Annotated in this window: 41 protein-coding genes and 1 pseudogene (1 of these 42 running past the window's edge); 7 read left to right on the top strand and 35 right to left on the bottom strand. The window is 57.7% G+C overall.

What is annotated here, in order from left to right; translation table 11 throughout:
* From mgtA to ACRXB1_RS00580, 13 genes are all read right to left on the bottom strand, one after another.
* Nucleotides 1–901, bottom strand: the beginning of a protein-coding gene (gene mgtA, locus ACRXB1_RS00640; RefSeq protein ID WP_449490723.1) for a magnesium-translocating P-type ATPase. 1,703 nt of this gene lie to the left of the window's left edge; only the first 901 of its 2,604 coding nucleotides appear in the window; its start codon is at nucleotides 899–901; its stop codon lies beyond the left edge, outside the window.
* A complete protein-coding gene (locus ACRXB1_RS00635; protein WP_449490722.1) occupies nucleotides 898–1,935 on the bottom strand; it encodes a mechanosensitive ion channel family protein in 1,038 nt (345 codons plus the stop codon). Before ACRXB1_RS00635 ends, mgtA begins: the two co-directional genes overlap by 4 nt.
* A gap of 6 nt (nucleotides 1,936–1,941) precedes the next feature.
* A complete protein-coding gene (locus ACRXB1_RS00630) occupies nucleotides 1,942–2,178 on the bottom strand; it encodes a hypothetical protein (protein ID WP_449490721.1) in 237 nt (78 codons plus the stop codon).
* Nucleotides 2,179–3,111: 933 nt separating this feature from the next.
* The gene (locus tag ACRXB1_RS00625) at nucleotides 3,112–3,534 is read right to left on the bottom strand and encodes a phasin family protein (protein ID WP_449490720.1); all 423 of its coding nucleotides are present in this window, start codon (nucleotides 3,532–3,534) and stop codon (nucleotides 3,112–3,114) included.
* 112 nt (nucleotides 3,535–3,646) lie between these two features.
* Entirely contained in the window at nucleotides 3,647–4,087 is a 441-nt protein-coding gene (locus ACRXB1_RS00620; protein WP_449490719.1) for a MaoC family dehydratase, read from the bottom strand.
* Between the two features lie 27 nt (nucleotides 4,088–4,114).
* Entirely contained in the window at nucleotides 4,115–5,902 is a 1,788-nt protein-coding gene (locus ACRXB1_RS00615) for an acyl-CoA dehydrogenase (RefSeq protein WP_449490718.1), read from the bottom strand.
* 22 nt (nucleotides 5,903–5,924) lie between these two features.
* The gene (locus ACRXB1_RS00610) at nucleotides 5,925–6,866 is read right to left on the bottom strand and encodes an electron transfer flavoprotein subunit alpha/FixB family protein (protein WP_449490717.1); all 942 of its coding nucleotides are present in this window, start codon (nucleotides 6,864–6,866) and stop codon (nucleotides 5,925–5,927) included.
* On the bottom strand, nucleotides 6,867–7,616 hold the full coding sequence (locus ACRXB1_RS00605) for an electron transfer flavoprotein subunit beta/FixA family protein (RefSeq protein ID WP_449490716.1): 750 nt from the start codon (nucleotides 7,614–7,616) through the stop codon (nucleotides 6,867–6,869).
* A gap of 35 nt (nucleotides 7,617–7,651) precedes the next feature.
* Nucleotides 7,652–9,280 (bottom strand): acyl-CoA synthetase, encoded by a 1,629-nt coding sequence (locus ACRXB1_RS00600; protein WP_449490715.1) that lies wholly within the window; start codon nucleotides 9,278–9,280, stop codon nucleotides 7,652–7,654.
* Nucleotides 9,281–9,606: 326 nt separating this feature from the next.
* Nucleotides 9,607–11,907 (bottom strand): glycoside hydrolase family 65 protein, encoded by a 2,301-nt coding sequence (locus tag ACRXB1_RS00595; RefSeq protein ID WP_449490714.1) that lies wholly within the window; start codon nucleotides 11,905–11,907, stop codon nucleotides 9,607–9,609.
* The gene (locus ACRXB1_RS00590; RefSeq protein WP_449490713.1) at nucleotides 11,904–12,647 is read right to left on the bottom strand and encodes an HAD family hydrolase; all 744 of its coding nucleotides are present in this window, start codon (nucleotides 12,645–12,647) and stop codon (nucleotides 11,904–11,906) included. Before ACRXB1_RS00590 ends, ACRXB1_RS00595 begins: the two co-directional genes overlap by 4 nt.
* Before the next feature lie 701 nt (nucleotides 12,648–13,348).
* Entirely contained in the window at nucleotides 13,349–15,694 is a 2,346-nt protein-coding gene (locus ACRXB1_RS00585) for an ATP-binding protein (protein WP_449490712.1), read from the bottom strand.
* Nucleotides 15,695–16,164: 470 nt separating this feature from the next.
* Nucleotides 16,165–18,543: an HAD-IC family P-type ATPase gene (locus ACRXB1_RS00580; protein ID WP_449490711.1), complete on the bottom strand. Its 2,379-nt coding sequence runs from the start codon at nucleotides 18,541–18,543 to the stop codon at nucleotides 16,165–16,167.
* A 1,444-nt stretch (nucleotides 18,544–19,987) separates the two neighbouring features.
* Here ACRXB1_RS00580 and ACRXB1_RS00575 point away from each other — a divergent pair.
* From ACRXB1_RS00575 to hpnN, 4 genes and pseudogenes are all read left to right on the top strand, one after another.
* Entirely contained in the window at nucleotides 19,988–20,647 is a 660-nt protein-coding gene (locus tag ACRXB1_RS00575) for a BON domain-containing protein (RefSeq protein WP_218642325.1), read from the top strand.
* Nucleotides 20,648–20,757: 110 nt separating this feature from the next.
* Nucleotides 20,758–21,528, top strand: a complete 771-nt coding sequence (locus ACRXB1_RS00570) for a helix-turn-helix domain-containing protein (protein ID WP_449490710.1) — start codon at nucleotides 20,758–20,760, stop codon at nucleotides 21,526–21,528.
* Between the two features lie 274 nt (nucleotides 21,529–21,802).
* Nucleotides 21,803–22,339, top strand: coding sequence for a hypothetical protein (locus tag ACRXB1_RS00565; RefSeq protein WP_143325519.1), 537 nt, complete (start codon nucleotides 21,803–21,805; stop codon nucleotides 22,337–22,339).
* A gap of 248 nt (nucleotides 22,340–22,587) precedes the next feature.
* Nucleotides 22,588–25,189, top strand: a pseudogene (gene hpnN, locus ACRXB1_RS00560) (hopanoid transporter HpnN).
* Between the two features lie 767 nt (nucleotides 25,190–25,956).
* Here hpnN and ACRXB1_RS00555 read toward each other — a convergent pair.
* The 5 genes from ACRXB1_RS00555 to ACRXB1_RS00535 all read right to left on the bottom strand — a co-directional run bounded on the left by ACRXB1_RS00555 (nucleotide 25,957) and on the right by ACRXB1_RS00535 (nucleotide 34,746).
* The gene (locus tag ACRXB1_RS00555; protein WP_449490709.1) at nucleotides 25,957–27,489 is read right to left on the bottom strand and encodes a CYTH and CHAD domain-containing protein; all 1,533 of its coding nucleotides are present in this window, start codon (nucleotides 27,487–27,489) and stop codon (nucleotides 25,957–25,959) included.
* A 697-nt stretch (nucleotides 27,490–28,186) separates the two neighbouring features.
* On the bottom strand, nucleotides 28,187–28,462 hold the full coding sequence (locus ACRXB1_RS00550) for a DUF1488 domain-containing protein (protein WP_449490708.1): 276 nt from the start codon (nucleotides 28,460–28,462) through the stop codon (nucleotides 28,187–28,189).
* A 722-nt stretch (nucleotides 28,463–29,184) separates the two neighbouring features.
* The gene (locus ACRXB1_RS00545) at nucleotides 29,185–30,408 is read right to left on the bottom strand and encodes a L,D-transpeptidase (RefSeq protein WP_449490707.1); all 1,224 of its coding nucleotides are present in this window, start codon (nucleotides 30,406–30,408) and stop codon (nucleotides 29,185–29,187) included.
* Between the two features lie 162 nt (nucleotides 30,409–30,570).
* Nucleotides 30,571–33,783: a glycosyl hydrolase family 65 protein gene (locus ACRXB1_RS00540; protein WP_449490706.1), complete on the bottom strand. Its 3,213-nt coding sequence runs from the start codon at nucleotides 33,781–33,783 to the stop codon at nucleotides 30,571–30,573.
* Nucleotides 33,784–33,948: 165 nt separating this feature from the next.
* The gene (locus ACRXB1_RS00535; RefSeq protein ID WP_449490705.1) at nucleotides 33,949–34,746 is read right to left on the bottom strand and encodes a PRC-barrel domain-containing protein; all 798 of its coding nucleotides are present in this window, start codon (nucleotides 34,744–34,746) and stop codon (nucleotides 33,949–33,951) included.
* 928 nt (nucleotides 34,747–35,674) lie between these two features.
* Between ACRXB1_RS00535 and ACRXB1_RS00530 the strand changes: the two genes are divergently transcribed.
* Complete coding sequence (locus ACRXB1_RS00530; protein WP_449490704.1) at nucleotides 35,675–36,322, top strand: BON domain-containing protein; 648 nt, start codon at nucleotides 35,675–35,677, stop codon at nucleotides 36,320–36,322.
* A gap of 322 nt (nucleotides 36,323–36,644) precedes the next feature.
* On the opposite strand, the gene ACRXB1_RS00525 is transcribed toward ACRXB1_RS00530, so the two are convergent.
* Complete coding sequence (locus ACRXB1_RS00525) at nucleotides 36,645–37,106, bottom strand: thioredoxin family protein (protein ID WP_449490703.1); 462 nt, start codon at nucleotides 37,104–37,106, stop codon at nucleotides 36,645–36,647.
* A 1,014-nt stretch (nucleotides 37,107–38,120) separates the two neighbouring features.
* On the opposite strand from ACRXB1_RS00525, the gene ACRXB1_RS00520 reads away from it, so the two are divergent.
* On the top strand, nucleotides 38,121–38,348 hold the full coding sequence (locus ACRXB1_RS00520; RefSeq protein ID WP_075357229.1) for a hypothetical protein: 228 nt from the start codon (nucleotides 38,121–38,123) through the stop codon (nucleotides 38,346–38,348).
* A 420-nt stretch (nucleotides 38,349–38,768) separates the two neighbouring features.
* Entirely contained in the window at nucleotides 38,769–40,151 is a 1,383-nt protein-coding gene (locus ACRXB1_RS00515; RefSeq protein ID WP_449490702.1) for an NAD-dependent succinate-semialdehyde dehydrogenase, read from the top strand.
* Nucleotides 40,152–40,276: 125 nt separating this feature from the next.
* Here the strand turns inward: ACRXB1_RS00515 and ACRXB1_RS00510 are convergent, their stop codons facing one another.
* The 16 genes from ACRXB1_RS00510 to ACRXB1_RS00435 form a co-directional block, all read right to left on the bottom strand.
* On the bottom strand, nucleotides 40,277–42,499 hold the full coding sequence (locus ACRXB1_RS00510; RefSeq protein WP_449490701.1) for a copper-transporting P-type ATPase: 2,223 nt from the start codon (nucleotides 42,497–42,499) through the stop codon (nucleotides 40,277–40,279).
* Between the two features lie 93 nt (nucleotides 42,500–42,592).
* Complete coding sequence (zwf, locus tag ACRXB1_RS00505) at nucleotides 42,593–43,993, bottom strand: glucose-6-phosphate dehydrogenase (RefSeq protein WP_449490700.1); 1,401 nt, start codon at nucleotides 43,991–43,993, stop codon at nucleotides 42,593–42,595.
* 1 nt (nucleotide 43,994) lies between these two features.
* Nucleotides 43,995–45,032, bottom strand: a complete 1,038-nt coding sequence (gene gnd, locus ACRXB1_RS00500) for a phosphogluconate dehydrogenase (NAD(+)-dependent, decarboxylating) (RefSeq protein ID WP_449490699.1) — start codon at nucleotides 45,030–45,032, stop codon at nucleotides 43,995–43,997.
* 462 nt (nucleotides 45,033–45,494) lie between these two features.
* The gene (hypE, locus tag ACRXB1_RS00495) at nucleotides 45,495–46,553 is read right to left on the bottom strand and encodes a hydrogenase expression/formation protein HypE (RefSeq protein WP_062001849.1); all 1,059 of its coding nucleotides are present in this window, start codon (nucleotides 46,551–46,553) and stop codon (nucleotides 45,495–45,497) included.
* A gap of 48 nt (nucleotides 46,554–46,601) precedes the next feature.
* The gene (gene hypD / locus ACRXB1_RS00490) at nucleotides 46,602–47,741 is read right to left on the bottom strand and encodes a hydrogenase formation protein HypD (protein ID WP_449490698.1); all 1,140 of its coding nucleotides are present in this window, start codon (nucleotides 47,739–47,741) and stop codon (nucleotides 46,602–46,604) included.
* Nucleotides 47,738–47,953, bottom strand: a complete 216-nt coding sequence (locus ACRXB1_RS00485) for a HypC/HybG/HupF family hydrogenase formation chaperone (RefSeq protein ID WP_449490697.1) — start codon at nucleotides 47,951–47,953, stop codon at nucleotides 47,738–47,740. Before ACRXB1_RS00485 ends, hypD begins: the two co-directional genes overlap by 4 nt.
* On the bottom strand, nucleotides 47,944–49,104 hold the full coding sequence (locus ACRXB1_RS00480) for a Kae1-like domain-containing protein (protein ID WP_449490696.1): 1,161 nt from the start codon (nucleotides 49,102–49,104) through the stop codon (nucleotides 47,944–47,946). The genes ACRXB1_RS00485 and ACRXB1_RS00480 overlap by 10 nt, the downstream gene beginning before the upstream one ends.
* Nucleotides 49,101–50,024: a hydrogenase nickel incorporation protein HypB gene (gene hypB, locus ACRXB1_RS00475; protein WP_449490695.1), complete on the bottom strand. Its 924-nt coding sequence runs from the start codon at nucleotides 50,022–50,024 to the stop codon at nucleotides 49,101–49,103. Before hypB ends, ACRXB1_RS00480 begins: the two co-directional genes overlap by 4 nt.
* 18 nt (nucleotides 50,025–50,042) lie before the next feature.
* Complete coding sequence (locus tag ACRXB1_RS00470; protein WP_062001845.1) at nucleotides 50,043–50,390, bottom strand: hydrogenase maturation nickel metallochaperone HypA/HybF; 348 nt, start codon at nucleotides 50,388–50,390, stop codon at nucleotides 50,043–50,045.
* Nucleotides 50,383–50,877, bottom strand: coding sequence for a hydrogenase maturation protease (locus ACRXB1_RS00465; RefSeq protein ID WP_449490694.1), 495 nt, complete (start codon nucleotides 50,875–50,877; stop codon nucleotides 50,383–50,385). The genes ACRXB1_RS00470 and ACRXB1_RS00465 overlap by 8 nt, the downstream gene beginning before the upstream one ends.
* Nucleotides 50,874–52,388, bottom strand: coding sequence for a Ni/Fe hydrogenase subunit alpha (locus tag ACRXB1_RS00460; protein ID WP_449490693.1), 1,515 nt, complete (start codon nucleotides 52,386–52,388; stop codon nucleotides 50,874–50,876). The genes ACRXB1_RS00465 and ACRXB1_RS00460 overlap by 4 nt, the downstream gene beginning before the upstream one ends.
* A 19-nt stretch (nucleotides 52,389–52,407) precedes the next feature.
* Nucleotides 52,408–52,995 carry an NADH-quinone oxidoreductase subunit B family protein gene (locus ACRXB1_RS00455; protein ID WP_449490692.1) on the bottom strand — a complete coding sequence of 196 codons (588 nt, stop codon included), beginning with the start codon at nucleotides 52,993–52,995 and terminating at the stop codon, nucleotides 52,408–52,410.
* Nucleotides 52,992–53,732 (bottom strand): 2Fe-2S iron-sulfur cluster-binding protein, encoded by a 741-nt coding sequence (locus ACRXB1_RS00450; RefSeq protein ID WP_449490691.1) that lies wholly within the window; start codon nucleotides 53,730–53,732, stop codon nucleotides 52,992–52,994. The genes ACRXB1_RS00455 and ACRXB1_RS00450 overlap by 4 nt, the downstream gene beginning before the upstream one ends.
* Nucleotides 53,729–55,552 (bottom strand): NAD(P)H-dependent oxidoreductase subunit E, encoded by a 1,824-nt coding sequence (locus ACRXB1_RS00445; protein WP_449490690.1) that lies wholly within the window; start codon nucleotides 55,550–55,552, stop codon nucleotides 53,729–53,731. Before ACRXB1_RS00445 ends, ACRXB1_RS00450 begins: the two co-directional genes overlap by 4 nt.
* A 350-nt stretch (nucleotides 55,553–55,902) precedes the next feature.
* Nucleotides 55,903–56,886 carry a zinc-dependent alcohol dehydrogenase family protein gene (locus tag ACRXB1_RS00440; RefSeq protein WP_449490689.1) on the bottom strand — a complete coding sequence of 328 codons (984 nt, stop codon included), beginning with the start codon at nucleotides 56,884–56,886 and terminating at the stop codon, nucleotides 55,903–55,905.
* 84 nt (nucleotides 56,887–56,970) lie between these two features.
* Nucleotides 56,971–57,671, bottom strand: a 701-nt coding sequence (locus ACRXB1_RS00435; RefSeq protein ID WP_449490688.1) for an NAD(P)H-hydrate dehydratase, incomplete at its 5' end; no start/stop codon positions are given.

The following is a 57,671-nucleotide window of genomic DNA, read 5'->3' as shown; positions in this document are numbered from 1 at the left end:
CCGCAAACATTAGCGATTCCAGAATTGGCCGATGAAACGAGATGTTTACAACAAGGACAAACAGCACCATCAACACGGTGAAACGCATGATCAACATGCCGAATCGACGAATACCGACCACGAATGCCGTGTCAGGTGGTTTTTCCGCCAGGGTCGTCGCGAGGTGTCCGAGTGCCGTCCTGCCGCCAGTTTGGCATACGACGATTGTCGCAGTCCCGCTGATGACTGAGGTGCCCGCAAATACCGAGTTGGATGCTCCTGCCGGCTTCTCGGCACCGGATGGCAAGTCGCCGGCTTGTTTCTCAGCCGGATAAGACTCGCCCGTGAGAAGGGCTTGATTTACAAATAAATCGCGGCTTGCAAGCAATCTCGAATCAGCGGGAACAAGGTCGCCAGCGATCAGTTCAACAATGTCGCCAGGGACCAGTCGGTCCATCGGCAACGACACGCATGTGCCGTTACGTCGGACGGTGGCCTCAACCGCCACTGAGCGGCGCAGCGCCTCGACCGCATTCTGGGCGCGCACCTCCTGGACGAAATCGATGATCATGCTAAGCATGACAATGCTCAGCACGATGATGAAGCTCATCATGTCACCAGCCGCCGCGGATAGTCCGCTTGCGAAAAGCAGGATGATGACGAGTGGATTGCGGAAGCGGGCAAGAAATCGGAGCCACAGCGGCGCCTGCTTGTCGATTGCGGCGTCGTTTGGTCCATAGGTCGCTAAGCGCGACTGCGCCTCAGACGTCTTTAGGCCGGTAGCGGTAGTTGCCAAGTGAACAAGAAGCCTATCTACGGGCCCGCTCCAGAAATCATCGGGAGTGGGTTCGCCATTTGCGACACCGATAGCATCGTGGAGATCCGGCTCCCTAACGCCCTCGCATTTACCGATCGTTTTCATCGCCTTCCGTTCGGTTGTAATGGGGCTGCGCTGTGCAGCACGCCAGTGGCGACAGCGAGATCACCCTGTGCAACGATGCGGACATCCATCGCCGGTTTGCCAATATGGATGTCAAGATCCCGGAGGGCGTCCGCTATGCGCTCGATCATCTCGGATTTCGCACCAGGCGTCAGCGCAAAGCTGTCGATCGCAAAGGCCAACTCGTAGTCCAGGAGGGAGTCCGTGAATGCACATGCGTAGGCCTGCGGAGTGGTGCCGTGGGCGATGTCTGGGCTACCGGTGGCAGCCGCTATTAACGCTTGGATCACGCGCGAAGGCGCTACTGCGAGATCGACCCTGAGACTAATAATGCAGCGGTGGGGACCCTTTGGACGGCTGTGATTTGTCACGATAGACTTTGAGATGAAGCTATTCGGTATGACGACAGTGTCATGTGACCACGTCTTAAGGCGGGTGGCCCGCCAATTGACCTGCATTACCTGACCAGAAACCAGGTCAGCCAGGGTAATCCAGTCTCCTGCTCCAAACGGACGCTCGATGTTTATCGCGAGACCGGAAAGCACGTCGCCCAAGGTGTTTTGCAGTGCGAGGCCGAGGACAATTGCCAGAACGCCAGAAGTGGCCAGGAAGGTTGAGACCGGTTCTTTGAAGACAGTGCCGACAATACCGACAAACGCAAGGGCATAGATAAGACCCGATGCAAGGTCCGCGAACAGGCGTCGCGCGTGAGGCTCGTCATTATCGGGGAAAAACGTTCGGAGTAGCACTAGATCAAGCAGACTTTTGAACAACCACGCACCTAGAATCCACCACACGATCCCGAACAATTCGCGTGGTAGGCGCAGGCCACCTCCCGCCGTCCCGAAGAGAAATTGTCCTAGAGGATTACCTGTCCGCGGAAATACTGCGGTAATCAGCAGTAGCACACCACCGCCGCCAAACAGTGGGTGGTAAGGTCGAAGGTATGGCAGTGCACGAAGCAACAGAAGCACGGCCGCAGTCGATAGGAGGCAAATCTCTGTCAAACCAATCATCTTGCTTTAGTCCCCTGCCCCGGAGTGCCGTTTCGTCCTCGGCTTCGGGCGCGTCAATTGATGTGATTCGAAGAGCCGTCCCAAGTACAGGGCGGCAGCGCCGTTGAAGCTGCCTGCACTGAGATCCGCTCGATCCCGGTTCACCTTGTAGACGGGATAGTTCGTTTGTTTGAAGATGCCCATTTCTACCACTTGGCGCAGAAAGTCAATACAGTCATGCCGTGCGAGATCGGCGACGAGCAAGAACTAACGCTCCTCTCAAAGAACCCATGGCAAGCTCTAGACGTCGCTCATGTGAATGCCTGCGCAAACGCAGCCTCCCAACCCGCGCGAATTGGCTTCAGCGTCAGGGGACGACCTCCCTGACGGTCGCGAGAAGATCGCTGCGTCGAAGTGCAAAAGCGGCGTCCCGCGGGAGCAGCCCAATCGGAAAACGCCCGCTGGTCGGTGCAGAACAAGAGCCTGCGATGTACTAACTGACCTCGCTGGGCAGGCTCTCAAGCAGAGACAACATAGATCCGCAGCCAATCATTTCTCTGCGCTCAGCCGATTATGGGCTTCGCCACGAATCCGCGGCAGGCTCGGAAACTACTCAGGTTCGCGGATTAGAATGCACGGGCGACTAACGGCCGATTGAGCTCTGTCAGTAAATCACTGAGAGGAGGTACGGTCGGAACCTGTGGACGCGAACGGGTTAAGCAGTAATTTAATTCGAACGAAATGGCTGTGCGAAAAGTCGGAATCTATTCGTGCTTTGGCTTAAGACTGCACCAGTCCAAGCGTCGTTATCAACTTGCCGTGAGGGAGACGGCATGGCGGTAAGTGTGCCGAATGGTCAGAAATCATTCGACGGTGGGCCAGCTCAGTGAATTCGCGCCATGCAACGAACCGGGCTGTGTGTTGTTCGCGATAGGGTGAAGCGCGTTTCACATGCCGCTTCATGTCAATAGTCGCTGGATCGACCCGAAGCATTGGAGGAGTTTTTGTGTGCGTTGCGGGTCGCTCACACTCCGGTGCGCCTGCTCGATCGGGTTATCGCGTTCCCTTCCAGGGCACGGGTGCGTCGCGACGGCTGCCCGACCGGTCTACCGAATACTTGGAATGCGATACCATCGTTTTTTAAAGGTGTCTGGCCCACGCGGCGACCTTCGGCCGCCGCGTCCATGGGGGCGCCTTTTAGTTTGGCTGCATCAGTCTTTTCATCTCTTCCAAGCTTTGCGTGGCCCGCTGCGTGATGATATCCATCGCATCGGTCTGCGACTTGCGTGCCATTTCCGCTAGGCTTTTCGTATCGGCCAGCGCTTTCTGGTAGCCGCCGCGCACTAACTCAGTCTGCTTCGCGAGGTTCGCCCCAACGGACCCGCCAGCGGCCAAGGCTTTAGCAGACTCCTGAATCTCTTGCATGGCCCGGGTCAGGATCTCTGTTTGCCGACGTGCGAGCGCTTGCATCGCCTCATAGGTGGCCTTGTTGGCCTCAACGAGGGCCTCCATATCCTTGCGACGCGACTCGATGATCTGCGCCATGTCGAGGCCCGGGACCTTGAACTGCTGGATCAGCTTGGTTACGTCGGCGAATGGGGTGGTGGTTTCAGTTGCCATGATCGTCTCTCGGTAAGTAAGTTCGTTGCGGGTTTACAGGCAGGAGGCATGCTATGGCCGCCCGGTTTGTTGCGGCGGACGCGAGTGCCGGTCAAAGCGTTCGCATCCGTCACTAGGTGTCGCGGGCCTGGTTCGAAGTAGGCATAACCAGCGCGTCTCCGTCGATCACCACCTTGTTGGCCACGCGGCAGACGGTGGTGAGCGTTACGCGCCGCTTCTCAGCTAACATTTCCTTGACGGTTACAGTGGCGTGGACGGTGTCACCGGGCTTCACCGCCGCTGTGAAACGCAGATTCTGGCTCAGGTAGATCGTCCCCGGGCCGGGCAGCCGACCGGCGATCGCAGCTGAGATCACGCTGGCGGTCAGCATACCGTGAGCAATTCGGCCTTTAAACCGGGTCGTTTGAGCGAACTCCTCATTGATATGCACGGCGTTGTTGTCGCCGGACACGGCGGCGAATAACACGATGTCTGCCTCAGTGATCGTCTTCGCAAATGTGGCGCTCATGCCCGGTTTCAAATCTTCGTAGTCGTAGCCGTTGAGTTCGTTCATCACCTTACACCTATTGGTTCGGCCTGCTTAGAACAGTGATTCTTCCAACGCGAGAACCGAGCTGGCGCCGTTGACGATGGCCTGGCGATAGGCTTGCGCCTCAGGCAACACATGCTCGGCATAAAAGCGCGCGGTGACCACCTTCGCCCGGTGGAAGTCGGCGTCGGCCGTCGAAAGTCTGGTTGTGGCGACCAAGGCAGCGCGCGCCATGAGCCATCCTCCCATCACGGTGCCGCATAACTTGAGGTAAGGCACTGCTCCGGCCGCCGCGGTGGCTGGATTGCGATCGTAGTTCGCGAGAAGCCATTCGGTTGCCTGCTCCAGCGCCAATGTTCCGCCTTGCAGCGATTCACCGATGACTCGGAGCTCTTTGTCCCCCGCGGCGTCGAGAGCAGCCAAGGTGGCGTTCATCTCATCCAGCAGAAGTTTCACCGCGGCTCCTTTATCGCGAGCCACCTTCCGTCCGATGAGATCATTTGCCTGGATTCCTGTCGTACCCTCGTAGATGGTGGTGATGCGTGCATCGCGCATGTGCTGGCAAGCGCCCGTCTCTTCGATGAAGCCAACACCGCCGTGCACCTGAATGCCAGTGGAAGTAATGTCGATGGCATTTTCGGTACACCACCCTTTGACAACGGGCGTCAGCAGATCCGTGATGGTTTGGCGCTTCCTGCGCTCGCCTGGGTCTGGATGCGAGTGCGCCTTGTCCATCTGAGCAGCGGTGAAATAAGCGAGCGCCCGCATGGCTTCGATACGCGCCTTCATGTTCATCAACATGCGCCGTACGTCGGGGTGGCGGATGATCGCGACGGGAGCGCCGCCTTGAGAGCCGATGGGACTGCTCTGCACGCGCTCACGCGCATACCCCAAGGCCTGCTGGTAAGCGCGCTCGGAGATGGCTACGCCTTCGAGTCCGACGTTGAGGCGAGCGTGGTTCATCATGGTGAACATGCACGCGAGGCCACGGTTTGCTTCGCCCACCAGGTAGCCGATCGCGCCTTCGTTTTCGCCGAAGGCCATGACCGCGGTCGGACTGCCATGGATACCCATCTTGTGCTCGATTGAAGCGCAAATGAGATCGTTGCGCTCGCCCAGACTGCCGTCGGCGTTCACCAGGAACTTAGGTACGACGAACAACGAGATCCCCTTCGTGCCTTCCGGTGCGCCTGGCAGGCGTGCGAGGACCATGTGGATGATGTTCTCCGCCATGTCATGCTCGCCCCACGTGATGAAGATCTTGGTGCCTGAGATGCGGTAGTGATCCCCTTCGGGCTGCGCCTTGGAGCGAACCGCGGACAGATCCGAGCCCGCCTGCGACTCAGTGAGGTTCATGGTTCCGGTCCATTCGCCCGACACCATCTTCGGCAAGTACAGTTGCTTGTCCTGTTCACTCCCGTGGTGCGCGATAGCTGCAACTGCACCGAGGGTCAGCATCTGGCACAAGGAAAAAGCCATGTTGGACGCCTTCCACATCTCGAGCACCGCAGTGGACACCAATGAAGGCAAGCCCTGGCCGCCGAAGTCGGGACTTGCCGGCATGGCGTTCCAGCCGCTTTCGATGAACTTGCTGTAGGCGGCCTTGAACCCGTCGGCGGTCGTGACTTCTCCATCCTTGCATTGGCAGCCTTGGCGGTCGCCCTGAGCATTGATAGGGGCAAGCACTTCGGACGCAAATTTCGCCGCCTCGTCGAGGATCGCTTCCACGAGGTCCGGCGTTACTTCGTCATTGCCTGGCAGCGCTGCGATCTCAGCAAGGCCTGCCAGGTCGCTCATCGCGAACAGCATGTCTCGTGTCGGTGCTACGTACGTCGTCATCGTTGTGTCCTTCGGTCCGGGCCTACCCGGTTTCAGTCAATAAGCCGGAAAGTTCCGGCAATGCCTCGAACAAATCGGCCACCAGGCCGTAATCCGCGACCTGGAAGATCGGTGCATCAGCATCTTTGTTGATAGCGACGATTACCTTGGAATCCTTCATGCCGGCCAAATGCTGGATCGCGCCCGATATACCGACGGCGACGTACAGATCAGGGGCCACGATTTTGCCGGTCTGGCCAACCTGATAGTCGTTCGGTACGAAGCCGGCATCCACGGCTGCCCGCGAAGCACCGAGCGCGGCGCCGAGTTTGTCGGCCAAGGGATCGAGCAGCCTGTGGTAGTTCTTCCCATTTCCCAGTCCTCGACCGCCGGAGACGATGGTCCTGGCGTCACCAAGTTCAGGGCGCTCCGACTTCGTGAGGTCGCGCCCTGTCAGTTTTGACAGAGCGAAATCGGCACCCGCTGGCAAAGTTTCGACCACCGCGGACCCGCCTGGGCGAGCCGCGTCGAACCCAGTGCTGCGAACCGTGATTACTTTCACTGCGTCACGGGATTTGACGGTGGCCAGCGCATTGCCCGCGTAAATCGGGCGTATAAAGGTGTCGCTCGACACCACGGCGACTATGTCGGAGATTTGCGCTACATCCAGCAGTGCTGCAACGCGCGGCAGCATGTTCTTTCCGAAGGTGGTCGCCGGCGCCACGATGTGGCTGTATCCGCCAGCATGGACGACAACCAGGGCGGCGACATTCTCGGCGGACTGGTCGGCATAGTGCGGCGCATCCGCAACGCGCACCCTCACGACCCCGTCGATCTCGGCAACCGCCCGCGCTGCCGCATCGCAACCGTGGCCCGCAACCAGCACGTCGATATCGCCGCCGATCTCCTTAGCAGCAGCGATGGTATTCAGCGTCGCACTCTTGATCGACATGTGGTCGTGCTCCGCAATTACGAGAATCGCCATTCAAATCACCTTCGCTTCGTTCTTGAGCTTATCGATAAGCTGCTTTACGTCCGCCACGCGGATGCCGGCAGTGCGCTTGGACGGCTCCGCCACTGCGAGGGTCTCCAGCCGCGGGGTGACGTCCACGCCAAGCGTTTCGGGCGCAATCGTCTCGAGTGGCTTTTTCTTCGCTTTCATGATGTTGGGCAGCGTCACGTAGCGCGGCTCGTTCAGCCGCAAATCGGTGGTGATGACGGCAGGAAGCCGAAGCTCTAACGTTTCCAGTCCGCCATCGACCTCGCGCGTGACGGTGGCCGTGTTGTCTTTGACGAACACCTTGGACGCGAAGGTGGCTTGAGGCCAGCCCATGAGCGCAGCGAGCATCTGGCCGGTCTGGTTGGCATCGTCATCAATGGCTTGCTTGCCGCAAAAGACAATCTGTGGCTGCTCTTTCTCTACCAGCGCCTTAAGGAGTTTGGCGACCGCCAGCGGTTGAAGTTCGACATCGCTTTCAACCAAAATCGCACGGTCAGCGCCAATCGCTAAGGCAGTGCGCAGCGTCTCCTGACACTTGGACGTGCCGCACGACACCGCTACCACGTCTGTCGCAATGCCGGCCTCCTTGAGTCGTACCGCCTCTTCCACCGCAATTTCGTCGAACGGGTTCATCGACATCTTGACGTTGGCCAAGTCGACACCGCGCCCATCCGGGCTGACGCGAACCTTGACGTTGTAGTCAAGCACGCGTTTCACGCTAACCAGTATCTTCATAGTCCGCTCACTGCTTGTGTGCCGAGTTTAGGCTGCTAGAGCGCCTGGGCCTGTTCGCGCAACAGGAACTTCTGAATCTTGCCGGATCCCGTTCTTGTCAGCGGTCCGAAGATGATCTTCTTCGGCACTTTGAAGCGTGCCATGCGTTCGCGACAGAAGTCGATAAGTTCCAGTTCAGTGACTTGTCCGTCATCCCTGAGTTCGACGAAGGCGCATGCGACCTCACCCCATTTCTCGTCGGGCCGCGCCACGACCGCGGCGCCGACTACCGCGGCATGCCGATAAAGTACGTCCTCCACTTCGAGCGACGAAATGTTCTCCCCGCCTGAAATAATGATGTCCTTCGAGCGGTCCTTGATCTTGACGTACCCGTCTGGTCCGACCACCGCCAGGTCACCGCTATGAAACCAGCCGCCAGCAAACTCCTTCTCCGTGGCATGCGGGTTTTTCAAATATCCCTTCATGATCAGATTGCCGCGGAACATGATCTCGCCCATCGTCTCACCGTCCCATGGAACGGGCTCCATGCTTGCCGGATCCATGACCACCATGTCTTCCTGCATTGGCGCTCGCACACCCTGACGTCCGTTTAGTTCGGCGCGTTGCTCCAAAGGAAGTTCGTCCCAACCGTTCTGCTTGGCGCATACGGCAGCGGGGCCATAGGTTTCGGTCAGCCCATAGACATGCGTAATGTCAAAACCGATCCGCTCCATCCCCTCGATGACAGAAGCCGGCGGTGCAGCGCCTGCGATACAGCCCGAAACCCTGTGCTCGATACCGCTGCGGGCCTCTTCCGGCGTGTTGATCAGCATGGTATGCACGATCGGTGCGGCACAGAAATGGGTTACTTTGTACTTCTTGATTGCATGGAATATGGCCTTTGCATCCACGCGACGCAAGCACACGTTGGTGCCGGCATTGGCCGCCATGGTCCAGGGGAAGCACCAGCCGTTGCAATGAAACATCGGCAGTGTCCACAAATACACTGCGTGTTGCGGCATGCCTAACGACAGGATGTTCGACACCGCGTTGAGGTACGCTCCACGATGGTGATAGACCACTCCCTTCGGGTTACCGGTGGTACCAGACGTGTAATTGAGCGCAATTGCATTCCATTCATCTGAGGGCAATGACCACTCGAAGTTCGCATCGCCTTCCAGCAGGAATGCTTCGTAGTCTTTTTCACCAAGAAGCTTTCCGCCTTCATATTCCGGGTCATTGATGTCGATCACCAGCGGTCGCTCTTCAAGCATTGGCAGAGCATGCGCCATAATCCCGGAGTACTCCCGGTCGGCGATGACAACCTTGGCTTCGCCATGCTGCAGCATGAAACCAATAGCCTCTGCATCAAGGCGCAAATTCAGGGTATTCAGCACCGCACCGATCATCGGCACCGCGAAGTGGGCCTCGTACATGGCCGGGACGTTCGGCGCCATCAGCGCCACCGTATCGCCCACCCCGACACCACGTTTTTTGAGCGCGGAGGCAAGGCGCAAGCAACGCTCATAGCATTGCTTCCACGTGAACTGCAAATCCCCGTGAATAACGGCAACATGGTTCGGGTAAACCAAGGCGGCGCGCTCGATGAAACTGATGGGCGACAGGGGAACATAGTTAGCACTGTTCTTTTCGAGCCCGAAGTCGTAAGGGTTAATGCTGGCCACAGCGGTCTCCGTTCGGTATGTAGTTTTTAAAAAACATTCAATAAGTACTTCAGAATAATTAAGCTTGTTTTTTATAAAGATATTTTCGATCTCGGTTCCAGCTTCGCCTTGTGACGCGAAACCGCGCTCGAATGGAATCCGCTCTCTCTTTTCATTCCAGCACCATCCGGAGCCACGGCGTTGATCTACGTCAAGCCTGTGTGAGATCTTCACGTTTGTGGGCGACCGCATAAGAGAGCGCTACGCAGAACGCAAATGAGTCTTATCGCTGGCACGACCTTCCAGCAGCGCTCAGATACAGCGGATAGTGTCGTACGCCATGCGGGTCATCGACTACTAAAGTTTGTCAACACCCAAAGCGGTTGCTCTCGACTTAGCGCGAAAGCCTTCCCATTGACAACAAGCGTCATTGGCTCTCCCACATCCAGCGTCACCTCAAGGCTTGCGGTAGCGTGTTCGATCTTGATTTTCAGGTACCGCCCCCGCCACTGCAATCCAAAACGAAGACTCTGCCAAGCCGCTGGGATGCGGGGATTCAAGGTTAAATGGTCCGCGTGCAACGCTAGCCCCGCAAAGCCGAATACGACCATCGACCAAATTCCACCCAAGGCCGCAATGTGCACGCCGCCGTCAATAGCCGCATGGTTGTCTTCGAGGTCAATGGCCGACGTGCGGCGAAAATAGTCCAGTGCGGCTTCTGTCTCTCCCAGTCTCGCTGCGACGACCCCGTGCATCGCAAGGCTGAGTGAGCTGCCATGAGCGCAGCGTGGCGCGTAGTAGCCGAAGTTTTTTGCGCCTGTGTCCCCGGGAAATTCGTCCGGCAGCAACGCGAGAAGCGCCACCACATCGGCCTGCTTGACGATCTGGGATTGACGCGTCTGTTCTGGGCCAAGTACCACGTCAATGGGCACCGATCGACCGGCATAACGTGAAAGATCCACGTCATCCAACGAGAAAAACCCCGCGAACTGCTCAAAGAGACCCGTTTTCGGATTGAAGCCGGTCATTATTGTTTCGGCGATGGTACGCCATTGCTCCAACTCAGCATCGCTCAAGGCGAGACGGACCGCCAAGCTTCCCCATTGTTCGGGCCAACGTGCGCGCAACCATTCCACCACGTCAAGCGCGCGCCGGATGTTGCATCGTGCCATGACATTGGTGAAGGAGTTATCATCGATTGACTCGTGATATTCATCTGGACCGATGACGCCGCGCACGTGGCAGTGACCATCCGGCTCCGGCCGCGCACGGCTCGACCAGAACCGGGCGGTCTCCATCAAGATTTCAGCGCCGGCATCGCGCATGAAACCATCGTCTCCTGTGGCCTGCCAGTATTGCCAGACGGCGTAAGCAATGTCCGCGCTGATGTGCTGTTCCTGCCGTCCACATTTGACCTCCACCAGCTTGCGGTCAGGCCCGATCACGTGCAAGGGGCACGTCTCTGCGCCGGTATCCGCAGACTCCCATGCGTAGAGCGCCCCACGCCACCCCAGTTCAGCCGCTTTCGCGCGGGCACCATCGAGCGTGTGAAATCGGTACATAAGCAGCGCACGCGCCGCGAGAGGCCATGTCAGGGTAAAGAACGGAAGAAGGTATATCTCAGTATCCCAGAACACGTGTCCGCGATAATCGTCGCCGGTCAACGCCCGTGCCGCAATAGACACATGCTCGTCGTCAGGGTTCGCTGCCCCGTTCAGATGGTAGAGGGCGAACCGCAACGCTCTTTGTGCGGCTGCGTCTCCTTCGATTTCGACATCACTGCAATGCCAGCGCTTGGTCCACGCTGTCTCATGCGCCGCCACGACGTCCGACCACCCAAGTTTGCGGGCAACATCAAGCGCCCCTACGGCATCTTGGCCCGGATGAACCTCTCCTGCAACGCCGCACGTCACGGCCACTGTCCGCGCAAGACAAACGACCTGGCCAGGATGCGACGTCCATCGCCATGACCATTGCAATGGACTGCTTGATGTCGGATCAATATCCACGCCGTCGATGAGCAGCGTTAAAGCTGTCGCCATTGCAAGGCGTTTTCCGGACGAGGTTGTATTCCATACCCCCAAGCCCTGCTCGACCCGCTCTGGCAAGAGACTCGTGTCCGACACCTCAAGGGACGCGTTGAGCGTGATCTCGGCTTCGCCCCGCTCGAGCTCCATCTGAATGAGCTGCAGGCCGATCGCGCGATGGCTGAGAGAGGCAAGGTGCAGGCTCCGTAGCCGGACCCAAACGACGTCCGCATTGGAGAGCCGTGCATCGGTCAGCAACAAGCCCCTGCGTAGATCCAGTATCCGATGCTGGGACGTCCCATCACCCTCCCGGTGCGTCAATGGAACACCGTCGCGCAGAATCCGGACGTGAAGCCAGTTAGGGGCTGCAATCAAACCTGGAATGGCATGTTCTTCGTCTGCTGTATCGAACAGTCCGGCTACCAAGGTACGCGACGCGCCAACCCATCTCCCACCCCGGTGTATGGCGCGTGCTCCGCGCACACCGAGGAAGCCATTACTAATTGCGAAGCGCGACCCGCGGCTACCTTCGCGCAATGGGTCGTATTCGGCTTCCTCTATGATCCATTCGCAATCGTCTGTTGGACTCAACGCGCCGCTGAGGGTAGTAGCGACGGTCATGGCGCGCGTCGGCAGAGCCGCCCTCGCGCAAGTTCATCGATGGAAACTTCGTCGAGGCTGGTCACAACGAGGCTTGCGCCTGCCGCCCAGAGCAGGTCTGCATCATGAAGCCGGGCGACGCCCAGCCCCGTCATCCCCCCGGCACACGCGGCTTCGATACCCGCTGGCGCATCCTCCACCACGAAGCAGTTCCTGGGCGCTGCTGCCAAATCCGCGGCAGCCAGGAGGAATATCTCCGGGTTTGGCTTACCTTGTCGTAAGTCCCGGCCGCAGACATTCGATCCAAAGACATCAAGCAGCGTATGGTGCGTGTCCAGTTGAACGCGCTTCATCATTTCGTTAGCGTTCTTTGACGACGACGCGACAGCCATGGGCCAACCTAACGCCATCACGTCCCGAACGAAACGCAGCGCGTCGGGAAACGCACTCACCGCCCCCGCATGAATCAGTTCCTCCAACCGTCTTTGCTTGCGCTCGGCGTAGACTTCGGCCAGTGGACCGGCGTGGGGCAGACCCAACGCCTGCAACGCAGCGAGAGCGCCGGCGAGCCGCGGTTTGCCTGCAACCTGAGACTGGTACATGGCCGTGGTGAAGCGAGCTTCATCGCCCGAGTTTCCTAGCGCTTCACGCCAGGCGCGCTCGTGAGGCGAGGCAAGGAGGACGCCGTCGACGTCAAAGATCCCCACCGATAATGTTCGAGGCCCTTGTGATACGGAAACCGGCTCTTTGCTATGCGTCATGCTCGGCCCATGCCGAAGACGCAAATACCGACGTTTGAGCTAACAGAATCTGAGGTGCTTTCAGCGCCGACTGCGTCACGACTTGCATATTCAGTTGAATACATATCCAAGCTCCAGAATGTCAGGCTGCGTACTGCGAAAACGGAGACATCCACGTCCACTCAAAGCGCCGGCACGAATTCGCCGCGACAAAAAAAATCTAGTATCCGGCGAAAAGACTGTCAGAAAAAGGTTCGGAAAATACTCAGACTGACTCAACCGGAATCAATAGCACTTGAAAAAACTGGAGTGTTCGCGGAGGCGCACAGTCTGCATCGCCAAAGGGTTTGCCGTTCACACGGCGGGAACGCGCGGCGCTGTAACACCTGGCGCAATCCTTTCGCCGGTCGTATCCTGTGCCCAAAAATACGTGGCAGACCGGCCAATCCTACGGCAATGACCGCCAATGTGGCTGTATATGGCCCCATGTCCGCCGCCATGCCTTCGTCGAGAGGCGCACGATCCAGTCTGGTCTAGGTCGAGGGACATCGCACCAACGAGAGCCCCTCCACAAAAACTGATTAGTGGACGAAGGGCTCGGGCTCCAAAGGCCAGAACGATGAGCGAGCGGCACTAGCGAGGATGGTACGGGGCTGAACCCCGCTCGCTTTAGCAGATGAATGAGGTTCGTAATCTGAAGATGTTCTATGACCCTGCTATAGCTATGCTCGCGCAGCAACTCCAACGCCACTTTCGGAAGCAACTCTTAAAATTGCGATTACTTTGTCAAAATCCACTGGCTTGACGAGGTGATGGTCGAATCCGGCCGCCAACGCAAGCTGCCGATCTGATTCTTGACCGTACCCGGTGATGGCAACCAGCACGGCCTTGTGACTAGTTTCCTGTGCCCTTATGCAGGCCGCTACCTCGTACCCAGTTAACCCCGGCAAGCCAATATCCAATAGCACCACGTCTGCTTTGAACTCGCGAAACGCCTGCAGCGCCGCGTTTCCCTCATGGGCGATGAGGACATCGTGCCCCAAGGTTTCTACAAGCATCGACATGCTTTCAGCGGTGTCGAGGTTGTCATCAACCACCAGGACACGTAACTTGGCGTCGCCCTGTTTGTTCGTCTCCGATCGTGCTAAAAATGGTTGCGATGCGGGAGATGCCACCGCCGGAATACGGACAACAAATTCGCTTCCCTTGCCCTCAACACTTCGAACATCGACGCGTCCTCCGTGCATTTCCACGAGACTTCGCACTAAAGCCAAACCAACCCCCAAGCCGCCTCGCGATCGATCCAGGGATAACTCCGCTTGCGTAAAGAGATCGAAGACGTGTGGCAGAAGCTCTGGGCCGATTCCCACGCCAGTATCGCGGATGCGCACCACGCAATCTTCACCCTCCTGCTCAAGAGTCACCGTCACATGACCACCTTCTTCCGTATATTTGGCGGCGTTAGTCAGCAGGTTCACAAAAACTTGTTCCAGACGAGCGGCGTCGGCGTACACCCAGACGACTTGTGGGGACAACGACACCCGCAACTGGTGTCGCCGCAAGTCCATCAGATGTCGGACGGTCTCCACCGCATTCTCGATAATCATGCTTACCGCGACCACGTCGTTGCGCAAGAGAACTCTGCCGGTTGTGATGCGAGATACCTCCATCAAGTCGTCGACAAGTCGGGTCAATTGGGTCAACTGACGCTCGATTATTCCCCGCGCACGCCCCTGAACGGGGTCCTCGTCACACTGCAGCTTCAGAAGGCGCACTGCATTGGCCATTGGCGCCAAAGGATTGCGAAGCTCATGACTGAGCATCGCTAGAAACTCATCTTTTCTGCTATGCAGTTCGGCCAAGGCATCTGTCTGCTCTTGAAGTTTTCGCTCCATTCTGGATTGGACACTGATGTCGCGAATGTTGCATTGGGCAACGGCATGTTGATTCACCGAGTAAATGTTGCTGATCACCTCTACATCGATGCACTTCCCGTCTTTCGTTTCCAGCGGCAGGTGACGATAGCGAACATAACCGTGATCCTGCAGCTCTCGACCAACGGACTGGCTCGCCGACTTATCTGCAACAAAGCCAATTTCCCAGAGTTCCTTGCCGAGTAGCTCTCCGACAGAGTAGCCAAGCAAATCAAGAAGGAATTGGTTCGCGTCGCTGATTTTCAAGGTTTTCGCGTCGAGCACAATTATTCCGTCCTTGGCGCTTTCAAACAAGCGCTTGTACGAAACCTCGGAAACCAAAGGGCCGGTTTCCGAACGACGGCTACCAATGATATCGTCGAAGGTCAGCATGATCGAGTGCACACCGCAGTCATCCGCTCCCAGACGCAGTACATTTAGCGCGATGATCCTCCTTCCGATCCTGGGAAAGTCCATTTCGACGCAGCAATCTCTCGTGGAACGATGACCGGATTGGACTTCATCCAGCGCATCACGAATAGTCGGTGCATCCCATTGTTGTTTGTTTAGCTCATAAATCCCAAAACCTTCCACATCTACTTTTGAAACAGAGAAGGCCTCGCAGAATGCAGCATTTACCCTTACGACGCGAAGATCGCCATCAAGAGTAAGAAATGGTGTGCGAATAGTATTGACCAGGTCGTTAGCGTCATCCAGAGCAAGCTGCATGCACCGCGCTTGCCCGGCGCTTTCAGTAGCATCTCGAAATATAACCACGGCTCCCGCCGGCTCTCCAGCAGAGGTAAAAATCGGCGCTGCGCTGCCGTCGACCTGTTGTTGACCTTTAGTTTTCCCGATCATAATCGAGGTCAACCTCATCGTAACGACCCTAACTTCCTTCTGCGCCTTTGTTATCGGATTCTCTGAAACTAGATTAGTCCCTTTATTGGCTAAATTGAAGACCTTCTCAACCGCCATCCCAACCGCCTTCGCTTGCGTCCAACCGGTTAGCAACTGAGCCACCGAGTTCATGAAGGTGATATATCCCTGCGCGTCCGTCGTAATTATCCCTTCGCCCATGCTTGCGAGCGCGGCGTGATATTGGTCAAATTCGACGGGCAAAGCTCCGGCCAGACTTTCAGTAGATGCAGTCATACTCCCCTTCTTTGTATCGAGTGCGTAGGAAACGCATTTTTGACATCAAGCCCGGAGCCCAGTATCCATATCTACATATGCTGACCATGGCTTCCATAGGTAATCTGGCCGATGTTGCGCGACTAGCCGCGTGCACTCTGTCCTCGCTCTGCGAGCAGCGTCGTCCACTAAGACAAAGCCTACTTATTTTTTCGGCAAAGTCAGCAAAGCGAAGAGCGAATGGCGCCCCAAGGGGATCATGTGATGCACGAAGTGCGGCGAGTAATAGAAGTGCGGCGCACAATAGATATGTCATGCCAAGTGAAACCTACCACATTACCTTCTTGAAACCAGAGAGGGGCCGCACATCCAAGTTCCGAACAATCCTCACCGGTGACGCTCGGGTTTGCTTGTCCTTGCACTAACCAGCGCCGTTGTCTTAACCAAATCCGAAGTCAAAATGGCATTGCCTGTTAGAGAATCTGCAGACCTCACGAGATTCTCAGCCGAGCGAATACTGGGATCTTTACAACGTCCAACCCAAATGAAAAAACTACCGACGCCAAAAGTACACCCGCGACCACGCCAACCGGTAGCGGCGTCATCGCTATTCCGACGACAGCCAACGTTGAGGCGATTAGCACGTCTGCAAAAGTCGAGGCGACCAACCAGCGGCTCGGCCGAGCCCGCCACAAATGTTGGCGTTGCCGCACGGCGTATACCGTTGCCTGGCCACCGAATACAAGAACAATGAACGTCAGAGTACACAGCGCTCCCGTTCCGAGATTAAGGTTAAATTTCCCGATGCCGAGCACTGCTACGCAGAAGGCAAGCAAGCAAAATCCAAGGATTGAGCCCGCTATGGTCAAATTGCCAATGCGCCAGGCATTAGGGTAAGCAGATGGTTCGACGTTGTCGGTGGTCAACGACATCGACAGGAAATCACCGGTGATCATTACGATGACCATGAGTAGCGGAGTAAGAATGGCGTGCCCGGTCATGACCAATCCGATCGCCAGGAAGAGTACGGTAACGATCTTTTTGATAATCGATGTCAAGGTATAAGTGAGGATGCGCTGGAAAGTAACTCGGCCCTCCTTCACGGCGGCAACGATACCGGCAAGCCCGGGTTGGATTAGTACCATTCCTGCGGCCGATTTTGCTACGTCCGTTGCAGTTGACACCGCAATTCCGATCTGCGCCTGTCGCAAAGCAGGCGCATCGTTGGCGCCGTCTCCGCACATACCGACCGTATGCCCGCCTCTCTGGAACTCTTTGACGAGCTTGTACTTATCCTCAGGCATGACGCCAGCGAATACAGCAAATTTTCCAGGTTCGACGCCACTTGGAATGGCGCCTGCGGGGCAGACCGCGCCGTTGAGTCCGACCGCGCTGGCCACGATCGCTGCGGTCGCCGGCGCGTCCCCTGTTACCATTAGCGACTGGACACCCAAGCCGCGTAGTTCGGCAATGAGTGCTGTCGAGTCTGGTCTTGGTGGATCGCTGAGCGCAATAAGGCCTGCCAGCGTCATGCCTCCCTGCGGCCCCACGGCTACGGCCAACACCCGGAAACCCTGTTTTTCGAGGTCATCGGCAGACGCACTCGCGCTGGTAGACGGCTGCGTGAGGGCGATAACCATGGCGTATGCTCCCTTCACAATACGCACGTGTGCTCCGCTTGCATCGGTCGCGGTCGCTTCTGACATTTTCTTGGCCGGATCGAATGGCAAAAAGTCGATCATGTCTGGCGCATCGGAGACACAATTCTTGGAAGCTTCCGTCCGGATCGCGGCGTCAACCGGATCTTGCCCGCCGTCAGCGCTCGCTAGGGCTGCGAGCGCCAGCACGTGCGGCGAGTCAAAACCGCTCATAGCGCGTACCGTCGTCACCTGCAACGCATTGAGTGTCAACGTTCCTGTTTTGTCGACACATAGGACATCCATTGTCGCCGCTTCGTCAACCGCCGATAGACGCGTAGGTAATACACCGCGTTTCGCAAGCGCCTTCGCACCGAGCGCGCCCGCGAGCGTGAAAGTTGCTGGCAATGCCACCGGGATCGATGCCAGTACTGCAGTCAATACGAGCGGGACAATCTCCGCCAAGGGCAGCCCTAGGAAATATGCGTAGACCATCAATACAGCGATCACAATGCCGTTGAACGCGGCGAGATTGCGCACCACACGCAGAACAGCTTTCTCTTGGGAGCTCGCTACGTGAGCCGTTCTGACTAGCTCAGCCGTGCGGCCAAATTTGGTACGTACCCCAGTCGCGGTGACCTCTGCCACGGCCTCACCCCGCCTTACCAGCGCGCCTGCGAACGTCTCCACGCCAGACCCAGCCTCGATCGGAACGGACTCTCCCGTGAGCATGGACTGATCCAGGAGAACCTCGCCCGAACTCAGACGCATGTCAGCGGCAACCACACCACCGAGTGACAGCTTAGCTATATCGCCAATCACCAGTTCAGTTGCGGGGATGTTGACCCATCTGCCGTCTCGCCGGACCGTTGCAGTAAGCGCCAGCCGTGACTTTAGTGCAGCGAGAGTCGCCTGTGCACGGCTCTCCTGGACAAACCCGAGGGCCGCATTGAACAACAAAAGCGCTCCGATGATAGCCGCTTCGACATACTTACCAAGTGAAATTTCGAGCACAACGGCGGCTTCCAGCATCCACGGGACCGGTGCCCAAAATTTGATAAGCGCCATGCGCGCCGGGTGTACCGATGTATCGGGCACAGCATTCCGACCGGACGTCCCTAGTCGGCGTTGTGCCTCATCAGTAGTCAGTCCGGCAGGTAAGCCTTCTTTCAAAACCGGGAGCGAGTCATTCTTTGGGGCGCTGACTGTCGCGGCGGCGGGGTTAAGCGTCATAAATAATCTCGTCGATAGAGCTTACGTTTGCCGAATCGTTGAACAACAACGACCTTAGGAGTGGTCGGTGTATTTTCAACAATCTGCTCGGGAACCTTGCAGGCAACTGTTGCTGTCCTAAACGCGCATTCATAGGGAACCAACCCTTCTGCGTTCGCGACCCTCTTCGATTTCCCATAGAGTTAATGCACTGCGACCGACGCGTAGTTTTCGTTAATTTGTAATCTTTTCTTTGGAGGCAGCGGCCAGAAGTTCATTGCGACGCTGCCGCGGTACGCCATGGATCGTTGACCAGTAAATTACGGTCTACCGAACTCCGGATTTAGATGGCAAACCTAACTTTCCCGTGTATCGCGACACGTCCCTCAAGACATGTGTCGGATTGACCAAATGACCTCATTCGAGCACCTTCTAGATCTTCAACCACTATGCAACAACGAAATCAAATACGTTTATTGCTATCGAAAACGAGGATTTCTTTTTCGTAGGTCCTTGCGTTTATCCAAATGTGAAATGACCGTCGCCCAACCAATGAATGCCAAATAACCGATCAGCAGCGGGAGCAACATCACATAACTCAATAATATCCAGGAACCGCCTACTTCATTTTGCACGATCACCTCCCGCCTCGCGCGCCGCAGACCTCGACTCTTAAAAGCGAAGGTTGATCCGTGACCACAGTCCGCTAGTCATAACTCGACCGCACTACGATGATAGCTATGATTCATCGGAGCGAGCAGGCTCGGAAACTACTCAGGAGAGGTTCCCGGTGTGCTGCGTCGCGTGTAATGTATTCGGGTAAGAGCGAATGCAACCGGAAGTCTAACTGGTGGGTATAAAGTTGACCAATGATGACTGTCAAGGTAGCGCGCACAGACGGAGCGAAAATTTGATCGGATCAGGACGCTGTTATCCAGCGAATCACAACTTCAAGGTGAATCATATTTATGGTTTTCTGTCGCGCCGGAAGTGAGTTGCATAACCGAACCGGGAGGACGTGGTGGAATGAGGAGCTCAAGCAGATCGACGACCTAAGCAACTCGCACAATTACCATCTGGATACCCGCCCCTCTCTGCCTGGACCATTCTTTCTACGCCTTAAAAGAAGGCCGAGCCTTGCTTAAGGTTGCGATATTGCAAGTGCGTACCGCCGCTCGACGCCGATCGGCTCCCCACGGTGGTGCGGTTGTGCGAAAACATGGCAAGTCGGGAACTGCCCCAGACGCCCAACGTAAAACGGCAGCAGCCCCGAATTCGAGCGTGCCAAACTAAGTAGTTTCCGAGTCTATCCGGACAGCTTTCAACCCCCTATCATCAAAAGCGTCCACTTTGATTGATCACATCGAGGAAAGACGGGCCACGGAATACTGACCGCTGGGGCGACATGTTGAAGTGTAGCGATTCTCTCGTCACATGCATTACCTTTACTCATCCTGGAGACATCATGGCAGTTATTTACGACGACACCGAATTGCAACAAGCAGTCCTTTCCGAGCTTGCGTGGGAACCCAGCGTGATTGCTGCCCACATCGGTGTTACGGCTATTGCTGGCATCGTGACGCTGACAGGGCGCGTAGAAACCTTCGCAGAAAAACATGCGGCCGAAGCTGCTGCATCACGGGTAAAGGGAGTCGAAGCGGTCGTGGAGAATATCGAAGTCCGACTTGCCTTCGATGCAAAACGCAGCGACGGCGATATCGCAGCGGCAGTCGTGAACCGGCTAGAGTGGGATGTCGCTGTTCCGAGAGAAGCGGTCGAGGTGAAGGTGGAAGACGGGTGGATAACACTTAGCGGAGAAGTAGACCGGAACTTCCAGAGAGAAGCCGCTGCTCAGGACGTTAGCCGACTTCATGGCGTAATCGGCGTGACCAACCAGATTACGCTCAAGCCTCCTATTAATGTCTTGCAAGTGCGCGGAGACCTAATGCACGCCTTAAGTCGTTCGTGGTCGGACTCCCGCAACATTACCGTCACGGCAAACGGCGCAACGGTCAGGCTAGCCGGAAGCGTCCGCTCCCCACATGACCGTGACCTCGCGGTCGCGGCCGCTTGGTCCACTCCCGGCGCTACCGCCGTGGAGAACGACCTGATCATCTTGCGTTGACGAAACCGGTATGTGAGCGTAAGTCAGCGAATTATTTTAGACGGATAAATCGCTTTCCTAACGGTAAAAAAGTCACCTGCATTCGTTCGATGCAAGAATAGGAGTCGATCATGCCTTCCTTCCAACTAGAAAATGCTGCCAACGAAACTTCGGTTTCGAGCACGCAACTCCGTGCTCAACTCCCGATTTTTACACATGCTTCTACAAATCGCGTCCACAATCCGACACCGAAATTCTACGTCGCGAAATCCTCCATCCCGCTGGACCTCAGTCGTTTGGATGCGCTGTTATCCACAACACGAAAGGTGAGACGCGGCGAGGTCCTGTACCGTGCTAACGATCAATTCAATAGTATCTATACCGTCCGCGTCGGTTGCTTCAAGACAGTCGTCAATCATCGGGACGGCAGCGAGCAGGTGACCGGATTTCACCTTGCGGGCGAGACACTGGGCCTTGACGGCGTCTTCGCCGAACGGCACAACTGCGATGCAATTGCCCTCGAAGACAGTGAGGCATCCGTCATCCGCTTTGCGCTTCTGGTATCACTGTGCCGCGAAGTCAGCTCCATGCAAAACGATTTAATTCGCCTGATGAGCGGTGAAATTGTGCGAGAGTCCGGTCTCCTTTTGATGCTTGGAACGATGTCTGCCGAACAACGAGTTGCCGCATTCCTTCTTGATATATCCGACCGGATGAAAGCGCAGGGATACTCTCCGAAAGAATTCAACCTTCGCATGACGCGGCAAGAAATGGGCAGCTACTTAGGAGTCGAACTGGAAACCGTGAGCCGAATGTTTTCAAAGTTGCAAAAGCGAGGGCTTGTTCACGTCCAAGGCAAGGGAATACGAATTGTCGACCGTCCCGCTTTGTCACGCATGTAATCCGCTGTGCACCGTATCTTCGACGGTCGCTGCAGCCTTGCTCAAGTTATCGACGACAGCAACAGTCTTAGCTGCACCCTGGCATATGTCGCAACGCTACAATCCCTCGGCCACCCACGCCTTAAGACGAAGAGCCTTGTATCGGCAACTACAATCAAACGCCAGTCAGATTTATCTTTACGGTAGCAACGATGAGTAGTATCCGAGGCTATCGCGCTTGAAGCCGACAGCGCATTGTGTTGCAACGAGGGCTAACAGCATAGGTGGAATAAAGATGAAAACGAATCACAGTGAAAACGCGCGGGAAACTTCGGCTCCGTCGAGTCATGAGCATGCAGCACGGCTTCACATCGACGCGTCCAGGCACTACCTTGCAGGAAAAGACTATTCGCATGCAGCACACCAAGCTCTCGTAGCACATGGTCATGCGTTGCTTGCTCTCGCCCAGGGACAGACAGTGTCCGATCGTTACCGGAAGAGGGCGAGTGGCGAGATGGCGACCGTCAAAGAGCCCATTTCGCATTCTGATCCCGTGTCGCTCGGCTCTTCCGAGATACTCCAAAGCAGCCTGCACGTAGTGGAGCACCATGATGCGGCAGCGGAGTTGCATGAGCATGCCGCCCGATACCTACGCCAGGCTGCTAAACACTACGAAGATGGGGACGTAGCGTTAGCGGCACATGAAGCGCAAGCTGCGCATGCCATCGCGCTTTGCGCGATTGATCACAGCAACGAAGCAGCAAAACATCACGCGATGCGTTGCTGTCTCGTCGAGCCCGTTGCAAACAGCGCAATTGCGGTGGCCGCCTAGGTTTCCATCGCATCTCACTGCAGGCTGCTCGCGGTCTGCCGGTCGCGCCGTCGGCAATCCGCCCGGAGGTTCACCCTGGTCTGAAAACAGGCGTTCAACCTTGTGGGACGCCATGCATGCTCAACACCACCCAAATCTCGAAACCATCCAACAGATCTGAGCGAATCCCTTCTCCGTCATATCAACGCGAGAAAAGCGATGCTCGAAAAGATTCATAGAATATCTGAGACAGATCACACCTCGCCTAGATGCTGAAGGCATCCATCGTGGGTCTTGTAGCGTGGTCGGTCCGTCATCCGGGGCGAGTCATCGCGGTCGCGCTCGTGCTCACCGTTCTGAGTGGCTTTTATGTCGCCCACAATTTTAAGATCAATACTGACATCAGTCGTCTCGTCAAAGCGAATAAAGTGTGGTTTGGTCTAGACCACGCAATGACCCGAGCCTTTCCACAGCGCGCGCAGACGGTCCTTGTTGTAGTAGAAGCGCAAGCCCCTGAATTTGCGGACGTTGCAGCAGGTTTGCTGACCACAGCTCTGCAGAAACAACCCAAAGAGTTCGTTAGCGCCGTGCAGCCGGCCGGAGGCCCGTTCTTCGAGCACAACAGCCTGCTTTTCCTGCCACTGGACGAGGTCCGGTCCACCACCACAAAGCTCGTCCAAGCGCGCCCGCTCGCCAACGCATTGGCGCACGATCCGAGCGTGAGCGGACTCGCCGGCGTGCTGACAACTAGTCTGTTGCTTCCACTACTGACCGGTCAGGTGAAGCTCAGCGACATGCGCCATCTGTTGTCGCAAGGCGCCGCTGTGATCGATCGGGTGCTGGCGAACCAGCCAGCGGCGTTTTCCTGGCGTGCACTAGTCGAAGGATGCGTGGATAGAACAGCCCGCGCGTTCATCACAGTGCAGCCGTTAGTCGACTATGGCGCGCTAGAACCAGGCGCGCGCATCGCAAGCGATCCGCACAACCGCGGCTTCGCTGCAACTCGCTGCACGCTACGGCGCGACAACTCGATTGACTGGCGAACAGCCGCTCGCCGACGAAGAGTTCGCATCAGTAAAGGACGGCGCGACGCTCCACGGGGTCGCCGCTCGTGTCATCATGCTGGTGATCCTGTGGCTCGCGTTGCGCTCGGGACGCATGATCGCAGCGGTGTTCATTGCGCTGTTCGTTGGACTCGCTGTCACGACGACACTCTGCTTGATGATGGTCGGCGCATTCAACATGATTTCAGTCGCGTTCATGGTGCTGTTTGTCGGACTCGGGGTGGACGTCGGTGTACAGTTCAGCGTCAAATATCGCGAGGAGCGGCATTCCGACGACCGGATTGCAGCCTCGCTGGTCAAGACTGCGCACAGCATCGGCGTGCCGCTCACGCTTGCTGCGGTGGCCGTATCCGCCAGCTTCTTCTCGTTTCTGCCGACGGCCTATCGGGGGGTGTCGGAGCTCGGCGAGATTGCCGGCATAGGGATGCTCGTCGCATATGTGACCAACATCACGTTGCTGCCTGCACTATTGAAGGTTTTCAATCCGCCATGGGAAGCTGTTTCGCCGGGTTTCAAACAATTGGCCCCCGTCCGACGATTTTCTCAACCGCCACCGAAAGCCGTTACTGGTTGCGAAACTCGTGGTGGTGATTGGCGCGTTGCCGCTGCTGACGCATCTCCAATTCGACTTCAATCCGCTGCATCTGAATGACCCGCATACCGAATCGATGGCAACGCTGCTGGCACTGAAGAATTCTCCCGAGGCTGCAGTGAACCACGTACAGGTGCTGACGCCTTCGCTCGCGGACGCGGACCGCGTTGCTGCGCACTTGAAAACCTTACCGGAGATCGGCCGCGTCACAACGCTCTCCACATTCGTTCCCTCGGAACAGCAGCAAAAACTCCTGCTGGTCGCAAGTGCCGCGCAGCAACTACTGCCTGCCCTCACTCAAGCTTTGGCGCCGTCTGCGACCGATGCAATACGCGTCGCCGCGTTGCAGCGCGCGGCCAATCAGCTGTCGCTCGCCGCAGAAGATCACCCCGGCCTGGGTGCCTCAGAGGCCAATCATCTGTTGACGACGCTGCTAAAGCTCGCTGCCGGCAACGCTGCCACGCGCGACCTCGCCGAAATCGCGATGGCAGAGCCGCTGAAGACTGCACTTAAAGAACTGTTGAAGCTGCTACAGCCCAGCGAGATCAAGCGCGACAGCCTGCCCTCAGATATCGCGCGCGATTGGGTTTCGACCGATGGCCACGCGCTCGTCGACATTGAGCCGAAGGTCCCGCCTGACACCGACCCAGGCGACGACACGATGCTGCGCCACTTCGCGCAGGCTGTGAAGACCGCCGCGCCAAGCGCGATCGGTGGGCCGATCTCCGTCCTGCATTCGGCAAACAATCATAAAGGCATTCCTGCAGGCGGCGGGTTGGGCTTTGCTGACAATCACGATCATGCTGTGGCTGACGCTGCGCCGCTTCGGCGACGTATTGCGCACGCTGATTCCGCTGCTGGTTTCGGCGACTGTCACGCTTGAGTTGTGCGTTGTGTTCAGCATGCCCCTCAACTTCGCGAACATCAGCGCGCTCCCGCTGATGCTCGGCGTCAGCGTAGCATTCAAGATCTACTATGTGATGGCTTGGCGCAGCGGGCAGACTGGCCTGTTGCAGTCGAGCCTCACCCACGCTGTGGTATTCAGTGCGGCCACCACTGCAACCGCGTTCGGAAGCTTGTGGCTGTCACCTTCCGGGCACCGCAAGCATGGGACGGCTGCTCACGCTGTCGCTGTTCTGCATGCTAATTGGCGCCGTGGTGTCCCAGCCCGTGTTACTGGGTAAGCCACGCGAAAAGGGTGTCTCGAAGAAATGAGCCTGCCCCGCTGAGCTTGGAACCGATGCGTGTTGCCAGACCGCGCGACGGCGGGGCTGAGTCATCTGATCCGTCAATCAGCGCTTTCGCTCCCAGCCCGCGCCGCCCAGATTCGAAGTTCGTATTGCACCGGTTTGGGTCAGCGCTTACCTCTCCGCCCCTTGGGCAAGATAAGCGGTCACGATCGGAGCTTAGGCATCTTACGGTCTGAAAGACATTCCGGCGCAGAGGTAATCTGGACCGCCGGGTTTTGCAACCAACCCCGCAGTGGGCCCGCTCATGGTTGATCACCCGGAAAATACGCCAGTCGCGAGTCCATAGTCGCGAAACTACTGAGAGCCAACCAGCAGCCGTGATCTAACAGCCAGTGAAAAGCCAGTTCCGCCCGCGACGACTGGCTGAGGACCGTTCTGGACGGTGAAACCTGTCTGGATCACCTCATCATTCGCGTCGGAAAAATCAGCTCTGCCCCTTACTGCTTCTGAATGAGGAAACAAAAAGTGACCAAATCCAGCGATGAGAAAGTTGTGGAGCAGATAGCCAGAGAAACGCACACATCAGTGCAAGCTGTCTCAAAGATGTAGGAGGACACGATGGCATCCTATCGAGACGAGCACACATCCTTGACTATATGTCGCTTTTGGCAGCAAAAAGGGTTCGCGCAAACCTAAAACCGCCGAAACATCGAGAAGCTAGCCGCTCACCAAAAGCCGGCGGCGACCGGTACACATTCGGTCCGCTCGACCGAACCAAACCAGTGTCAAGTTTCATTTCGGTGCAGACAGTCGCTTGAACTCACTCCACAGCATCTTGAGCTTGCCGTAGTCCTCTGCCATACTCGACGCTAGAAATCCTCTAGCATATGCCGCGCTAACCACGGCATCGGGTTCAATCGCAGCAAGATCTCGAAGCAAGCGGTCGGCGACCGCCAAGTCATTGCGCCACCCTAAATCATCCTGCAGTTGCGTGAGCGTTTCGGCGTAATTTCGAAGTGTCTTCTTCTCATAAAGCGTGGCGAAAAATTCCATCGCGTATCGGAGCTTTTTCGCCGCTATCCGTGCGTGATGGCGAGTTTTGGGGTCAAGGTCCGGAAGATGCCGTCCCCGCTTCATTAGTTTGCGGTGCCGTTCATGCAACGCTTCGGCCGCGAACTCGCTCACGGGTCGGCTCAAAGAATCACGTCGCTCTTCATCCAGGCCTTCGCGCCATTGCGATTGTTCAAACCAGCGCGTCACTTCAATGATGAGACAAGCATATCGGGTGCAGTTCACCACGGCTGCAGCCTCAGTGCGATGTTGCCGTGCGGTTTCTTTGGCAATTCCTATCATTGCTTGCGCATCAAAGTCGCTGTGCGCATCCCCAAACGTCCCGGACAACGATGACGTGACCAGGACTTCCCAATCACGGGCAGCGCCCAGCTTCTCAGCTATCCATTTAAGCTCCACTTCAAGGGAAACGGGAAAGATTATAAGAGGTTCGACCAAGTCAAGCGCTGAGCGCAGACGTCGAATGCCAACGCGCATTTGATGAACCGGTTCGGCATCTGCGCTTTTTATGACGCCAAGTTCGTTACCCTGAATTTGTGCAAGGCAGTTCTGCACAATGCATTCAAAGGCGGCCTCGACTGTATCTTTTTTCCTCAGCTCAACTGGCTCGGCCCCCGTTGCCGCGTGGGACATTGGGCGGATCAAGTTGTACCCGCGCTCGCCTTTGCTCAGAGTAGCGATGCGCATCGGAACCGCTCTTAACAGGTCCAACGCGAGATGATAAAGACGGTCTGGCTTGCCATTTTTGAGCTCCAGTTCGATTTCCTGCAAAACCTCGGACGAGGAACCACTTTCAATAACGCCATCGTCAAGCGCGAGTTCGACCTCATCTCCATCCGGGAATCGCAGGGACAAGACGATACGCTTGACCGTGGTCGTGAATCGTGGAACGAGAGCCGTACCTACGTCGGTCATTGCCAGGAGTCTGGCGACAGGTGATTTTTTTGGGATGCAGTTTCGGAGCAGCTTGATATCGGGTGCATTCGCGTCTACGGGCGTCTCGTACTCTTCTCGGACATACATGCCTGCTCTGGTCGAGCCTTCCGTCTTGAGCGTCTGCACAAACGCTTCGCCGATGGCTCTTACGCGTAGGGCAAGACCTTGTTCGTGGAAGATCAGGTCTTGGGTATCAAAGTAAGTGCTGACAAGATGCTTGGTTCGAGGCGGCACCTCGAGCAAGGGGACCAGCATTGGCAGCAAACGAATCTGCTTGAGTTGGTCTTTACTTGCTTGAAGCTTGATTTCGCGTTCCATGTACGACTCTCCGTTTGTCGAGGCCCGCTGTGTTGGTCGCCGAATGCGAGGCTTTCGCCATCGCCCGGGGTTGCCCGCAGCGTCGGGTTTGCAACCAGAATAGCCGTCGGCCAGCACCACGAGGAATAAGGAAGAAATCGTGCCATCTATGCCCGCTTGCAACTGCCGCGGCTGCGATGCCGGCGCTCACATCGCCGGAGCACCCCTGCCACCTGGATCGCCACAGCCGCGATGGCAGAAACGACCTGAGCAACATGCAGCGGTTTTAGCGAGTCGACACTGATGGCACAGCGTTGGAATCGGTTGGCGCATTGCCGCTGTCAAGTTAATAGCGCCAAGACCAGCCTGTTTTTGGAGCATAGATGTATATAGGACCGGCAACGTTGCTCTCGCACGCTCGGCATTGTTGCTCGTGACTTGTGACGGGAGTGCGGTCATAGAGGGAAGTGATCTTGACTGCAGCGCCAAAGTTGGCGCTGCTCGGAAAGCTGCAATCATTGGGCGACTGCATCTGACTAGTAAAGCGCCTTAATTCTATTGCAAGCGACTCTAGGCTCCCGCGGCGACCGACCGTGGGGACATCAAAGGCTTCCCGCGCAAACCAGGCTTGCGTCCCGATCTGCCCAAACGAAACTGTCCGAACGGAGTGAGAGTCATCCTCCAGACAACCGAGCCAGGTCGGAATATCGGACCACCTTCATTCAAAGAACCTAAAGTAACCACTATGCAGCGCTACGGGCATCACGCCGAGCTCGGTGAAAATCCGCCTTGCCGCTACGTGGATGGCATGGATATGCGCTCCGAATGCTTTTTTGAGATCCTCTTCAAGAACCGACCTCGCACCAAAATGGTCTTCGAGTGCCTCGGCTGTGATAGTACATTTGAGGCGGACGCCGTCGACTACGGCGGGAAACGCCAAGGCAGGGTCAACTGCACAGTAAGCGGGACTTTCAGGCGGGAAAGATATCTTCATTATGATCCACTCAACGATTTATCTGCATTGTCTTTATAACTTGGTTTCGAACCCTCCCACGCACACTTGATTTTTTCCACGGGCGATTTTAATAAGGTCGGAGCTCCAATCATTTATGTCGAATGCGAAGGGAGCAAGACGTCGGACCCCGAACACGTGCCAATTCATGAAATTCGTGCATCCGCCAAGGTAAGAAGACAGATCTGCGACCACGGCGGGTTGCACGAAGCCTTGGTCAGACGGTGTATATCTGAGCATAGGCATGGCAGAAACTCACACCGTGACATTTGTCAACTTGATGAGAAAGAGCGGGGCTTGGAAATCACGTGATTTTGAAAAACGAACGGAGAAATATTGGTCTCCTCGCTAGCGGCGCAACTTGCACGCACAAGCCTGCCTGCCAAGCACGACTTACAAGCCGAAACTCGTTGCAAAATCCAGCCATTCGAATGCTTTGGCAGCAATGCGTCTATCGCGCATGCGGGCTACTCCAAATAACAACCTGCAGGTTCTAGACATTAGCCCCCTGTGGCACTTCACCCTTGCAACCTCCTACCCTAAAGCAAGCACCCGGGCAAAAGTCGAGTAACCGTTTCGTGTGGTCAACAGCAGTTTGGCTTCCTCAAGGTGCGCTACCGTGGATCGAAGAAAACACCGCACAATTCACAACGCCGATCCCCGCGCCTTCACGATGATAATATTTGACATCCCGAGGGCTCGATTTAGTCGGCCGAATCTCCCTGCGCCGGAAATTGCGACCGGGCTTTTCCGTCGGGAAGCGGCGACCATGCGGGGCGCACATTCTGCGCGGAATCAATGACCACAATATAGTGTCCTGCCCATGGGGTCGGGTCACGCCTGGGCTTTAATATCCATAGCGATTCACCCGCAGCCACGCGAGCCTCATAGTCTGCGTCGAGGATGCCATGATGATCGAAGAATACATTGAGCGCTGCGGGGATCCGAACGCAACCCTTTGAATGGCGAATACCGAGGACAGGCTCTAGTTTGTCTGGGTCGGTTGCATGCATTTGAAAGCGCATCTGAGACATACCGCCCTTTCCCCAGCCACGTTCACCCTGAGCCCAACCGAGATCGTAGATACGCATATCGCGCGCTCCGTAACCCCGGATCTTGAATTCGTTGAGCGTCCCTTCCGAGCGAAAGTCCATGTTGCGCGGCGTATGTTCGAAAACGCCGAGAGGAGTGGTGAAATGGTCGTAGGTTCCGGGAAGACCAGTTGACACAGGTGTAGCGCCAACCATACGCCAGGTGTCGTCGGCCTTTGCCCGGAAGTAGATAAACAACGCCTGCACATTTTGGTTACGATCGACCAGCACTACATACTCGTTCGCGATCGCGCCGAGGGACTTTGCCTGCAGTGCTCGTTCCAACCTGGAGCCGTAGAGCAATTGGTCAGCCGGAGGCACGGTCAATCGTCTCTGTACTTCGTCCGCGAAAGTCTTATCCATCTCAAACGCGCCTGTGGCATCGAGCCCTTCTGACTGTGCGACATTTGGCGAAACTACGTTGGCATTCTCAGCTTCAGAAGCTGCGACATCCGAGCCCCCGTCAACGCCGATCGGATTGCGCAGCGAAGTGCGCCTCATAGCCGGATTGGGCGGGTCCCGAACGGACGTAAGGTCACTCTCCAACGAATATATGTCACCACCCACGTAAGAGACGCGCGAATCTCGCAAAACCCACGGTGTCGGCATCGCACCGACTTTCAGGACCCGTTCGGTATTGTGCCGCACATACAGGTCTTGGGTCGCCGCAGTGTTGTGGGTTCCCGTCACTGCACGGTAACGCATGTTTAACGACTGCTCTCTGTAACTGCTTCGCCAACCATTGCTTGCACCGTCGATTTGCTGGGCTACCATGAGAACCGCTGTCACCGCTAAAACACTAGCTCCGATCCGAGCCCAAACAATTCCATTTTTCACTTTAAGCTCCGGCACATCTGTGTCTATTCCTCGGTTCACACTGTCATGCAATCATAGTGGTAAGCGTGGCATGAACGGTAGGTTCGGAAACTACGCAGTCCGACGCTTATGTCAGGAAAATAAATGATCTTCTCGAAATTTCGTACTCCGTTATCCGAGCATCTAGACACCGGCTTCTTGCATCGTGCGCTCCGTTGCCTGGGTGGTGAGTGGAACAACGCGAGTCGAGCCGCTTTTCAGTTCATACGTTAGTGCGCCAACGAGAAAAGATATGGGCGCTGCAGCCCCGGCATGGGCATGTAGCGTCAGTGTGTCGTGATCGAGCCTCAGTGCGATCGAGTGACCACGATAACGTATGCGTAACTCGAGGTGCTCGATGTCATGCGGCAACTGAGGGTTGAACCGCAAGACGTCATCCTTGATTTCGATACCGGTCCAGACCCGTTGCACGATATCGACCGTCCCGGCCATTGCCCCGAGATGCACGCCCTCCGCAGTTGTGCCATCCTGGATGTCAGCCACGTCGCTCTGCAGCGCCTGCGCGAAGAAACGCATGGACCGCGGCCGGTCCGATCGGGCGAGGACCCACGCATTGACCACCCGGCTCAACGTGGAGCCATCCGATGAGCGGTTCGTATAGTAGTCGACGTTTTGCGGAATTGCCGCGCTCTGGAACGTATATCCCATGCGCTGGAATAGGTCAGTGAGTTCTTCGGCGGAAAACAGGTAGAACAGCATCAGCGTATCCGGCTGCTTGGAAAGCTTGTAGCGGTTCGCGCTGTCACTCTCGCCCTCGAGAATCAAGTCGAGCCGCTGGATGTTCGAATAACGAGCACGGTACGCATCCCAGTCAAGCTCGGTCAACTTCTCATAGCCCTCAAACTGACTGATAATCCCTTCATCTTGAAATGGGATGTACATTCTCCTACTGATGTCGTCCCAGCGGGCGATCTCGCCGGCCGTCAAGTCAAGGTTGATCGTCAGCTCGGCACGCCGCATTTCGGGCAAAAGATCGAGCACATCCCGGGCTCGACACAGCACCCAGACGGCCATCACGTTCGTGTAGGCATTGTTATTGACGCCGGGCGTTGTGGATTCAGGGTAGCCGTCGTGGAACTCGTCGGGCCCAAGAACGCCGTGTATCTCGAAGCGTCCACGCTCCTGGTTGAACTTCGCGATGCTCGACCAGAACCTGGCAATGTCGAGGATCATTTCCGCGCCATATGAATACAGGAATTCGACATCGTGCGTAACCTGGAAGTATTGCCAGACGTTGTGCGCGATTGCACTGCCCACGTGGCGCTGCAAGTAAGAGTTGTCGGGCACCCAATGCTGCGAGCGCGGGTTGAGATTGAAAGTTTGGGTTTCTTCGCTTCCGTCGCTGCCACTTTGCCAAGGGAACATGGCCCCCGCATACCCTGCCGCGGCAGCGGCCGCGCGAGCCTCCCCAAGGCGTCGGTAGCGATACATCAGCAGCGACCGGGTGATTTCTGGCAAGCGATAGTTGAAAAACGGAAGGATAAACAACTCATCCCAGAAAATATGCCCTTGATACCCTTCCCCCGTCCATCCCCTCGCAGGCACGCCAATGTCTCGGCCGATAGAATTCGGCGACACGGCCTGCAGCAGGTGAAACATGTTCAGGCGCAATAACATCGACACGTTCAATTTGAATCTCGGGTCAACCGGCTCAATGAGCACGTCAAAACGCCGCCACAGGTGTTTCCAGGTCAACGCGTGACCAGCCTCGAGTTCATCGAAAGAGCCTGCTCGCGAGATCGCCTTGCGAGCTTCCAACGCGCACTCGGAGATGGCTGGGTCGCGCGACGAATATAACGCCGCAATTTTATTGATGACAAGCGACTCGCCCCTGCCCAGGCCCATACAAATCTCCTGGCCAATGTACCCTGGCTCTTCGATCACATCCCGTGGCAGGTCCAACAGCCTCCCGTTGTGCATTGCCTGGGTGCGCGCAGCCTGCGCCACATTCACGTGCGACTGATTCGTGCGTACGTTCATCACCACGCCGTCGGCCCCGATGACCTGCGCCGCGAGCGGCTCGATGTGCTTGTTGTTGAACTTGCGGTATAGCTTGGCGCCGCTGTTGACGATACCTGCGTCGATGCCCGAGCATACGGTGACCGGCGCGGACCAATCGTGGGAGGTCAGCGTAAGCTCCAGCGCACCTAGATGTGTGTCCCTCATCGAGACGAAGCGGCGCTCGCTAAGCGTGCTGTGGCGCCCCTTGCCGTCCTCAAATGATATCGATCTCAAGAGCATGCCGCGACGAAGATCAAGCTCTTGGCGGTACGAGGAGAGCGTCACGGCTTGCATGTCGAACCAGTCCCCTGTGCCGATGCGAAGCTTCAGTTGCAGCCAGTTGGGAAGATTAACGAGGTCTTCATTTTCGACCACTCTTCCGGCAATGTTGGTGTGCAGCCGGTTATACCCGCACGCGAGGTACGTTCCAGGATAGTGCACTTCGTCGGCAATGCTCCATGGCGCGGCCGCACGAGTCGCGAAGTAGCCGTTTCCCAAGGTACACAAGGTCTCCCTAACGCCTTCATGAGCGGGCTCGAAGCCTGTGAATACCAATGACCATTCGGGAGGCGGTTCGGCCGTCGCCTGCACCTGGGACGAGTCTGTGACAACGACGTCAGCGCCGGCGTCGCGCAGTTCCTGCGTGCGCCCACCTCGATCAACGCCGATGACGCATCCAAATCGGTCGGCATGATCGGCTTCTATTCCTGCGACCCACTGGCTTATTACGGCCACTCTTGAGATGTCTGCGCCGAGGCGCTGCACCGCATCTCGCCACACGTCCGATTGTGGTTCCGCATCCGAGCTGCCGCCATCAACGTCCAGCCAGTCCATTGCTGTGTCGAACAGCTGTGCGATACCAGTTGCTTCGAGCACATCCGCGCTATTGCCAACAAAGGATACGGCGCCAGTCCTGATGTTCAGCGCACGGAGCTTACGCACCAACTGAATCGACGCGTCGTAGAGCTCGACGCCGTTTGCTTTCAGGCTCTGAAGAAAGTATTCCCTTTCCAACTTGCCCAGTGAGCGTTGACTTTGCACTTCGGGCTCGTCATCACGCGAGCCGACCGGTAAATGAATCTCGTGCGCCGCAAGGAACGCTGCGACACCGTCGTAGCGCGATTTTCCGTCGGCATAGCGGGCATAGTCCGCGTCAACGTTAAACGGAACCGATGGCGTACCGGTCTGAACATCATGCTGCTGAAGGAGATTCCCAAGCAGTTGCTTCCGCGCGCAAGCGTGCAAGTTCGCCGTCTTTGCCAGCACGCCATCCAGATCGAACAAGACTGCGTCGTAGTCGCGCGGCGACAGCGTTACGACCGGATAAGAAATCATAATGATCCGAAGACGTAAACTTCAAACGGTCCCGGCATCTTCACCGAGACATTGGCCCCCTGCCGCACCGAGCCTTCACGCGCTCCCCGAAACAAACGACGTCCCAATATTTCCGTGAGATCGAGTCTCGCGCGCCATTCATCGGGAGTTCCGTCAAGAGTCTCCTCACCTCGCTGCACTGTTGCCTTTCGTCCAATATCCATCCTTGCTATGAAACGTGTGCAGTGCCGTTTCGTAGGTACGACTTAGCGGCACCAGATCAACGTAGCCCGGGCAGATCTTGATCGCCTCACGTGTGAGGTCTGTAAAAACGCTGGACCCGAACCAATCGACAGAGTCAACCCACGCAGTCGCCAAAAGCACGGTCTTCCCTCCTGGCCACCAGTTTCGGGTGTCGACTGTAAGGTACCGAATGACCCATGCCTCATCATCGAAGATAAAGCCTGACACGTGGCCTATGCTGCCATCACGCGCCCCGATGTGATAACCCGTCACAGCATCCGTACTTCGCAAGTGCACGTCCTCTGACGACGCATCCGCGTCTGGCTCAACCGGCTCTAACAGCCCCGGCTGGATCCCTGGACCTATTTGCATTGGACCGAGTACCGGGAAACCGCCCATTCCCCACGAGTCCCGACCGCCCCAGTACGCTGGATAGCCGTAGTAACGGAGATAGTCGACCTCATGTTGACGGGACACGGGTTGTCGCGTGTCTATGCCCGGACTGTTCCTCACCTGCTCACGCGTCAGATCCACCGACACGGTGCTCGCCCCTGGGTCCGTATGTTTTACGGAATAAGGCGAGATCAATACACGATGCCCTTTGAGCCAACTTCCCGTATCAACGACGAGGTAACGCACACCCCACGCCTCGTCGTCGAAATAGACTTCGTCAACGCTACCCAATAACCCATCGCTAGCAGCGACCGCGCTACCCTTAAGACTTTGTATGCTTCTCAACATGTTCGATACTCCTTCATAATCCGAGCGTGTTACAAGCTCAGTCCCAAGTTGGTTCAACGCTCGTACCTTGCACTGCCCGCAACGAAATGCGACAAGTCGCTTAAAGTCGGGATCAGGGCGTCTCTATTGCACCGTTTACTAGCTTCGACAAACGACACGTGCAGGATAGACTCGATAAAACGTCCCCCGATAGGCTCGGAAACTACTCAGTTTCGCGCCGAACACGAAATATCAACTGATCGTCGCTGATCGTGATTAACGCAATCTCCTCCAGACACCCGCGCAAAATAGATCTTCCAAGCCGCCGCACGCGAGCTTAGCTGGTACGTCTACGTGACCGATGATTCGATCCATCGAGAGCTGCGCCATCCAGCCGTGTCTGGGCTCCCGTGGTAAGGCTCTGGTAGACCGCGGAGCCTTCTCCTTCGGAATGCGCTCAACCCTCATGCTAACGATAGATCCTTACCGCGCGGCGCAACAGAGTCGGAAACTACTTAGAGTGCCCATCGAATAGACGATTCGAATTCGACCTGCAAACGGGCCTCTCACGCGCTGAAGAGTCCCAAGATAACCTTCCGGTCGGGGCGAACCTGATCCACCATGACGCATCCCGGGTAGTCAGGGTATGATTTTGAATACATTGCGGGTTTTGAATCGATCACTCGCTCTCCATCAAAAAATGACGTAGATTATTAGGAATCCGTCCTTTTGAGAGGATCTGAGGAAGCTTCGTGCCATTCGCAGCTGATGCAGAGGCCACACTGCCCCAGAAGCTAAATCAACTTGACTCCGCGAGTGGCTATGAGCGGCCAGCATAGTGACTAAGCCATCAACTGCCCGCCTCGGGCCAAAACAAACTGACTTCTGCGACGGTGCCGCTGGCCACCCTATCGACCGAAACAGTTAAATCACGAATGAAGGAAACACCATGTCGAACGACAAAGACTTGCAACAGGCTGTCTTGGCTGAGCTGGATTGGGAGCCAAGCATAAAAGCGGGCCATATCGGTGTCACCGCGAGTGAAGGCGTTGTGACGCTCACTGGACATGTCGAGAATTTCGCACAAAAGCGTGCGGCGGAGGTGGCTACTTGCCGGGTGAAGGGCGTCAAGGCAGTAGTCGAGGAGATCGAGGTAAGACTCCCGCTAACGGCTAGCTGGAGCGACGACCAGATAGCAAATGAGGCGGTGAACCGCCTCGCATGGGACGTTTTTATTGCCCCCGAATCAATCGAGGTGAAAGTCGAAAAGGGGTGGATTACATTGACAGGTGAAGTAGACCAGCATTTCCAGAAAGAGGCCGCGTCCCAAGACGTGAGACGTCTTCTCGGTGTGCTCGGTGTAATCGACGAAATTTCCATTAGGCCTAGAGTCAACGCGACAGACATACAAAATAATATTGTCCGAGCGCTTCACCGCTCATGGTTCGATCGCGGGACGATTTTCGTCCGAGCCGAAGGAGGTGTGGTCCGACTTTCTGGCACCGTTCATTCGATCCACGATCGAGACGTGGCTACGGCGACCGCGTGGGGCGCGAAAGGGGTAACTTCAGTAGAAAATGAGGTTTGCATTCTGTAATGCTGCTTTAGTTCGAAACCAACGACTTACGGTGCGCTGAGCAGCCACCCTGAAGGTTCATCCCTATCATCCATTGCCGGATCAATCTCGCGTCAGAGATCTCAATTTCGCTCGGGGTTAGTAAAGTATAGCTTCCGTGCTGAAGCATATCGAGGACTACGCGTTGAGCCGGCGCTCCTCGCGATCGCCTCTTCGTGATAGCGGTGATCAGAGTAGGATCGGGCGCTTCTACCAAAATAGTCGGTCGTCACGGCTACCCGCAATGGTCTCGCGGCGACAGAAACCTTTCGGGCCTGGCTGGATACTCTCGCTAAGTTGTCTTTCAGAGATGCGGTGCCAGCCAAAGAGCAAGCTGCCCCGCAGTCATTGCTCCGCAATGGCGCTCTATCTCCTGTCCATTGCGGAGCACGATCAGTGTAGGGACACATTCAATTCCGTAGCGTGCGGCGAGTGATGCCTCCTCGTCCTTTTCCACTTTTGCGAACATCGCGCGCCCAGCGAGCTTGCGTGCGCCAGTGGCAAAGTGAGGTGCCATCGCCTTTGAGAGGCTGCACCATCGAGCCCAGAAATCAATTACCACTGGCAGATTGGACGCCCCAACATACTGATCGAATGTGTCCGCGCTTAGTGAAACCGGACCACCGCGGAGCGCCCGTTTGCGGGCAACGATGTAAGCAGGGGTAGCCGCCATCGATTCGGCCGCGTGATCTTTAGAAACGTTGACGTATCCATAAAGCCTGTTCATAGTCCACTCCCGATGTTCGTCTTTGGGATTGCCACCCATGGTCGCTTACCTTCCGGTAACGCTCCTGTTAGCTAACAATATCCGCTACAACCGCGAATGGTTTGCGCCAGATCAAGACCACTCACGGTTAATTCATTCGACTAATGAGACCTGGCAGACTAAGGAGCTTGTTACGGGGGTTAAGTTGATCTGAGTAGATTCCGAGTCTTTCGTTTTTCTACTTCGAAAGTTATCCTGTGGTGAATCTTTAGGCCTTATCTTTTTGGCGTAATCGCATCTTCGATTCGAGGGTTACTGGTCGCTTCGCGGCATCATCCACCGACGAGCCCAGCAAAAGCTTAAGTCGTTCACGACTTAGGTGCCGGGCTTGGCAAAGCCCTTATTTGAGGCAAGACTCATGTACAACCGATCCATATGAATCCGAATACCAACGGGCGCCTGTTGTCGAAATCCGGTCTACCCTCAATGGTATCGAGCGGTAGAACTGCTCGATACCTATCGGCTGGCGTGGATAGGTGGGCCATAATTTCAACCTGCTTTGTCGTGCTGTGGTCTTTAGTCGAACTTCCATGGGAAATGGATCGTGGGATGAGCGTTGAACAGTCCTCCGCGATATTGACTTCGAAGCTCTTGATTGTTGCGATCGCCGTTCTTTCCTGTAAGGGAATTACCCTAGCGAGATATGCCTTCGCATTTCTGTGTTTGGTTAGCGTAGCCGTGATCGCTATTGCAGTGTCATCGGAATACGCGAACTCCCGTGCCCTTGCTGTTCTTTCGACTATAGAACTCGCTGGCAAACTAAGTGCTTTTATGGCGGTTGCCTCTCAACTTGGCGCTAAGTCACGTCGAGCGACTACCGACCCAAGCCTATGGCGGCCCGAAGCCAGCACCGAAGCCCGTCTCTCGTCTCATGGCGCCGATTAACTGTGGACGATCCTTGCGCCGGCCATTCGATTCCCGCCTCCGCAAGGATCGTGAACTATCGCCTGGTGATAAAAGCTGCATTTCATTAACGTCGTTTCAAGTTGGCCCTAGCCAGCAAAGGAGTCTCCCATGGCAACGCAAACATTTCTCGAGTCATTGCTTTCGCTTCGGCCCGGAGTGGAAGTGAGCGAAGGCGACCTGGCCAGCATGGTGGATCACGAATTCGCACGTCTTTCGTCGAGTGAGCCGGCTCAAGACACGATGAGAGCGAGTGAAATGGCCCGTCGGCGCAGGGACACACGGCTGGAGGCACGTTCATCCGCTCTGCCCGATACGATGGACCGAAAGGCTGTCTGAAATACGCCGCCGGGCATGAGCCCCGGTGCGCCCCCTTTTCCCGGATGCCCTGAGTAGTTTCCGAGTCTATCGCAGATGATCGGCCGGCCCCATGCTTGCTCATCTAAGCAGCGGGGATGCATGCGCATCTCCCATGGAGATGCAATGCCCAGGATTGCGCGCGAGACCGATACGTCGCAAATTTCGGCGCCCGCCATCGCCCTCGCGAACTGCCTGCTTAGAGACGAATATCTTCCCCACACTGCGAAGCAGGAAGTTCGGCCCTATGGTTCGACCACACATCGATTTCTATCCGATCAGTTTCCGTATGGTCAAGAAATATTTGACCATACGGATGAAAGGTGCGTCGGAATCTGTTTTCGAAGTCGAGCGGTACGTGCTTTCACCTCGCTAGCCAACCCTTACCAATGAGAGCCGGTAATGTCCTATCAAAGCGTGAACCCGTACGACGGCGCGATTCTGAAAACCTTCGAAGAATTTGACGATGAGCGGCTTGAGATGGCAATCGAGCATGCACAAGCTTGCTTTGAAACCTGGCGACACACGAGTTTCTACGAACGAGCTGCAATTGTTGCAAGAGCCGCGGCGCTAATGCGCGCACGCGTCTATGAGTTTGCCCGGCCGATAACCCTCGAGATGGGTAAGCTAGTCGCGCAGGCTCGGGGTGAGGTGGAGCTGAGTGCAGACATCCTCGACTACTACGCTAGGAATGCTGAGTCGTTCCTTGCGCCTCGCGTCCTGCAACCGCTTACAGGGGAAGCGCAAGTCGAAAGTAGCCCATTGGGCGTGCTCTTCGGCGTACAACCGTGGAATTTTCCGTACTACCAGCTCGCACGCTTTGCCGCACCGAATCTGATGGCCGGTAATGTCGTGATGGTAAAACACGCTGGCTGCGTGCCGCAGTGTGCCATCGCTTTCGAGCAACTATGGCTTGACGCAGGTGCACCGGCAGGCGCCTACACCAACCTTCTTATTTCCTATGCCCAGGTGAATCAGGTGATCGACGATCCGCGGATCAAGGGCGTAGCGCTGACCGGGAGTGTGGACGCCGGAAGAGTGGTGGCCGCTAGGGCTGGAATGAACCTTAAGAAGTCGACAATGGAACTTGGCGGCAGCGACGCCTTCGTCGTGCTCGAAGATGCAGACCTGGAAAGGACGGTCGAATGGGCTGTGTGGGGCAAGATGAACAACATGGGCCAATGCTGCGTAGCTGCAAAGCGCTTTATCGTTGTCGAGGAAGTAGCGGGCCACTTTCTGCACAGGTTTCAAACGGCACTTGAGGCGCTCAGGCCAGGCGATCCAATGGATCCCCTGACGACCCTGGGTCCGCTATCGACCGAATCGGCTCTCGTCAAGCTCCTCGCTCAGGTAGAACAAGCGGTTGCTCACGGCGCGAAGCTCGTCACGGGTGGCGGGCGCGTTGATCGTCCGGGCGCATTCATGCAGCCCACGATTCTCACCCATATCCGGCCGGACAATCCCGCGTTCCGTGATGAATTCTTCGGACCAGTTGCCCTGTTTTTCACCGTGAAAAACGAAGACGAAGCTGTGGCGCTCGCTAACGACTCGGACTTCGGTCTTGGTGGTTCGATCTTCACGAGGGATATTGCACGGGGCAAACGCGTGGCGAGCCGTATCGACACCGGCATGATGTTTGTCAACCAACCGACCTGGACGACGCCGGAGCTGCCCTTCGGTGGCGTCAAAAACTCAGGTTACGGCCACGAACTGTCCGAGATGGGCATTCAGGAGTTCGTGAACAAGAAGCTGGTCAGGGTCGCCGACATCAATGCACCGGTGTAGGCGTCACATTGGTCTCGCCCGCTGGCTGGCGCTGCTCGCAAAAGTTGCCAGCCCTCATTTTTTGAATTCAAGGGTGTTGGATGTCGCTGCACACTCGCTAGGTATCCCGATGCGTCGATATCGAGTCAGGTTGGCGCGCCCCGGAACCTGACAGCCTTGAGGCGCAGGGCATTTCCAATTACCGACACAGAACTGAATGCCATGGCGGCACTTGCGATGACAGGGCTTAGCAGGATACCTAGCCATGGATAAAGAACGCCCGCCGCGATCGGTATCCCGATCAAGTTGTAAGCGAAGGCGAAGAACAGGTTTTGCCGGATGTTCTTCATGGTGGCAAGGCTCAGTTGCCTTGCGGTTGCGATACCCCTAAGGTCACCTTTGACAAGGACGATGCGCGCACTATTCATCGCCACATCCGTCCCTGTCCCCATTGCTATGCCGACGTTGGCTTGCGCCAGGGCTGGTGCATCGTTGACGCCGTCTCCAGCCATCGCGACGACATGTCCTTGCTGCTGCAGCTCTTGCACATACTCATGCTTGTCCTGGGGAAGCACCCCCGCTTTCACGCCGTCCAGAGCCAGTGCCTTCGCAACAGCGTTGGCCGTGACCGGATTGTCGCCCGTCAGCATGATTATCCTGATTCCGGACTGTCTAAGCAGCTTGACAGCCTCGGGCGTCGTGGCTTTGACCGGGTCGGACACGCCGAGATAGCCGGCAAGCTTCCCGTCGACAGACAGGTACATAACCGTTTGTGCTTCTGTACGCAGACGGTCGACTTCTACCTTGGAGGCAGAGTAGTCAACCTTCGCATCTTCCATCAGCCGAGCGTTGCCAAGCAAGACTACATGGCTGTCGATGGTTCCGCTTATCCCTTTGCCGGTCACGGAATTGAAGGCGGACACAGGTGGAAGAGTGACATTCCGCTCGCGCGCCTCGCTGACGATAGCCTGCGCCAGCGGATGTTCGCTCTGCCCCTCGAGGCCACCTGAATAGGCGAGCACGAAAGAGTCGGTGAATCCGTCAAGCGCGGCGACCACTCGGACCCGTGGCCTTCCTTCCGTTAGTGTCCCGGTTTTATCGACCACCAGGGTATCTACCTTTTCCATCAACTCCAGCGCCTCAGCATCCTTGATAAGGACACCCTGTTTTGCTCCGCGTCCGACACCCACGATAATCGATACAGGCGTGGCTAACCCAAGTGCACAGGGACACGCGATAATGAGTACGCTGATGGCCACTACGAGCGCGTTTCCCAGCGCCGGATGGGGTCCGAAGATCGCCCACACCCCGAATGAGACGATGGCGATCGCAAGCACCGCTGAGACAAACCATCCTGAAACCTCGTCGGCAAGCTTCTGAATTGGCGCGCGAGAGCGCCCGGCCTCCGAGACCAATTGAACGATCCTTGCGAGCAAGGTCTCTGACCCGACCTTCTCCGCCGTCATCAGAAACGACCTTGTCTGATTCACGGTGGCCCCTGTGACTTTGCTGCTGGCTACCTTTTCGACGGGAATCGGTTCCCCCGTGATCATAGATTCGTCGACGCTTGATTCCCCATCTGTGACCACGCCGTCAACCGGAATTTTTGAGCCCGGTTTGACGCGCAGCGTATCACCCACGACGACCATCTCCAGCGCAACCGTTTCTTCCGTACCATCGACGCGCACTCTATCCGCAGTTTGTGGCGCCAGCTTCATCAAGTCCTGTATTGCGCCACTGGTTCGCGACCGCGCCCGAAGTTCGAGCACCTGCCCGAGCAATATAAGCGCCACTATGACGGATGAAGCTTCAAAATATGCAGGCAGTTCAGCGCCGCGCCGAAATGCCCCGGGAACGCTGGCAGGGAAGAACAAGACATAGAGGCTGAAGAAATACGCCGCTCCAACCCCTATGGCGACAAGGCTAAACATGTTCAGTTGCCAGGTCACGAACGACCTCCCTCCCCGCGCGAGAAACGGCCAACCTGCCCATAGAACGACCGGCGTTGCGAGTAACGCCTGCAGGCATTGCGACCACGAGACGGACAAGAGATGCGGAAGTTTGAACGCTTGCGCCAAGCGATTGATCGCTTCGTTCGGATCTGGGAGCCCGATATCATGTCCCATGGTCAGCCATAGCAGGGGCACCGAAAAGACCACCGCCATCCAGAAGCGGCGAGTCATATTCCTAAGCTCGATCGAAGGCTGATCGGTCACCACAGGCGTAACCAACTCCAGGGTCATGCCGCAGATCGGGCATGTGCCCGGATTCGGCAACCTTACCTGGGGATGCATGGCGCAGGTGTACACCGCTGCAGGTTTTGGCGCATAGGCGGGCATCGCGGATACTGCTGAGGCGGCAGATTTCATAGTCCATATCCGATAGATAAACCTGCGATCCGCCCGCAGGTTGCCGGGCGTATCACTATGGCATCGTCTCGTTGCGGGGCGCAAACGGCCACGTCACCCAGCATCGCCCTCTTCGGCATCGATTGCGACGGGCTCATGCCAGCCGCCATCACGCGAGATAAGCTGATCGCTTTCGTCGGGCCCCCAGCTCGATGGTCCGTAGTACTTGATGGGAACGGTGTTCTTAAGAATGGGAGCGACGGTGCGCCAAGCGGCTTCAATGCTGTCGTAGCGTGCGAAAAGTGAGGCGTCGCCCTGAATCGCGTCGCCAAACAGGCGTTCGTATGGCGACATTTCATCGCCGGGATGACGATGTGCGACAAGTTCGACCGTTTCGCCTGCCATGACCTCGCCAGGGACCTTGACGCGCGCACCCACAGAGATCAACACATCGGGGCTGATCCGGAAGCGGAAGTAGTTTGACTGGCCAGATGCTGCGGTATCGAATACTGCGTGCGACGGCGATTTAAGTCTCACCATGATCTCGGTACCGGTCACCGGCAACTGTTTGCCGGCGCGGATATAGAACGGCACACCGGCCCACCGTTCGTTCTCGATACGCAGACGCAACGCAACGAACGTCTCAACCTGGGAATCAGGGGCGACGCCCGGCTCATTGCGGTATCCACTGAACTGTCCTCGCACTGTCTCGTCCGCTGAAATTGGCTGCATCGCTTCGAATACGCGCAGTTTTGCATCGCGCATCGCATCAGGATGACCATCGACCGGGGCCTCGCTCGCCAGTAACGAGACAATTTGCAGCAAATGATTCTGCACGACATCCCGAATCGCGCCGACGCCTTCGTACATACCGCCGCGGCCCTGTACGCCGAACGATTCCGCCATGGTGACCTGAACGCTCGCCACATAACGACGATTCCATACCGGTTCGACAAGTGCATTCGCAAAACGGAAGTACTGCAGGTTCTGGACCGGTTCCTTGCCCAAGTAATGATCGACGCGGAACACCGCCGATGGCGAGAACGATTTCATGAGCAACTCATTCAGGGCATGTGCCGAAGCGAGATCGCTCCCAAATGGCTTCTCGACCATCACGCGGGCATTTTTGGCGCTGCCTGACTTCGACAAGCCATCTACCACGTCCCCGAAGATCTCCGGGGGAAGGGCAAGATAGTACAAGGGCTGCTCGGCGTTGCCTAACGCCTCACGCAAGCTCCGATATGTCTGCTCGTCGCGACAATCGCCTACAACGTATTGCAGTCGGGAAGCGAGTTTTGCGAAAGCCGCACGATCCAGCGTGCCATGCTTTTCGATGCTGTCACGCGCTCGCGCGATGAAACGATCGTTATCCCATTGCGATCTGCCCACACCAATTATCGGCATGTCGAGGTGGCCATGTCGGATCATGGCTTGTAACGCCGGGAAGATCTGTTTGTATGCCAGATCGCCGGTAGCGCCGAAAAAAACAAATGCATCCGACCGAGGTGCGACCATCTCAAACCCCGCCTTTCGGGGCCGATCTTTCCAGATGGCCTCCGAATTCGTTTCGCATGGCGGACAATATCTTGGAAGCAAAGTCTGCGTCACCACGCGAGCTAAACCGCTCAAAGAGCGCAGCGGACAACACGGGAGCCGGCACTGCCTCATCGATGGCGGCCAGGATCGTCCAACGTCCTTCACCCGAATCGGAAACCCGGCCCTCATATTTCGCTAGCGCGGGATCGTCCTGGAGAGCGGCAGCGGTAAGGTCCAGCAACCAGGAACCGATGACGCTGCCTCGGCGCCAGACTTCGGCAATTTCCGGCAAATCAAGCGTGTATTGGTAATACTCCGGGTTTCGCAGCGGTGTCGTTTCAGCATCGACGTCGCCCGAGCGCTTACCAACGTTCGCGTTATGCAGGATGTTCAATCCCTCGGCATAGGCCGCCATGATCCCGTATTCGATGCCGTTGTGAACCATCTTGACGAAATGCCCGGCGCCATGCGGTCCGCAATGCAAATAGCCTTGCTCGGCGGTGCGATCGGGGCTGCTGTGACTGTTTCGTCCGGGCGTGACAGAGACATCGCCTGCTCCCGGTGCAAGTCCGGAAAAAATTGGGGTGAGGTGTTTCACGACGTTTGTTTCGCCGCCAATCATGAGACAGTAGCCACGCTTGAGTCCAAAGACACCACCGCTCGTGCCGACATCGACGTAATGAATTCCACTGGATTTCAGCTCGGCGCTGCGCCGAATATCGTCGCGATAGTAAGAATTCCCGCCATCGATCACAACGTCGCCTGAATCGAGCAACGGGGTTAGTTTCGCCAGTTCCTGGTCGACTACCGCAGCGGGGACCATCAGCCAGATCGCGCGTGGCTTGGTCAACCGGGAAACAAAATTTTCCAGAGAATCAGCGCCGACGGCGCCCAGTTCCTGAAGCTCTTTCACTACGTCTGGGTGGGAGCCGTACACGACACACTGCTGATCTTTCTGCAGAAGCCGGCGAACCATATTACTGCCCATACGCCCGAGTCCAATCATTCCTACTTGCATCGTGAATCTCCTTGGAGGTCTGTTGAAGCAAACGAGAGCGTGTCACATGGTTCCGTCTCGAAGTGTTGTCGATGGACGCAAATTGAAACGCTATCGCACCACCATCGACTTTGATGATAGTCGTCGCGTGCTGGACTGTGCAGGCTCGGAAACTACTCATTTTTGGACTGTTGGCGCTACTGCCTGCTAAGTCGGATGTAAATCGGCTGGGGCCAATCAAGCGAAAATGCAAGGTGGAAAACAGGTGCTGTGAGGAGGAATCCAAGAATGTTGCGCGTCGAGATTTGGACTGTTCGCTGGGGGATGGATGAACAGAGAAGAGTGCCGGGCGTGAAGGTTGAAAGCCATCGATCGTTACGCCAATCTCGTTTACGGTGCCGAAGGCGACTTTCGCGCATTGATCGCTAGTGTCTATGTTGAAGTAGCAGAACAATATGTCAGGGCGCAGCGATGTGCGCGCAATCAGCAGATCCGCGGCAGCGGCTCGCCGCTCAGCCAGTCGACAACGCGCCGTCCACCAACGCGTGTGTCCATCTGGATAAAACGATTCGCGTCTTCTGTGACGCTACCTATACACGCGGCTGCGTGGCCCAAAGAGTGCGCATGCATCGCCGCCAACACCGCGGATGCAGCCTCCGGCGCGACGATCGCCACTAGCTTGCCTTCGTTAGCGATATACATCGGATCCAGGCCCAGTAATTCGCAGGCCGCATCGACCTGGGGCAGTATAGGAATCGCAGACTCCTGCAGCATCATTCCCACGTTGGACTGCCCGGCGATCTCGTTAAGCGTCGTCGCGAGGCCGCCGCGAGTGGGGTCGCGAAGCACGCGAATCTCGCCAGCCGCTGCAACCGCCAGCATCGCCGCAACCAGCGTGTGCAATGCAGCCGTGTCGGATTTGATCGTGGTCTCAAACTCGAGTGAAGCGCGTTGAGACAACACCGCGACGCCGTGCTCACCGATCGTTCCAGAGAGCAGCACCGCGTCGCCAGGCCGCGCCTGCGCCCCGCCAATCATGCGACCCTCGGGCACTATGCCGATCCCTGTCGTAGTGATGAAAACGGCATCCCCCTTGCCGCGTTCCACTACCTTCGTGTCCCCAGTGACAATGGGAACGCTAGCATCGAGTGCGGCTTTGGCCATCGATTGCACGATGCGTTTTAGCTCCGCCAACGGCAGGCCTTCTTCGAGGATGAAGCATGCGCTGAGGTAGAGCGGCGTCGCTCCCAGCATCGCGACATCATTGAGCGTCCCGTTCACCGCGAGGCAGCCGATGTCCCCGCCGGGAAAGAACAGAGGTGAAATCACGTGCCCGTCCGTCGCCATGACGAGCTGCTGTCCGACAGGTACCGGCAACAGAGCCCCGTCATTGCCCTGCCGCAGAAATTCGTTGTCGAAAGCGCGCGCGAATACTTCCTCGATCAACTGCGCCGACAGGCGCCCACCCGCACCGTGGTTCATGTCGATGCAGCCATGCCTCAGATCCAGAGGACGGGTGTAGTGTCTTTTTGGTGTATTCATGGATTGGGCGATCTCATTGGCAACTACATCACGCTGGGCACGGCAACTTCATGCAGCCACCACGGGAATGTCCCGGAACCGTCCGTATGAGTAGTGCGCCGCGCACGCGCCTTCGCTCGACACCATGCACGATCCCATTGGATTGTCGGGCGTGCAGATGGTGCCAAAGAGCTTGCAGTCGATCGGCCTCTTCACCCCGCGCAGGATTGCACCGCACTCGCACTGCTTATGGTCGGGCACCGCACGATAGTTCAAATCAAAGCGCTGCTCGGCGTCGAAGAGCGCATATTCCGGGCGAATTTGAAGCGCACTCATCGGCACCTCACCCAGTCCGCGCCACTCGAACGTATCGCGCACTTCGAGCACGTCCGCCGTCACCGCCTGGGCGCGAGCATTGCCCTCGCGGCTCACCGCACGCGTAAATTCATTCTGGATCTCGGCGCGGCCGTCATTGACTTGGCGCACCAACATCAGGATGGCCTGCATCACGTCCAGTGGCTCGAACCCGGCGATCACCACCGGCTTGCGATGGGTCTTTGCAAACCCTTCGTACGGGCCCGATCCAATCACGATGCTCACGTGGGCCGGCCCAACAAAGCCGTCGATCTCGACCGTGCCGTACTGAACCACTTCCGGGGATTCAAGGATGTGAGTAATGGCCGCCGGCGTCAGCACGTGGCAGCACAACACGCTGAAGTTTTTCAGCCCTTCACGCGCTGCTTGCTGGATAGCGAGCGCGGTCGGCGGCGTAGTGGTCTCGAAACCGATGGCGAGAAATACCACTTCGCGCCGTGGGTTATCGACGGCGAGCTTCAACGCATCGAGCGGGGAATACACCATGCGGATGTCGGCGCCGCGAGCCTTCGCGCGCATCAAGGACAAGCCGTCCGACGCCGGCACGCGCATCACGTCGCCGTAGGTACACAAGATCACGCCGGCATCGAGCGCGAGGCGTAAGCCCATGTCGACACGGCCAATGGGAAGCACGCACACAGGGCAGCCGGGGCCGTGGATCATGCGTAAATTTGGGGGCAGCAGATCCGCGACGCCATAGCGTGCTAGGGCGTGTGTGTGACCGCCGCAGAACTCCATGAAGCTGTATCGCCGAGTCGCTTTGACTTCCCTCGCGATGTTGGTGGCGATGTTACGGGCGAGCGCGCCGTCACGAAATTCATCGATGTATTTCATGTGGTCAGCTCCGCGAACAGTTTAAGTGTTGCTTCCGCTTCCTCTATATCGAGCATGCCGATGGCATAACCCACGTGAACAATCACGTAGTCGCCGACCTGAACCTCGGGCACCAGCGCAATCGAGATTCGTTTGCGCACACCGCCAAGGTCGACGACGGCCATGTCGGGTCCCTCGAGCGCAATGACGCAAGCAGGTAACGCTAGGCACATGATGCGACCTCCGCTGAAGATGCCATGACTTGATCGGCATGCAGGGTGCAGCCAGCCACCCACGCCTGACCCAGCGCGAGGCCTGCATCGCCGCAACACACGCCTTGTGGTCGCAACACCACCAGGCTGGCACCGATCAGTGCTGCGCTCACACGTTCGCTAAGGACCTGATTGAGGAAGCAGCCGCCCCCCAGAATGACGGTGCGGGTGCCATGTGCGCGCGCAGCTTCAGTGGCCGCATGCGCCAGACCACCGGCCAGGCCCAGATGAAAAAGCGCTGCTCCTTCGCCGCTCGACGCGACGCCCTCGTCGGACATCGCAAATAATTTGGCGACGAGAGGCGCGAGGTCGAGCGACGTCCATTGCACGACATATTCAGGGTGTGCTTGCAGCCACGTTCGCGCCTGTTGCTCGAGAGCGATGGCCGCTTCGGCTTCAAAAGTTTGGTGAACGCACAGCCCGAGCGCGCCCGCGGCAGCGTCGAACCAGCGGCCAGCACTGGTCGTGGGAAAACTGTTGACCTGACGCTCCAGCAGGCTGCGCACGAGGCGTGCCGCGAACACGCCAACCGACGGAGCGAACCTTGCTTCAATTTCGTCGGTACGGCCCAGACGCTGCAATACGGCCGCGGCCAAGCGCCAGGGTTCGCGCGCAGCCACGTCGCCGCCAGGCAACATCAAAGGCGCCAAATGATTCAGTCGACGCCACTGGTTGGCGGCCGAGTCCACCCAAAGTACTTCGCCACCCCATGCGCTGCCGTCGTCGCCCAGGCCCACGCCATCCAGTGCGAGGCCGATGACGGGACCGGCCACGCCTTGCTCGGCCTGGGCCACTGCAATGTGCGCATGATGGTGTTGGACACCGATCGCAGGCACGCCCAGACGGTCCGCCACCGCCTGAGCAACGTGAGTACTGTGAAAGTCCGGATGCAGGTCGTGTGCCACCGCCTGCACCGGCCCCGATGCCTCCCGAAGCAGTTCCTCGACCGAGACGTTCAGCGCCTCGCGGTTGGCTGCGCCGATCAGATCTCCATGGGGGTCGGACCACAGTACCCTCGTGCCCTCTATCAGGCAGGCGGTGTTCTTAAGATACGCACCGCAGGCCAGCACGCGCGCGGGGGCGGGTTTCGGCAAGACGGCTGAACGGATCATGACGTCACGGCCGGTGACTTTGCGATTCGTGGTGCAGCCGTGCCGTGTCCCAATGGATTGGCCGCCGGTCCATGTTCCGGGTCACCGCGCTTCGGCAACAGCCAGTCCAGCCAGGGTTCGATGCCTTCACCCGTCGTGGCCGACAAGAGCAGCACTTCGATGCCCGGGTTAACTTGACGGGCATAGCCAATACATCTGGACAGGTCGAAACTGACATAAGTCAGAAGGTCGATCTTGTTGATCACCATCAGTGTGGCTGCGGCGAACATGTCCGGATACTTGAGAGGCTTGTCTTCGCCTTCGGTCACCGACAACACGACGACCTTCGCGGCCTCTCCCAAATCCCAAAGAGCCGGACAAACCAGGTTGCCGACGTTTTCGATAAATAAGAGCGCTTCACCACCGTCGCCGTGATGCGCCCTTGCATGCAGATCGAGGCGCGAGAAAGCATCGCCCACCATTTGCGCATCCAGGTGGCAGCCGCGGCCGGTGTTGACCTGGATCGCCGGGGCGCCCGTAGCGCGAATGCGGTCCGCGTCCATACTGGTTTGCTGGTCGCCCTCGATCACCGCCACGCCCAACCCGGGATGACGGATCTTGAGTGCGTTGATGCTCGTGCAAAGCAGTGTCGTCTTGCCCGAACCGGGGCTGGAGACAAGGTTGAACGCGCTCACGCCATGCGCCGCGAAATGAGCCCGGTTATGGCTCGCCAGCCGCTTGTTTTCGCCCAGTACATCGGCTTCCATCTGGATGACGCGCGCCTGACTGATACCGGGCACCGACACCCGCGCGGCGCCAATGCCATAGTGAAGATCGCCCCCGACCGACACCGCAGGAATAGGGTGGGCTCCGGAGGGTGTTTTCCGCGCATTGGTGCGCCCGGGGTCCGACTCGGCATTGCAGCCGCAGATGACACACATGGCCTTCTCCTTTAAAGTTCAGTCGTCGAACACCACAAGGTCGACTATTCGTACCTCGGAGCCTCCGGTGGCCTGCAAGGTGTAGCTGCCGCAAGACGGACAGGCGTCAAGATGGCTTTTGATCTCCACGCCGGCCGCGCAGTGCAGACAGCGGGCCGTGCCAGGAATTACGTCTATCGCGAGCTCGCTGCCTTCCATGCAGGTGCCGGGCATCATGGCCGTGAGCGCGAAACTCAGGGCCTGTAGTTCGACACCGGCCAGCGCACCAATTTCAAGCCGCATGAATGAAACCCGGCCGAAGTGTTCGCGTTCGGCAGCCTCTTCGATCATGCGCAGGATGCCGGCCGCCATGCTGACTTCATGCATCCATAGCCTCGGGCACGATGGCGGGCGGAGCAGCTTTATCGAGCATCCAGGACTGCCCCCAAATTAGCGCTCGCGCGAGGTTTATAAGCGCAACTGGCGCAGGCGGCTCCCCGAGTTCGAATTGCATGCCTCGTATCGCCAGCAGCGTGCACGGCGGCGGATCAACGCCGTACAAGTCGCAATAGACCTGCATGACTGACTGTGCAGACATGGCGTGCGTAGTGAAACTGGCATCACGCGCCGGACTTAGCGTGCTCACCTCGAACGGAGCGGCGCAGTTCAGGCTGGTATCGACGAATAGCACGCGCTCGCGACACACGAGGTCAAGCGCGTGCTCGATTTGAAGTTGATACTCCTCGAGAAACTCCACGCGATGGCCACTCGCCGACCCGGCCAGCGCAGACAATTGCTGCACGAATAACGGGCCTAGTGCATCGTCGCCACGACTCAGGTTGCCCCACCCGAAAACCAGCAAGGGCGCAGTCATGCGAACGGCTCCATCGACGCTTTGCCGTGGCGCACTATTTCGCCGTGCGGCGACTTCACTACGTGATCGACCAGCCCACCGTCGGGTCCAAGCAGTACGACATCGAGCGGCATTTGGCCCAGTGCGTGCGTGGCGCAGGAAAGGCAAGGGTCGAATGCACGGATGGCCACTTCAATACGGTTGAGGAGCCCTTCGGTCAACTCGCGGCCATCCAGGTACTGCCGCGCGACTGAGCGGACGGACTCGTTCATCGCCTGGTTGTTGTGTGTCGTGGAGACGATAAGATTGCACCGTGTGACGAGGTCGTCCGCCCCCACTTCGTAATCGTGAATGAGCGTTCCCCTTGGCGCTTCGATGATGCCAACGCCCCCTCCCCGGCGCTCACCGCCAGCCATCAATTCGCCTTGCAGGATGTCCGGGTCGTCGAGCAGTTCCTTGATGACCTCTACCGTGTGCAGCACCTCGATCATCCGTGCCCAGTGATAAGCGAGGGTGGCGTGCACCGGCGCGCCTTTGCCCCAGGCGACGAAGTCCTGGCGCTGCGCTTCCGCAAGTGGACTCGGAATAAAGTCGCAATTTTGAACGCGTGCGAGCGGTCCGACCCGGTACCATCCCGCGTCGCGGCCGAGGCTTCGCAGGTGCGGAAACTTCATATACGTCCAGGGCCTGCTCTCCTCTTCTATCAAGTCCATATAGCGCTGGTCGCTCGCGCCATCGAGAATAATCTTGCCGTCGGCGTCGCGCACGCGCAGCACGCCATCGTAGAGATCCATCGCGCCATCGGCTCGAACGAGTGACATCATGTTGGAGGGAAAGCTCCCAAAGCCGTCGTACAGCATCGGGTTTTGCGCATGCAACTGCTTGGCGATGTCCACGGCATCGGCGGCCCAGGCGATCATCTGGTCCACGTCCCGATAAAGCGCATCACGTTCTGCCTGGCTCACGTGCTTGTTCATTCCGCCCGGTATCGCGCCCGTGCCATGAATGCGCTTGCCCGACGTAACGCGGATAATCTCCTGGCCAAACTTGCGCAACAGAATGCCCTTCTTCGCGATGTCCGGATGCGCCTGCGCCACGCCCACAATGTTGCGCAGGTCCGCTTCAGAGTCGAAACCGAAAAGCAGATCCGGTGACGCGAGATAAAAAAAGTGCAGCGCATGCGATTGCATGACCTGGCCGTAGTGCATCAGCCGGCGGATCTTCTCCGCAGTTCGCGTGATGGGCTGCGCGCCTACGACCAGATCCATCGCCTTGGCCGCCGCGAGTTGATGCGACACCGGGCAGATACCGCACAAACGCTGCACCATCACCGGGACTTCCCAGTACGGACGCCCTTCGATAAATTTCTCGAAGCCGCGGAACTCGACAATGTGCAGACGCACCTGTTTCACGCGATTCTGCTCGTCGAGCAGGATCGTTACCTTGCCGTGCCCTTCAACACGTGACACCGGGTCGATAGCCACGCGGCGCAGGCCCTTGGGGTCTGCCGCGGTTTCGAGATCGAAGCTCATCGCGTTTGGGTCCTCGCTCTCAGTCGTAGTGCATCAAGGCGTGGCCCAGTTGCGGCGTGCGCCCGGCCATCAGGTCGTTCAGGAAACGCCAGAAGGCATCCGCCGACGGCGGGCATCCCGGCAAGAAGTAGTCGACATGCACGATCGCATGGATCGGACGCACCTGCCGAAGCAACAGCGGCAGTTCGGGGTCGTTCGGAATCTCGCTGCCTTCGCTCAACCCCGGGCGATCGTGATAAACCTCGTTGAGCAGGATGCCCACGTCGAAACGATTGCGCTCTGCCGGCAAGCCGCCATTGATGGCGCAAGCGCCCATCGCCACCAGCGTCTTGCAGTGGGCGCGAAACGCACGCAGTACAAGCACGTTCTCGGAATTGCACACACCGCCTTCGATCAAGCCAATGTCACACTGGCCGACTTCCTTGATGTCGGTTAGCGGCGAGCGGTCAAACTCGATGTGCTGGATCAACTCCAGCAGACGCTCGTCGATGTCGAGGAAGGACGTGTGGCAGCCGAAACAGCCCGCCAGCGAAACGGTAGCGACCTTTAACTTGGCGGCCCGGGGGGGCACATCGCCTTTCATGGCCGGATTCATGACAGGGCTCATGACGCCTCCTGCATGTCCGGGTCGGCCGCCGTGTGCGCGTCGTACCGACGCTCACCAATCGGGATAACGAAGCCGCGCCGCTTGGGCAGGATCGCGCCGACCGGGCAAATGCCCGCAGCACGGTCGGTAAGCGCCATATCGGTATCGACCAGCTTTCCACTCGCGCTGTTGACTACCAGATGTGTTCCGATCCCATGCCCCGCGATAGCGAAAACGTCTTTGCCGTCAACATCGTGACTCGCCCTCACGCATAGTTCGCACAAGATGCAGCGGTTGAAGTCGATCATGACGTCGGCGTGGCTCGCGTCTATCGGGCGTAGTGGATAGAACTCCTCGAACAGCACGTCCTCCATCTTCATCTCGTAGGCCGTCGCCTGCAGCAGGCAGTTGCCGCTCTTTTCGCAGGAGGGACAAAAGTGATTGCCTTCGACGAACAGCATCTGCAGGAGCATCTTGCGCTCGGCGTTCAACTCGTCCGTGTTGCTTTCGACTACCTCGCCCGCTGCGACGTGCAAGGTGCATGCGGAGCCGGCCCGGCCCTTGACCTTGACGGTGCAAACGCGGCAGGAGCCCTGCGCATTAAAATCCGGATGCCAGCATAAGTGCGGGATGTAACGCCCCGCCCGCCGAGCTGCCTGCAGAATGGTCTCTCCCGGCTCAAATGGCACGTCTACGCCGTCGAGCGAGAACATGGCGCCGATATCGCTGGTATTCCCGGTCTTGGCGAGCGTAGTCATGGGGTACTCTCCAAATGCGCGGCCGCATCGTCTCGCCCGGTCGCGCGGCGTGCGTCCGCAAGCTCTGCGTCGAGATCGAATGCCGGCTCGAAATGCAGCGACTTTAGACGTCGCTCGTAGGCGGGCCTGAACTTGACGATGGTGTCGTGAAGGGCGTTGCAGGCCGAGCCGCCCAGCCCGCAGTGGGTGGTGCCGTGCATCAGCGTGTCGATGCCGCTGAGCAGATCGACGTCATGACGCGAGCCTCGACCGGCCGCGAGTTTGTCCATGCTCTTGACTACCAGCGCCGTGCCTACACGGCACGGCGTGCAAAAACCGCAACTCTCCTCGGCGAAAAACCCCGCATAGTTGCGCGCCACTTCGAACATGTCGCGCGACCGGTTGAACACCATGAATGCGCCTGCCGTGGGTACGTCCTCGAACCCGATGCGGCGACCAAACTCCATCGCCGACAAGCACTTTCCCGATGGTCCGCCGACCTGCACCGCTTGAGTGTCGTGCGCCCCGCAATCTTCCAGGATGCGATCGATGCTTGTACCCATCGGATATTCGTAGATACCCGGCCGATCGCAGTCGCCCGATACAGAATGTATGTTTGTGCCCGTTGATTTAGGCGTGCCGATGACCGCCCACCAGGCGCCGCCTTGCAATGCGATATGCGTCGCGGCGCAAAGGGTTTCAACATTGTCCACCGCGGTCGGCTGATCAAGATAACCGTGCTCCGCGGGAAACGGCGGACGGATGCGCGGAGTGCCGCGCTTGCCTTCGAGGGATTCGATCAAAGACGACTCCTCCCCGCATACATAAGCGCCGGCGCCTACGTGAATATCGATGTCGAAATCGAATCCCGTATGCCCTTGGATCGCGGTCCCCAGCAAGTGAGCGTCGCGGCGGCGCTGCAGGACATCGCGCAACGGCTCCAGCAGGTAGCGGTATTCACCACGCAAATACATCAATCCATGCCGGGCTCCGATCGCGAGTGCGCCGATCGTCATCCCTTCAAACACCATATCGGGATGGCGTGTCAGCAGAACGCGGTCCTTGAACGTTCCGGGTTCTCCTTCGTCGGCGTTACACACCATGTAGTGCTCGCTGCCTTTCGCGTCACGGCAGAGTTCCCATTTCTTGCCCGTGACAAAACCCGCGCCACCGCGTCCACGCAGGTTCGAGATCGTCATCTCGTCCACCAGGTCAAGGGCTCCGCGCGCCAGCGCAGCAGCGATGGCTGCGCCGGGCGGAAAGGGAGTGCCGAGGAGGACATCAGCGCGTCGGATATGGTCGTCCACGAGAGACCAATGGGCCGGCCACGCAGCGACGGGCACCCTTGATTCGATCAAGTCGGCGATCGCACCTACGCGCTCGGCGTCAAGCCGAGTGACAACTTTATGGTGGTTGATCAGCAAGGACGGTCCTTGATCGCACAGACCGGTGCAAGAACAAAAATCCACACTGACGCGTGCGTCGGCCCGCATGCGGCCCGGCTCGACGCCAAGTCGTTGGCACAAGTCGGCCATCAATGCCGCGTTACCTTGCATACGGTCGGTGATGTTGTCGCTAAAGAGTACGCGGTACTCGCCCACCGGTTGGGTGTGAAAGAAGCGGTAGAACGTCGCGACGCCTTCTACATGGGCAAGCGTCAGCCCCAGCGCGCTCGCCACGTATGACAGCATGTCGCGCGGCAGCCAGGTATGCTGCGCCTGTGCCTCGCGGAGGATCTGCACCAGTGCGTGCGGATCACACGCGTAGCGCGAGACGAGCGACTCGATGGCCTCGTTCTGGATTTCAGCGGGTTTGGACAGAAGACCGTGTGCAGTAGCCACGATTGATCGCTCCCATGTCTAGACCGATGCGCTAATCGCTTCGGGCGGTGGAGTTAAAGCCAACGGTAAAGCACCCTCTTTCATCGCTCGTTTTGAGCGGACAGAGTAGCCCGCATCTGCGGGTGAACGATAGCCTCGGAAAATACTCAGATCTGGTCGAATACGCCGCTCAGCGAGAGAAGCGCCCATCTATCAAATATTTCGGATTATTAACGGAGCTACTTCGGACTTGAAAGAAATCGACAGGCCGAAAGATCGAGCACTCCGATTTTCAAATCCCGGCGGTCCAGACTTCAATCCTGGCATTTCTCCCACATGTACCCGCTTAAAGCCTGGGCCGAGACCCTTGCTCACGGGAGGAGAACCGCCGCACCTTCGAACCGGCCCGCACGTAGGTCCGCTAAAGCCTGGTTAGCCTCCTGCAGGCGATAGCGCGTGGTCTTCGTGACAATGCCGATCTGCGGCGCCAGACGCAGGAAATCGACCCCGTCCTGACGGGTGAGGTTGGCAACCGACAGCAACTGCCGCTCTTCCCAAAGCAACTTATAGGGGAACGCAGGAATGTCACTCATATGGATGCCCGCGCACACCACGCGTCCGCCTTTGCGCACGGCCTTCAGGGCGCTCGGCACCAGGCTTCCTATGGGTGCAAAGATGATGGCAGCGTCGAGCGCTTGTGGCGGCGTTTCGTCCGAGCCGCCTGCCCAGATTGCACCAAGGCTACGGGCGAAGGCTTGCGTCGCCAGGTCTCCCGGACGGGTGAAAGCAAAGACCGACCGGCCCTGCCATTTAGCGACCTGGGCGAGAATGTGCGCAGCCGCCCCAAAGCCGTAAAGCCCCAAGTGCTTGCCGTCACCCGCGATGGTTAATGAGCGCCAGCCAATGAGTCCCGCACAGAGCAAGGGGGCGAGCGACTCATCGGTGCCCGAATCGCCTAGCGGAAACGCAAAGCGAGCGTCTGCAATCGTCGCGGTGGCGAAACCGCCGTCGCGCGTGTAGCCGGTGAATAGCGGCTGATCGCACAGGTTCTCCCGGTGCGCGGCACAAAACGGACAGACGCCACAGGTGTGACCCAGCCATGGAATACCAACCCGCTCACCCAACTGCAGGCCTTTAACGTCCGCCCCGAGAGCATCGATGCGCCCAACAATCTCGTGGCCAGGAATGATGGGTACCTGCGGATGCGCGAGCTCACCGTCTACAACATGAAGGTCCGTGCGGCAGACACCGCAAGCGCCCACCTTCACCCGAATCTGGTTCGGACCAGGTTCCCGGTCGGCGAGTTCGGTCCATTCAAGCGCACCGCCGACCTTGTTCAGCACCATTGCATGCATCGATTTCTCCGTTTGCATGAGTTCGAGCGCAGGTGACCCGCGTCCATATAGTTTCGATGAGGTTATGGGCGCTTCGGCGCCCATTCACCCTCGGTGTAACTGGCGAAACACTGCTGGTAAAAGGTCAGGCAGGTCTTCGGCCAGAAGGCCTGGGCCAAACACAGTAGCCGCTGCGCCATGCAACCAGACCGCCGCCGCGGCGGCAAGGAACGGCTCCATACCCTGCGTTACCAGTCCGAGCACGATGCCCCCCAGCACGTCGCCCGACCCCGCCGTGGCTAATGTCGGCGGTGCGTTGGCGTTGATGATCGCGCGGCCCTCGGGGGCCACGATCACTGTGTCGCGGCCCTTGAGCACAATAACCGCGCCACTAAGCCGGGCGGCCGAGCGCGCGCGGCTGAGCTTGTCGCCATCGATATTGAACAGATGGGCAAATTCGCCTTCGTGCGGCGTCATCACGCAAGGGCCTTCAATGGCATTGAACAACGCACTGGGATCATCCTTGAAGCTCGACAGGGCATCGGCATCAAGCACGGTGGATCTGCGCGCCCTCAGCATCGTCAACACATTCGTTCGGGTCGCCGGGCCGACGCCTGCGCCCGGGCCGATCAGCAAGCCCGAGTAGCGGCGATCAGACACCAGGACTTCCAGGTCTTCATCCGTCGCAAGCGGGCTCACCATGATGCTGGTCAGCGCTGCGGCGTAGACAGGCAGCGCGGTTTCCGACACAGCGATGGTGGTTAGCCCTGCCCCGGCTCGCGCAGCCGCTCGCGCAGCCATGCGCA

Source organism: Caballeronia sp. M23-90 (assembly GCF_053574605.1).
Note: the sequence above shows the minus strand (reverse complement) of the source record. Positions and strands in the feature narration are given on the sequence as shown.

Coding starts and splice junctions, on each gene's coding strand:
- ACRXB1_RS00590 (WP_449490713.1), bottom strand. CDS start 12,647: ATGACGCATAGCAAAGAGCCGGTTTCCGTATCACAAGGGCCTCGAACA.
- ACRXB1_RS00580 (WP_449490711.1), bottom strand. CDS start 18,543: ATGACGCTTAACCCCGCCGCCGCGACAGTCAGCGCCCCAAAGAATGAC.
- ACRXB1_RS00570 (WP_449490710.1), top strand. CDS start 20,758: ATGCCTTCCTTCCAACTAGAAAATGCTGCCAACGAAACTTCGGTTTCG.
- ACRXB1_RS00555 (WP_449490709.1), bottom strand. CDS start 27,489: ATGGAACGCGAAATCAAGCTTCAAGCAAGTAAAGACCAACTCAAGCAG.
- ACRXB1_RS00625 (WP_449490720.1), bottom strand. CDS start 3,534: ATGGCAACTGAAACCACCACCCCATTCGCCGACGTAACCAAGCTGATC.
- ACRXB1_RS00485 (WP_449490697.1), bottom strand. CDS start 47,953: ATGTGCCTAGCGTTACCTGCTTGCGTCATTGCGCTCGAGGGACCCGAC.
- ACRXB1_RS00470 (WP_062001845.1), bottom strand. CDS start 50,390: ATGCATGAAGTCAGCATGGCGGCCGGCATCCTGCGCATGATCGAAGAG.
- ACRXB1_RS00525 (WP_449490703.1), bottom strand. CDS start 37,106: ATGGGTGGCAATCCCAAAGACGAACATCGGGAGTGGACTATGAACAGG.
- ACRXB1_RS00585 (WP_449490712.1), bottom strand. CDS start 15,694: ATGACTGCATCTACTGAAAGTCTGGCCGGAGCTTTGCCCGTCGAATTT.
- ACRXB1_RS00440 (WP_449490689.1), bottom strand. CDS start 56,886: ATGCATGCAATGGTGCTGAACAAGGTCGGCGGTGCGCTTGAATGGACC.
- hypB (WP_449490695.1), bottom strand. CDS start 50,024: ATGTGTGTCATCTGCGGCTGCAATGCCGAGTCGGACCCCGGGCGCACC.
- ACRXB1_RS00450 (WP_449490691.1), bottom strand. CDS start 53,732: ATGACTACGCTCGCCAAGACCGGGAATACCAGCGATATCGGCGCCATG.
- ACRXB1_RS00460 (WP_449490693.1), bottom strand. CDS start 52,388: ATGAGCTTCGATCTCGAAACCGCGGCAGACCCCAAGGGCCTGCGCCGC.
- ACRXB1_RS00455 (WP_449490692.1), bottom strand. CDS start 52,995: ATGAGCCCTGTCATGAATCCGGCCATGAAAGGCGATGTGCCCCCCCGG.
- ACRXB1_RS00530 (WP_449490704.1), top strand. CDS start 35,675: ATGTCGAACGACAAAGACTTGCAACAGGCTGTCTTGGCTGAGCTGGAT.
- ACRXB1_RS00480 (WP_449490696.1), bottom strand. CDS start 49,104: ATGATCCGTTCAGCCGTCTTGCCGAAACCCGCCCCCGCGCGCGTGCTG.
- ACRXB1_RS00610 (WP_449490717.1), bottom strand. CDS start 6,866: ATGGCGATTCTCGTAATTGCGGAGCACGACCACATGTCGATCAAGAGT.
- ACRXB1_RS00550 (WP_449490708.1), bottom strand. CDS start 28,462: ATGAAGATATCTTTCCCGCCTGAAAGTCCCGCTTACTGTGCAGTTGAC.
- ACRXB1_RS00605 (WP_449490716.1), bottom strand. CDS start 7,616: ATGAAGATACTGGTTAGCGTGAAACGCGTGCTTGACTACAACGTCAAG.
- zwf (WP_449490700.1), bottom strand. CDS start 43,993: ATGGTCGCACCTCGGTCGGATGCATTTGTTTTTTTCGGCGCTACCGGC.
- ACRXB1_RS00575 (WP_218642325.1), top strand. CDS start 19,988: ATGGCAGTTATTTACGACGACACCGAATTGCAACAAGCAGTCCTTTCC.
- gnd (WP_449490699.1), bottom strand. CDS start 45,032: ATGCAAGTAGGAATGATTGGACTCGGGCGTATGGGCAGTAATATGGTT.
- ACRXB1_RS00540 (WP_449490706.1), bottom strand. CDS start 33,783: ATGATTTCTTATCCGGTCGTAACGCTGTCGCCGCGCGACTACGACGCA.
- ACRXB1_RS00635 (WP_449490722.1), bottom strand. CDS start 1,935: ATGATTGGTTTGACAGAGATTTGCCTCCTATCGACTGCGGCCGTGCTT.
- ACRXB1_RS00615 (WP_449490718.1), bottom strand. CDS start 5,902: ATGACGACGTACGTAGCACCGACACGAGACATGCTGTTCGCGATGAGC.
- ACRXB1_RS00510 (WP_449490701.1), bottom strand. CDS start 42,499: ATGAAATCTGCCGCCTCAGCAGTATCCGCGATGCCCGCCTATGCGCCA.
- ACRXB1_RS00620 (WP_449490719.1), bottom strand. CDS start 4,087: ATGAACGAACTCAACGGCTACGACTACGAAGATTTGAAACCGGGCATG.
- ACRXB1_RS00520 (WP_075357229.1), top strand. CDS start 38,121: ATGGCAACGCAAACATTTCTCGAGTCATTGCTTTCGCTTCGGCCCGGA.
- ACRXB1_RS00465 (WP_449490694.1), bottom strand. CDS start 50,877: ATGACTGCGCCCTTGCTGGTTTTCGGGTGGGGCAACCTGAGTCGTGGC.
- ACRXB1_RS00595 (WP_449490714.1), bottom strand. CDS start 11,907: ATGACCGTCGCTACTACCCTCAGCGGCGCGTTGAGTCCAACAGACGAT.
- hypE (WP_062001849.1), bottom strand. CDS start 46,553: ATGAATACACCAAAAAGACACTACACCCGTCCTCTGGATCTGAGGCAT.
- hypD (WP_449490698.1), bottom strand. CDS start 47,741: ATGAAATACATCGATGAATTTCGTGACGGCGCGCTCGCCCGTAACATC.
- ACRXB1_RS00535 (WP_449490705.1), bottom strand. CDS start 34,746: ATGTTGAGAAGCATACAAAGTCTTAAGGGTAGCGCGGTCGCTGCTAGC.
- ACRXB1_RS00565 (WP_143325519.1), top strand. CDS start 21,803: ATGAAAACGAATCACAGTGAAAACGCGCGGGAAACTTCGGCTCCGTCG.
- ACRXB1_RS00515 (WP_449490702.1), top strand. CDS start 38,769: ATGTCCTATCAAAGCGTGAACCCGTACGACGGCGCGATTCTGAAAACC.